This is a genomic window from Bacillus sp. 7884-1, assembly GCF_002272245.1.
Lineage (GTDB): Bacteria > Bacillota > Bacilli > Bacillales > Cytobacillaceae > Neobacillus.
Genome location: NZ_NPDD01000038.1, coordinates 1 through 57,671 on the forward strand (window position 1 = coordinate 1; position 57,671 = coordinate 57,671).

The window sequence follows — 57,671 nt, forward strand, 5'->3', positions numbered from 1 at the left end:
TTGGCTCAGTAGCTCAGTCGGTAGAGCAAAGGACTGAAAATCCTTGTGTCGGCGGTTCGATTCCGTCCTGAGCCATAATAAAAAAAGAAGCTTGCAGATGTAGGCTTCTTTTTTTTGTTTGTCACAAGCGTAATGTTATTGTAATGAAACATCCAATTATTTACATGATTTTAGCGAAGCTTGTCCCATTATGTAAAATGTGGTCATATTCTATCACCTGTATAAAACGTTGGTATAATAACTTTTACCTACCAAAATAGGAGAAAATGTCTAGAAATTCCTTATACTTCCAACTCCTTTGACTGTAGTAAAATGTCAGCTATTATACAATTTTGTTACATTATCAAGACTAATCGTTATTAAATTTGAAATTATGTTAAAGTTATAGAGTAGAAAAAGAGGGAAATTTCTTTTGTGGTTATAAAGTACTAGATTAAGAGAGTTGTTTCCGTAATTTAGGAGGATTCCAATGTTATTTAATAATAAAGGAAGTAAATCAAGTAAATTAAAGAAAAAACAATCTTTGAAAACGGCTGTTATGACAGCGTTTGCGGCTTCTGCACTAATATTCAGCAGCGTGTCTGCAAGTGCTGCAGGTTCGTTCAAATTAACGACTGTTTACCATGTATACCATGATCAACAATATATAGGAACTGTTTCTGATAAAGAGGTTGTTGAAAACATTGTCGAAGAAAAGGAAGACAAGTTAAGAGAATCCATTAAGGATATGGATTTAAATTTTGGCTCAAATATTGAGTACATAAAGGAACAGGTTTTTCATTCAACAGCAAATGATGAAGAAACCATTCAAAAACTCGATAGTATCATTCAGATTCAAGCTGAAGCTTCCGCCATTATCATTGACGGAAAGCCTGTGGTTTTCTTAGAAAACCAAGAAAGTGCTGAAGATGTTATTAAAAGACTTAAACTTGCCTATGTAACTCAAGCTCAACTAGATGAAGTAGAAGCTAGAAAAGCAGCACCCGAAACTGAATTACAACCATTAAAAGAAAATGAAACTCGTATATTAGACGTAAGAGCAGCTGAAAATGTTTCATTTGATTCAGAAAAAGTTTCGCCTGTTGAAATTATGGCAGTTGAAGAGGCAGTTACCTTCTTACAAAAAGGGACATTAGAAGAAAAGAAATATGTTGTCCAAGAAGGCGATGTTCTAGGAACGGTTGCCAATAATCATGGATTAAAGCTAATAGATTTTATTGCATTAAATCCTGGACTAACAGAAGACTCAGTAGTAAAGGTCGGTCAAGAGGTCAATGTAACGGCATTAAAGCCACACCTTGAAATTATTGTTGATAAAGAAGTGAATCAAAAAGAAGCCATTCCGTTTGCAAATGAAACGGTTGATGATAGCAATATGCCAAAAGGCGAAACAAAAGTGAAGCAAGAAGGTAAAAACGGAGAACGTTCTGTTAGCTACCGAATTTCGACACAAAATGGAGCAACCATCAGCAGTGTAGAAACAAGTGAAGTAGTACTAGCACAGCCAGTTAATCATATTGTTGTTAAGGGAACAAAGGTCATTCCTTCACGTGGCACTGGTAGTCTTGCATGGCCAGCAGTTGGAGGCTATATCTCAAGTCAGCAAGGCTATAGATGGGGCAAAATGCACAAGGGAATTGATATTGCAAGACCAAGCAATAATACAATTAAGGCAGCTGATAATGGTAAAGTTATATCAGCAGGCTGGGATGGAGGATACGGTAACAAAATTGTTATTGACCACCAAAATGGCATACAGACGGTATATGCTCACTTAGCATCAATTAGTGTAAGTGTTGGGCAAACTGTTTCGAAAGGCTCAAGCATTGGTGTTATGGGTTCCACTGGAGACTCAACGGGAAAACATTTACATTTCGAAGTTTACAAAAATGGTGCTCTGCAAAATCCTATTGATTATGTAAGTAAATAAAGCCACATCGTATAAAAGAGTCTCTAGTTAGTACTAGAGACTCTTTTCGTGTCAAATACTAGTAATAGATGAATTACTGCCGAAACAATGGTAAAGTAAAATAGAGTAGATATGTCATTTAATTGTTATCGATAGATTATTCTGAAAAACAAAGGAGCAATGGGTATGGAAAAGAAAATTCTCGTAGTGGATGATGAAAAACCGATTGCGGATATTTTGCAGTTTAACTTAAAAAAAGAGGGTTACGATGTTTACAGTGCTTATGATGGAAACGAAGCTCTCGTAATGGTAGAAGAAGTACAGCCAGACTTAATTCTCTTAGATATTATGCTGCCTTTAAAAGATGGAATGGAAGTTTGCCGCGAAGTCCGTAAGAAATATGATATGCCGATTATTATGCTGACCGCTAAAGATTCGGAAATAGATAAGGTATTAGGCCTTGAGCTTGGTGCAGATGATTATGTAACAAAACCTTTTAGTACGAGGGAATTAATCGCTAGAGTCAAAGCGAATCTGCGTCGACATCAGGTTGTCATTTCTCAGGCAGATGAGGAAGTTGAAACAAACGAAATTGAAATTGGTTCACTAACCATCCATCCAAATGCATATGTCGTTTCAAAACGCGGGGAGACGATTGAACTAACCCACCGTGAATTTGAACTGCTCTACTATTTGGCAAAGCATATTGGACAGGTAATGACAAGGGAGCATCTGCTGCAAACCGTATGGGGCTATGATTATTACGGAGATGTTCGAACAGTGGATGTAACGGTTCGCCGTTTACGTGAAAAGATTGAAGATAACCCTAGCCACCCTACATGGATTGTTACTCGTAGAGGAGTGGGCTACTATTTGCGTAACCCAGATCAGGAGTAATGTTCTTCATGAAAAAGGTTAGTTTTTTTCGTTCTATACATGTTAAATTCGTAATCATCTACGTACTGCTAATTTTAGTTGCGATGCAGATTATTGGCGTCTATTTTGTCAGGCAGCTCGAAGAAACGTTAAGGACAAATTTTCAAACCTCGATAAAAGAACGCGTTAATTTGCTTGCCTATAATGTGGTCGAAGAAATGGAAAGAAAAAGGACTCCTGAAGATCCTACTCTTGAAGAAGAAATTAAAAAGATTCTTCGTGATTTTGAATCAGCTGATATTTTTGAGGTTAGGGTTATTGAGGGAAAGTCTCGTAAAATTCTGGGAACCTCCGATACAAACCAAAGCATCGTCGGACAGAGAACAACAGAGCTGCGGATTACGCAGTCCATCAATCTTGGGGAAGATTCGAGCAGTATCAGAATTGATAAAAAAGGCGGACATCGGATATGGGTTCTTTCGACGCCAATAAAATCAGGCAATAATGTTATTGGTGCTATTTATTTGGAAGCTAAAATAGAAAATGTATTTACCCAAATGAAAACCATTAATGGTATTTTTGCAACGGGTACAGGTATTGCATTAGCGATTACGGCTATTCTAGGAATACTGCTGGCACAGACCATAACTAGACCGATTACAGACATGAAAAAGCAAGCAATGGCGATGGCGAAAGGGAATTTTTCGCGAAAAGTAAGGGTATATGGGCAGGATGAAATTGGAACATTAGCCCTTACCTTTAACAATCTAACGAAAAAGCTCCAAGAAGCTCAGGCAATGACCGAGGGAGAAAGAAGGAAGCTTTCTTCCGTCTTATCCTATATGACAGACGGAGTAATTGCGACAGACCGAAAAGGCCGAGTGATCTTAATCAATGAACCTGCTGCGGAGATGTTGAATGTTTCACGTGAAACAGTTCTCTCACAGCCAATTGATTCTCTATTAGGGTTAAGTGATACGAATACATTTGAAGATTTATTAGAAGAAAAGGATTCGTTAATTCTTGATTATAGTACGAAAAAAGAACCTTATATTCTTCGTGCTAACTTTTCAGTTATTCAAAAAGAGACGGGTTTTGTAAATGGGTTAATTGCGGTTCTTCACGATATAACCGACCAGGAAAAAATAGACGCGGAAAGAAGAGAGTTTGTTGCCAATGTATCTCATGAGTTAAGAACACCGCTCACTACGATGAGAAGTTACTTAGAGGCATTGGCCGATGGCGCCTGGAAGGATGAAGAGATTGCCCCTAACTTTTTAGAAGTTACGCGGACTGAAACGGAAAGAATGATCCGCCTAGTCAATGACCTTCTTCAACTTTCCAAATTGGATAGTACAGATTATCGACTTTCAAAAGAATGGGTAAATTTTGTTGATTTCTTTGACCGTATTATTGACCGTTTTGAAATGTCAAAAGAGCAAAATGTAAGCTTTCAAAGATTACTGCCAACTCATGCAATCTTTGTAGAAATAGATGAAGATAAAATGACACAGGTACTTTACAATATTATATCGAATGCACTTAAGTATTCTCCAGAAGGCGGACAGGTTACTTTTTCAATAAAAGAGGAAGAAGAAAAAATTGTCGTTAGTGTCTCTGATGAAGGGGTAGGAATACCCAAGGAGAATATCGCTAAGATTTTTGATCGTTTTTATCGTGTGGATAAAGCGAGAACAAGAAAATTGGGTGGTACGGGATTAGGATTGGCCATTGCAAAGGAAATGGTTAATGTTCATGGCGGCATGATTTGGGCTGTAAGTGACGAGGGAAAAGGGACGGAAATTTCCTTTTCACTGCCATACGAGCAATCTGAAGAGGATGAATGGTCATGAGATACGAAAATAGTAAATCAGTCATATTAACAATTCTAATTCTGGTTAGTATTGTTTTAACTTGGAATCTTTGGACGTATCAGCCTAATTTTGACATGATGGAAAATGGTAATAATGTTGCAGAGGTAACTTTAAAGGAAAAACGCGAGCTTCATGAGGTCATTACCCCTGATTTAGTGGTATTTCATAGAAACGGGCAGCATTATGGGACAACCAATGCCGCGCTACTAAATCAGATTATGAGTGAAATAAGGAAATGGTCTTTCTACGACGTGAAAAACTACTCTGAAAATGTAGAGGATATCAAAGAATTGGTACATGGAAATGGCAATGCTGAAATTGTCTTTCCAACTGACATTCCGATTGAACTATATCGAAGTGTACTAAAATTTGAGGAGAAAAGAATTCCGGCTTTCAATTTTAATCGAATTATTATAAACGTTGAGAATTCTGAAAAGGGAAATGGGACAGTATATTTCGTTTCGGCCGATTACCGGCAGGTTTATATAAGCCATATATCCCCAGGGTTATTAAATGAATTTAATCGTGATTTTTATAAAAATGCTGAGCAATATCAGCGCTATTTCGCTTATGAAGCAACAGAGGAGCGGACTGTTTTTATCCCAGATGGAAATGTAGAAATGATGGAATATACCTATCTACCTGTCGTTCTTAATTCGGAGGCATTCAAAGAAGCATTGTTTAGTGACCCGAGATTTGTACAAAGGGGAACGGTTTCCGGGGTAGAAGAATTTAGTGATGCTTCGAGTAAGATGACTGTTAATCAGAATACCAATATGCTCCTTTATGTTAATCCTAATGGAGAGTCTGATTATGTTGACAATGCTTATGATTTATTAATGAGGAGTATCGATTTTATTAATGGGCATGGCGGCTGGACAGACCCTTATCGATATGTTGCCAGGGATGTAAAAAGGAAATCTGTTACGTTCCGTTTATATAATAATGATGGTTTTCCTGTCTTTAATGAGAGCGGCATGTCAGAGATTCAAGAAGTCTGGGGCAGAAATGAGATTTCGAAATATGTTAGGCCCAATATAGCTTTAGAGCTTCCGTTAACGACGGAAATGGTAAAGGTAACACTTCCAACAGGTTCAGAGGTACTGGGATATCTCGAAAGTAAAAAAAATTTTAAACCAGAATTACTAGAGCAACTTGTTTTAGGATACAGGATGACAAGGGATAATGGTGAAAATAAACTGATTCTCCTAGAGCCTGCTTGGTTCTACCGTTATAACCAGACATGGGGACAAATCAAGAAGGATGACCTGGGGGGATTGTTGCATGGATTGGAGTAAAATTAAGACAATTTTTATCTTAACGTTCCTGATATTAGATGTTTATCTTTTATTTCAGTTTATGAAAGTTAGAGATGCAAATCAATACGAGGTCATTACAGAGGCCTCTTTTGTGGAAATGCTAGAGGCAGAGGAAATTCGTTATAAAGAGCTGCCAAAGGCACCTATTGAGGACCAGTATCTAAGTGCCAAACCCAAAATGTTTACGAAGGATGATATAACAAAACTTAAGGGGCAAACAGCGCTTCTAAAGGAACCCAGCACAGCACTGATAGTGAAGCTGGATAAGCCGATCGCTTTAAAGCCAAAATTTGAAGCAGCTGAGTTAACACCTTATATTAAGGATAATGTTTTGTACGGCAGCCAGTATAAATTTTGGAAGAAAGAGGATAAGAAAAACACCATCATTTACTTTCAACAATATGAGAATATGACTTTATATGAAAACCTAAGCGGAATGCTTACTTTTCAAATTGATGATCATAATCAAATTATATCCTATGAACAAACCTATCTAGAGGATATTGCAAAAGTGACAGAAAAGGAGGAAATCCTCCCTCCTTTAAAGGCATTGGAAACCTTGCATCAAAAAGGTGCTCTAATGCCAAAAAGTAAAATTACAAAAGTTGAACTTGGTTATTCAACATTAATTCAGCTTGCGGCTTCACAAGCTTTAGCACCAACATGGCGTTTTGTGGTGGATGATAAAGAAAGTCTTTATGTTAATGCACTAGAAGGACAGATTATAGAATTTAACAGCGATGAAAAATAGGGATGTGGAGTGAAAAATATGGAATTGAGGTTTAGCGTTTTAGCGAGCGGGAGTACGGGGAATTCGCTTTATGTTGAATCAGACGAGCATTCCTTTCTAGTAGATGCAGGATTTAGCGGGAAGCAAATGGAGGCATTTTTTCAACATATAGATCGAGATATAAGTAAATTATCAGGAATTTTTGTAACCCATGAACATAGTGATCATATTAAAGGGATTGGTGTATTGGCCCGTAAATATAAACTGCCAGTTTACGCGAATGAAAATACCTGGCGGGCAATGGAACGAAATGTTGGAGATATTCCAACAGAGCAAAAGATGATTTTCAGCACAGAAAGTGTAAAAAGCTTTGGTGCAACAGATATTGAATCATTTGGGGTCTCGCATGATGCAGCAGAGCCGATGTTTTATGTTTTCCATCACTCAGGCAAGAAATTGGTTTTAATCACAGATACAGGCTATGTAAGTGATCGGATGAAAGGGATTATATCAAATGCTGATGCCTATATTTTTGAGTCAAATCATGATGTGCAAATGCTGAGAATGGGAAGATATCCTTGGAATACGAAACGAAGGATTCTGAGCGACCTTGGTCACGTTTCAAATGAAGATGCAGCGATTGCGATGAGTGAAGTAATTGGAGACAATACAAAAAGAATATATCTTGCCCATTTAAGTCTTGATAACAATATGAAAGACTTAGCAAGAATGTCAGTAACACAAACGATGCAAAGCCAAGGGTTGATTGTTGGCGAGCAGTTTGACCTCTACGACACAGATCCTAAAGTTCCAACGATTTTAACAGCAGTATAGCCTAGAACAAAGATACTCGATTGGTATCTTTGTTCTTTTTTTTATAAAATGACTGTGGACAGAGTATAATTGTAAGTATAAGCCAAAATAAAAGGTAGTTGCTTACGAAAGGGAGACGTGGTGAAAATGGGTTATTATGATGATCATTCACAGGAGCGTTACCAAAAACAAAGTGGAAATAGAGGAGGATATTTTCTTGCCAGTATTGTCGGTGCAATACTTGGAGCGATGCTAGTTGTCATTTCAATTCCGGCATTATCCAACCAAGGATTCCTTCCTTACGATGTGCAGCCAAACAATAACCAATCTGCTGGTGGAAATAATGATAATCAAGATAATTTTATTCAACAGCAGGTATCCTATGATGTAAATACGGATACAACAAAAGCGATTGATAAGGCTGCAGATGCTGTAGTTGGGATTAATAATATCCAAAATTCAAATTTTTGGTATGATGAGTCTGGTGACGACCAAGGTCCTGCTGGTACAGGCTCAGGTGTTATTTATAAAAAGGCAGGAAATAAAGCATACGTCGTAACCAACCAGCATGTGGTCGAGGGTGCAACACAATTAGAGGTTACTTTAAATGATGGTACAAAAATACCTGCTAAATTGCTCGGAGGCGATGTCTGGACTGATTTAGCAGTTCTTGAAATTGATGCAGCCAAGATTAAAAAAGTTGCTGAATTTGGCAATTCTGAGGCACTGAAAATGGGTGAGCCCGTCATGGCAATTGGGAATCCGTTGGGTGCCACATTCTCTGGTTCTGTGACCCAAGGGATTATTTCAGGAATTAACCGGACGATCCCAGTTGATATCAATCAAGATGGGATTATGGATTGGCAAGCAGAAGTACTGCAGACAGATGCAGCCATAAATCCAGGTAACAGCGGTGGTGCCTTAGTCAATATTGCTGGACAACTTATTGGGATAAACTCGATGAAAATCGCACAAGAGGCCGTGGAAGGGATTGGCTTATCGATTCCAATTAATTATGCAAGACCAATTATTGATGATTTGGAGCAATTTGGAGTGGTGAAACGCCCATATATGGGAGTGGATTTGAAGTCTGTAGCTGAAATTCCTGGGTATTATCAAGAAGAAGCATTAAAATTACCTAGAGATATTAACTATGGAGTTGCTCTTCGACAAGTTGTCTCTAATTCACCTGCTGCACAGGCTGGGTTACAAGAGCTGGATGTTATTGTGGAAATGGATGGTGAAACCATACATGACGTCATTGATCTTAGAAAGCATTTATATCAAGAGACCAAAATTGGAGACCAGATGGAAGTAAAATACTATCGAGAAGGAAAGTTGAATACCACTACAATAACGCTAGCTGAAGATAGGTCATAATGATAAGGCAGAAAGGTGTAATCACCTTTCTGTTTTTTTATGGTATGATAGGAAACTGAATGAAACATATAGGAAAGTAAATAATAATGAAACATGTTTTTAGGAGTTGTGGATGAGTTGAAACGTTTCCAGTTTTATCTAAGGTAATTGGGGATAACTTATCAACAGGTTGTGAATATTGTCGAAATACAGCTGTATATATTGTGGCGAACAAATGATTCCATACAAGATGTGGATAAAAATTGTGGACATGTGGATAACTTCTGTGGATATCTTGTTTGTAAACTGTTTGTAATATAAAAAAGAGGGTTGTGGATTGTGAATATCTCGATTGTTAGTGTTGGTAAATTAAAAGAAAAATATTTAAAAATGGGAATTGATGAATATTTAAAGCGACTGAATTCGTATGCGAAAGTAGAAGTCATTGAGGTGGCTGACGAAAAGGCACCAGAAGAACTAAGTGAGTTGGAAATGATTCAGGTAAAGCAAAAAGAGGGAGAAAGAATTTTGGCTAAGATTAGCCAGGATACATATGTAATAGCACTTGCAATCAATGGGAAAATGCAATCCTCTGAAGAGCTTGCGGATACGTTAGACAAATTAGCCACGTATGGGAAAAGTAAGATTGCCTTTGTTATTGGCGGATCGTTAGGATTAAGTGAAGAAGTGCTAAAACGTGCGAACGAAAAGCTTTCTTTTTCAAAGATGACCTTCCCCCATCAACTAATGAAATTAATATTAGTGGAGCAGATTTATAGAGCGTTCAGAATAAATCGCAATGAACCGTATCATAAGTAAATGAGGCTTTTATAATAGAGCTTAGAAGTGGAGCACATATGCTTCACTTTTTTCTTGTTCTAAAGACTGACCATAAGAGCAAGAATGAGGACGAAATGGAGGTCGATTACTTGTTAAAATGGGTCCAACAAACATTTGGAGGGAAATAAAATGAATAAGATTCAGGAATTCAATGAGCTGCATTTTTCAGAGGAACTATTATTTCTAGGAAACGCCTGGGATTTGCTTTCTGCCTTAACACTTGAAAAAGCAGGATTCAAAGCTATTGGTACCACCAGTTGGGGAATTGCTAACTCACTAGGGTATGCAGATGGAGAATTAATTGATTTTGATAGGCACTTAGGAATAATAAAAACGATAACTGAGAATGTGAAAATACCTGTTTCCGTGATATCGAAGCAGGGTATAGTGAGGATACTAACAAGATTATTTATAATGTTTTAAAGACAGCTGATGTTGGGGTAGCTGGTATCAATATTGAAGATTCTTTGAAAGGTTCAAATGAATTAAGAGAAATTCCACTGCACTGTAAACTACTGGGGAAAATAAGAATAGCGTTAGATCGAAATGGTTATAAAGAGTTCTATATCAATGCCAGAACCGATACTTACTTGCAAAGGAAAAATACCTTAGTGGAAACAATTGAACGAGCAAAGGCATATATAGAGAGCGGTGCCAGCGGGATTTTTGTTCCTGGGTTAAAAGAGGATGATGAGATTAAAGAATTTAAAAAGAATGTAAGTTCTCCATTAAATGTATTATCTTTACCTGGACTAACCAATTGTAATAAGCTAAAAGAATTAGGAGTAAGACGTTTTAGTTTTGGAAATGCACTATCTGATAAAGTGATCGCTTATTTAGAAAAGAAGGTTTCTAATTTATTGGAGTTTAAAGATACATCTCTCTTGTACGAGAACGAAAGATAATCTGAAAGGTAGTTGGGTAGATGGTGTCTAATATCAATCTTTCATTTGAAGAGATGTGGGAGAAAATTATCGCTTGTGATCGAAAATATGATGGGCTATTTTTTACTGCAGTTAAAACTACTAAAATTTACTGTCGTCCTTCCTGCAGATCAAGGAAACCCAAAAAAATAAATGTTGAATTTTATCATGATATGAATGAAGTTGAAATAGCTGGTTATCGTCCTTGCAAAAGATGTCAGCCAGAAGTTGAGCAATCGCCACATATTGAGCTTGTCAGAAATATTATTACATTCCTAGTCAATCATTATAAACAAAATTTGATATTAAAAGACATCGCGAATCATGCAGGTTTAAGTCCCTTTTATTTGGAGCGCTTATTTAAACAGGAAACATCTGATACTCCACGTAGTTATTTAGAAAAAATACGTATCGATAAAGCAGCCCACCTTCTAAGATGCACAAACTTGACGAACCTTGAGATTTGTTATGAGGTGGGGTTCCAGAGTCCTTCCAATTTTTACAAAGTATTTCGAAGCTTAAAAAATTGTTCTCCCAGTGAATATCGAAAGGACCTCTAAATGAATTGGATTGATTATGAATCTTATATAGAAATATATCCACCAAAGGAATTTAATTTTGAAGAGTGTTTAGTTTTCTTGGGTAGGTCCAATCAGGAAATGGTGCATCAGATTAAAGAGGGGTCTTTATATAAACTAATAAAAGTTAATGAATCACTGATTTTATGTAAAATTGAATCTATCAATCATTCCATAAAGGTTGAATTCCCAATAGGCCCTTCACCGTTTGACTCACGTAAAAAAGCGGCAGAGTATATTTGGGAATGGTTTGATCTGGATCAGGATTTAGGAGAATTTTATCAACTGGCTGGTCAAGATAAAGTTTTAAAGACTCTTGTCCATAAATATTATGGATTACGGATTATAGGCATTCCTGATTTATTTGAAGCGCTCGTATGGGCGATTATGGGACAGCAAATTAATTTAACATTTGCTTATAGATTAAAGAAACGCTTCATAGAACAATATGGTGAAAGCCTGACTTTCGAAGGAGAAACGTTTTGGTTATTCCCCTCATTTGAAAAAATAGCTACTATAAATGTCGAGGATTTAAGGAAACTTCAATTTACTTATAGGAAGGCTGAATATATCATTGGTATCGCTAAAGCGATGACAAATGGGCTATTAACCAAAGAATTATTGCTTCAGAAGATGGATTATCAGCTAATACAAAAATCATTAATGATGATAAGAGGTATCGGAGCATGGACGGCAGATTATGTAATGATGAAATGTCTGCACTATACCTCCTCCTTCCCAGTTGCAGATGTTGGACTTCATAATGCCTTAAAAAATCTATTAGATCTGGAGAGGAAACCGACTATAGAGGAAATAAAAGAGTATGCAGCAAATTGGGAAGGCTGGCAGGCATATGCTACCTTTTATCTTTGGAGGTCTTTATATGACAAAAATACATAAATTGGATTATGAATCACCAATTGGCGTAATCGAAATAATCAGCACTAATGAAGCCATCAGCTCAATTTTATTTTCTGAAAAGGATAAAAGGGAGAATTATTTACAGGCCGAAACTCCTTCGGTCTTAGCAGAATGCTATACCCAACTTGACGAATATTTTAAAGGTAATCGTCGTGACTTTTCATTCCCGTATCAATTTCATGGGACTGACTTTCAAAAAACAGTATGGGAAGCTTTAATAGAAATCCCCTATGCGGAAACGGGGTCCTATAAGGATATTGCCGTTTCCATTGGGAATGAAAAAGCCATTAGAGCTGTGGGGAGTGCAAATGGCAAAAACAAGTTAAGCATTGTCATTCCTTGTCACAGAGTAATCGGCTCTAATGGGAAATTAACTGGTTATGCAGGAGGTCTGTGGAGAAAAGAATGGCTGCTTCAACATGAGAAATCTTGTAAAAAGGAACATTAGCAGTTTGTAAGATTAAAAGTATCTCATTTAGATCTGTTACGGTTAACCGTAAGTAAATGAGGCTTTAGCCAAATACCTCTCCTTAAGGTTGGGGAGACTAGAACAGAATAAGTTTTATTAATGGAAATAGAAGTGATAAGAATGGTATTGTCAGAAGGTAAAGTAAATGGATTGATAATTGGGGGATCAGGTTAAGCACCCTATCTGATAAATAGACGGAGAAATTCCGCTTAGTTAGTAAATAAAATGAAAATAGCCTAAATAGACGGAGAAATTCCGCCTATTGACTCGAAAAACGTGAAAATGGAGGATTTTGCGTTGCATAGACGGAAAACCTCCGCTTATATACCCCGAAACGAGCTTCACTCTGTACCTAACCGGAAAATCTCCGCTTATTCTTTTATGGTTGTTTATAATTATAAAATAAGTGAACATATAATATTATTATTCAGTGTGACTTTTCTAGATCTTTAATAATATTTAAAGTATTCAAATGTCAATTGATTACATACTTAACGGAAAGCGAGAGATAATGAATGGAAATCTCGCCTGTTTTTTCCCTCTTAAATAACTACGGTGAACCATATCATAAATAATAAATTTTTCAAATCAACGTAAGCCAGACTTAGGGTGATTTCCATTTAATTTTTATAGTTTCCTTTATACTTGATATGGTATAGTGGTCTAGTTAAAAATTTTCGAGATTATAGGAGAAATTATGAGAAAAGAATGGATTCTTCGCTGGTCTTTTTTTGTTTTTGGACTGATTGTTTTAGCGTTAGGTGCTGCCTTAACGATTGAAGGAAAGCTATTAGGAGTAGCTCCTTGGGATGTGTTTCATTATGGAATGTTTCTGAAGCTGGGGCTGACGATTGGCACATGGTCAATTATTATCGGATTTCTTTTGCTGGCTGCTGCCTCCATTGCAACGAAAAAGTTACCTAAAATAGGTGCGTTTTTAAATATGCTGTTACTAGGTTTATTCATTGATTTCTTTTTGTGGCTATTGCCAAGTATCGATAGTTTAACAGGAGCACTATTATTCTTTGTTTTAGGAATTATTCTAATGGGGTATGGGGTTGGACTCTATGTTTCCGCTGATTTGGGTTCTGGACCACGTGATAGTATTATGCTCCTGATTGTAGACAAAACTGGATGGAGTATACAATGGGTTCGTAATGGAATGGAAATACTCGTACTCATTCTAGGTTGGACATTAGGAGGCCCTGTCGGGATTGGATCAGTGATTATTGCCTTATTCCTGGGTCCGATTGTAGGCTTTTCCTTACCGCAATGTAAAACACTACTAAAGTATTTACTTGTTAAAAAGGAACACCAAAAACTAGCAGCATAAAATAGTCATAAGTTTGTGAATTTTAAAAGGTGCAGAGCTTAATCTGTGCCTTTTTTTCATCTTGGTCTAATTCCACACCTTTTGGTAATTAATGAAGAAGGTAAGTTTTATAGGTACAGTTTTAAATATAAAAATGGGAGGTCGAGTCCATGAGTGATTGGCTTACAAGTCTAGAAACAGCAACACCTCAGGAGGACTTTGAATTAGCTATTTTATTGGCTGGAAAAGGTGTCGCTGATACCCAGCCCTCTGCAGATTTAAGGAATAAACTTCGGACAGAATATGAAGGAAATGCAGACAGTCTTACACTGGCTTCACAGGTAATTGCCACTCATTTTCAAACAGTGGCGGCTGCTAATAATCATTGGAAATAGAAAAAGAACAAGGGACTTATCCTTTGTTCTTTTTTAGATACAACTTGTACGTTCATCACCACTATTATTTTGAAACTTGTTCAAACAAGTGTGTAAAACAATATTGAGAATTTTTCAATTTTATAGTATTGTTTAATAAGTAGTAGTTTACTAGTTCCACTATGTAAGCGGTTTACCACTTGTATGTACAACTTTATTGAGATTGGAGGAACCTATAGAGTTGAAAAAAGGGGATCAACATTATTGGTCCGTACAATGATAAGGAGGAGATAGTATGAAAAAGAAAGGTCTTTTTAAGAGTTTCATATCTGTTTTTCTAATACTGCTGTTGTTAATACCCATAACCGCGTTTGGCAACGAGGAAACAAGTAATTCTGAACCACTTGAGTTTAGGAATGCTTCCGTTCATGACCCTTCAATCATTAAAGATCCAAAAACGGGAACTTACTATGTCTATGGCTCACACATTGATGGGGCTAAATCAACAGACTTAATCAATTGGGATCGATTCACAAATGGGTATACTACTCCCAATAATAAGGTATATGGAGATTTGTCAACAAACCTTGCCGAGTCCTTTAAATGGGCTGGAGAGAATGATTCAGACAGCAAAGGCGGCTATGCTGTTTGGGCTCCGGATGTTTTTTGGAATAAACATTATGTAAATGAAGATGGTACAAAGGGTGCCTATATGATTTACTATAGTGTGTCTTCCACTTATATCCGTTCTGCAATCGGGATCGCGGTGTCTAAGAACATTGAAGGACCATTTAAATATGTAGATACCATTATGTATTCAGGATTTACGAATACGGAAGCTTATGATCGAAACAGTACCGTAAATAAGCACTGGGAAAATACGAATATCGCAGATCTGATTGAAAATGGAGTAATCGATGAGGTAAATCCTGATTGGTTTACGGCAAATGGAGCCTATAATAATAAACTTTATACGAATGCAATTGATGCCAACATTCTTCAGGCTAAGAATAATAAGATTTATATGACTTACGGCTCCTGGTCTGGCGGAACCTTTATTTTAGAATTAGATAAGAAAACAGGACTGCCAAAATATCCTGGAAAAGATGGAATTACAGAAGATGGAAGAATGATAGACAGATATTTTGGTACAAAAATTGCCTCTGGCTACGGAAGATCGGCTGAAGGAACCTATGCTGTCTATGATAAGGAAACCGGCTACTATTACCTATACATTACCTATGGAGGTTTAGCATCTGATGGCGGTTATCAGATGAGACAGTTTAGATCAGAGAGTCCTGCTGGTCCATATGTAGATGCAAAAGGTAACCCTGCGGTATTCCCGGAGTCATTTGATATCGGAGTAGGCAACTTCCCAAGTAATAAGGATCATAAAGATATCGGTAATAAAATGATTGGGAATTTCCTATTTAAAAGAGATCTTGGTGAAGCGGGCACGGGAATTGGTACAGGCTACCTTTCTCCAGGACATAACTCTTACCTCATTGACGAAGAACTAGGCAAGGAATTTATCGTGACTCATACTCGTTTCCCGCAGCAAGGGGAAGTGCATGAAGTTCGTGTACATCAAACATTTAAGAACAGTGATCAATGGCCAGTACCGACACCATACCGCTATGCTGGTGAAACAATCAAGAAAGTTTCCGAAGGTGATGTAACGGGTGACTATAAATTCATTAATCACGGAAAAGAAATTACAGGTAATTTGACTGAATCCACATGGGTGAAGTTGAACAGTGATCACACCATTTCTGGAGCAGTAACAGGGACATGGAAACTGTATGGCAAGTATCGGGCAGAATTAACCATTGATAATGAAGGAACGTATGATGGTGTATTTATCCGCCAATATGACCCTACATTGGGACAGTGGGTGATGACGTTTAGTGCAATGTCAGATGAAGGAATCGTCATTTGGGGAAGTCATGTAGATGCATCTTCTGATGAAGAACTAGTACAGGCAATTAAACAAGAGTTAGGTACTAGTTTCCCGTCTACTGTCATTAGCGATTTAGAGCTTCCATCCGTAGCTACAAAAGGAGCGAAAATTACCTGGGAATCTTCCAATCCAGAGGCAGTGTCCACTGAAGGCGTGGTTACACGACCAAGCTATGATGCCCAAGATGCTGTGGTAGAATTAACAGCGAAGATTACACTAGGTGATTCGACTGAAACATTAACCATAACCGTTACAGTGACGAAAAAGGCAGAAGGCGGCTTAGCGGCTTTCTACGATTTTAATGATAGTTTCAAAGATCGTTCGGGAACAAATAAAACGGACGCAGCCGTAACGGGAGACCGAATTAATAATCAAGGCGGACAAATTACCTTTGCTGAAGGTAAAGTAGGACAAGCCGCAAAATTTGATGGGAATTCGGGACTGCGTTTAGATGACGGCTTAATTACAGGTGACACTTACTCTGTATCATTGTGGTTAAAGCCTGAACAACTCACTGAATTTACAACCTCATTCTTTGGGGCAAAAACCGCGAATAATTGGATTAGTGTCGTTCCTAAAACAGGATGGGGTAATACGATGGTTTGGTCACACAATGGTGACCAGTGGTATGATGCGGTAACGGATCGGACTATACCTGTAGGTGAGTGGTCACATCTTACTTTAACGGTAAAAGAAGGTGACGTTGTGTTTTATGTTAATGGTGTAGCGAAATATACAGGGACCAACTTCCCGAATGTATTTACCTCCATTGATGCGGAATTTGGGTTAGGTGTGAACTACTGGGATACTCCTTTTAAAGGATTAATAGATGAAGTGCGAGTTTATGATGGATTGGCCCTTCCTGCAAATGAAGTCCAATCCCTTTACCAAAATCCAGCTGGAGAATAACAGTTGTTGAAAAACAAGAATAAAATTTTGTGATTCATCCCCTTTTGCTGATAAAAGAGCAAAAGGGGATTTTTATTTATATTGATGAATATCCTATCATTCCAATTGAAATTGTACGGTAGTTTGCAAAAAAGGGGGAATTTTGTCAATAAAAGAAGAAAAGTATTTCGATAATTTTCAATATTTAATCTTTAATTATTTCCATATAGTTAGTATGATTGAAACGTCTAGAAAGAATAAGGAGGAAACGGATATGAACCAAAGCTTTAACTTTTATGATATGTGGAAGGATTATTATTCCCAAACCAGTAAATTATTTGATGAAAAAGTCAGCAAGGATTTCCCTTCTGAAGGTATGGGGCAGATTTTGGAGATGAATCTTCAATTTAAAAAAATGATTGATGAATCTACGTTAAAGTACTTAGAGTTTATGAACGTACCAAGTCGAAATGACATTGCGAACATTTCTTCGCTGATTGTTAATGTAGATGCAAAAGTGGATGATTTAGAAGAAAAATTAGAAGAGAAACTGGACAGCCAAGAAGTTCAGGAATCATTTAAAACAGAATTGACCCATTTAAAGAAGGACATGAAGAGTTTGGATACAAAGTTGAATCAAATCCTTACCATGTTGAAATCACAAGAAAAAGTGAAATAGAAAAGTATTACATAGTTTTTTACAACTACTATAGATGGAGTGGATTAAAAATGACAGGATTAACGGGTAAAGTAGCAATCGTAACAGGTGGCAGCAGAGGAATCGGAGCAGCGATTGCATTGGAATTGGCTAAAAATGGAGCAAAGGTTGTCATTAACTATAATATCCGTAAAGAATTAGCAGATAAAGTAGTCGCAGAAATTAATGAATTTGGCGGAGATGCATACGCAGTCCAAGCAGATGTTTCAGAAAGTAATGAGTCAGCATATCTGGTACAAGAAACCATCAAACATTATGGCAAATTAGATATCCTGATTAATAATGCAGGAATTACAAGAGACAGCACGTTTAAAAAATTGACCGAAGAAGATTGGAGAGAAGTAATCAATGTTAATTTAAACAGTGTTTACAACAATACTTCTGCTGCCTTACCTTATCTTCTTGAATCAGATGCAGGCCGCATCATCAACATTTCGTCAATTATTGGCCAAGCTGGCGGCTTTGGACAAACCAACTATGCTGCAGCAAAAGCAGGACTAATTGGATATACTAAATCCCTCGCTCTTGAACTTGCTAGAAGTAAGGTAACGGTTAATGCCATTTGCCCAGGATTTATTGGAACCGAGATGGTCCAAGCCATTCCTGAAAAAGTTCTTGCAGGTATCGTTGAAAAAGTACCACAAAAACGTTTAGGCAAACCGGAAGAAATCGCTCGTGGTGTTGTTTTCCTATGTAAAGATGGTGACTATATTACTGGTCAGCAATTAAATATTAACGGTGGACTTTACATGTAAGTGTCATGAAGGTTCGTATTTATTAATAAATTGATAGAGTAAATAAATTATGTAAGGAGTGAACAGTCATTAGCGTACTTATGCCTACCGATTGGAATGAACTGCTCGAATATACACCTCCGGAATACAAGGAGATGTATCAACGTACATTAAGAGCAAATCAAGTGCTAACAACAGATGCTGATCCGGAAGTAGCACCAACACCGAAAGAACTTATTTGGACAAGAAATAAAACGAAGCTCTATCGCTATATTTCTGAAAGTCCAAAAAAACATAAGATTCCTCTTCTTTTGGTGTATGCCCTTATTAATAAACCTTATATCCTGGATTTAACAAAGGGCGGTAGTTTAGTAGAGTACTTGGTTAATCGCGGGTTTGAAGTCTATCTGCTTGAGTGGGGCCAACCTGGTTATGAAGATAGAAATATGAAACTAGATGATTACATTATGGACTATATCCCACGTGCCGTTCGTAAGGTACTGAGAAAATCAAACGTGGATGAAGTTTCAATCCTTGGTTATTGCATGGGGGGAACGATCACGGCTGCATTTGCAGCACTGCACCCTGAATTACCGATCCGGAATCTTATCTTTATGACAAGTCCTTTTGATTTTGAAAAGACTGGCTCATATGGTGCGATGTTAGATGAACGATATTTTAATATTGATAAAGTTGTAGATACCCTAGGAGTTATTCCACCTGAAATGATTGACTTTGGAAACAAAATGATCAATCCAATGGGAACGAACTATGGACCATATATTAGTCTGTATGAACGTGCGGATAATGAAAAGTTCATAAAGAGCTTTAAGCTATTGCAAAAATGGTTAAACGACGGTATTCAATTCCCAGGTGAAGCCTATCGCCAGTGGATTAGAGACTTTTATCAGCAAAACAAACTGATAAAAGGAGAAATGGTTATTCGTGGTAAGAAGGTTAACCTTGAAAATATCAGAGCTAACGTGCTTAATTTATCTGGTAAAAACGACCTCATCGCCCAGCCGCACCAAGTGGAAGCGTTGATGAATGCTATATCTAGTGAAGATAAAGAATATAAATGTTTACCAGTGGGTCATACGTCGATTACATTTGGCAGTCAGGCTACAAAAATAACATATCCAACCATTGCTGACTGGCTGGAAGAACGATCTAACTAAATATTCTAATAGAAGTGTCCCAAATTAATCATTTGGGGCACTTTTTTTATATTAAACAACATAGAGATAGTGGTAAAAATAATTATATTAAATTTTCAGAAAGTTTACAAGCCTAATTGTCCGATTCGGATAGTTTCTTGATAGATAGGGAAATTGCGTCAAATGGAATCACACTAAATTAATATAGCAAGGATATTAGGGAATAATAGTGGGTATCTAGTCTTCTAAGGAGTTTTCGCAAATGAGTTTCTTTAAAGGGAAATCATCTTTATCTAGCTCGTCAAATGGTGACGGGCAGCTTTGTGATGATATTGAGAAAAATATAAAAATGTTAGAAGAACATTTTTGCCATACAGAAGATTTAATGAAAAAGGAACTACGATTTCATAACCAGAAGTGTGTCATTCTTTATCTTGATTCGTTGGTGAAGAAGGAGCTTCTCCAAGCTTCTATTATTGAGCCTATTTTAGAAATGAAATCGGGTGAAATGGAGAAAACCGTCCATGCGGCAGAAATCAAAAGGACTTCCACTATTTCAGAAGCAGGGAAACAGTTATTAGATGGATTCTGTATGATTTTGATAGAAAACAATCCCCAAGCCTATATGGCTTCTGTTGGAGGGATAGAAGGCAGGGCTATTCAAGAACCGAATAGCGAGCGGAGCATTAAAAGTACTCATGATGGCTTTGTTGAAGATTTTAGCTCAAATCTACACCTTTTAAGAAAGAGAATTAAAAATCCACAGTTAAAAGTGAGATATTTTACTCTCGGAAATCTTTCGAATACGAAAGTTGGCATGGTTTTTATTGAAAATCTTGCAAATAAAGAGCTTATTAACGAAGTAGAGCGCAGAATAACTTCAATCGAAATTGATCAACTCTATTCAACTGGTGAATTAGAGGATCTTATTGAAGATAATCCTTTTTCACCTTTTCCACATATTTTAGCTACAGAAAGACCTGACAGAGCGGTGTCCTATCTAACTGAAGGGAAAATCACCATTATTTTGGATGGAAATCCACGTGTGTTAGTCGTTCCGATCACGTTTTTTGCGTTTTATCAAACACCTGATGACTATAATAGCCGATGGTTAGTTGGATCTTTCTTTCGAATAATTCGCGTCTTTAGTTTTATCATCGCGATTAGCTTGCCTGCCATCTACATAGCCATCGTTTCGTTTCATTCAGAGGTCCTTCCGATCGGAATTCTATACTCCATCAGGGTTTCATTAGAATATGTTCCTTTTCCTCCCTTGGCGGAAGCGATAGCTATGCAAATCATTTTGGAGCTATTAAAGGAAGCCTCGATTCGCTTGCCTTCACCTATAGCCCAAACAATCGGCATTGTAGGGGGATTAGTCATTGGGACAGCGGTGGTAGATGCGCATATTGTATCGAATATGATGATCGTTGTGATTGGATTTACGGCCATTGCCTCATTTGTGGCACCTATAAATGAAATGGGAACAAGTGCAAGATTATTAGGTTTTCCAACGATGATCGCTGCCTCCTTGTTTGGATTTTTTGGGATTGTATTCGTGTTAATGTTGATATTTATGCATTTAAGTAAACTAGATTCTTTTGGAACGCCTTATTTTTCACCTATAGCCCCATTTAAGAAAGAAGATTTAAAGGATTCGTTGATAAGGCTTCCATTATGGAAATTAAATACTCGACCAACTGACGCAAAGCCAGCTTACGCAAAACAACAGGGGCAAACAAGGGCGTGGAAGAAGAAATGACAGATAAAAATCTTTCGATTACAAAATTTCAGCTGTTTTTTATCATGCTTCAAAGTCAAATTGGCGTAGGACTTTTATCATTGCCGAATGTCGTGCAGAAGACGGCTAAAGGAGATGGTTGGATTTCTCCCCTCTTTGCAGGGGTAGCTGTTCAAGTTATGCTCGTCATCTACTGGCAGTTACTAAAACGATTTCCCAATCTTATTTATACCGAAATCACTCAAAAGATACTTGGTCGTTTTCTAGGGAAATTGATTAATCTTGTTATCTATATGAATTTCATCCTTGTCGGAGGCTTAGTCACTATTTTATTTATTAAAATCATTAATTTATGGTTATTGCCTTTAACACCTAATTGGATCATATCCATACTCATCCTTACCGCTTGTATTTATTTAGCGGTTAGTGATTTAAGAATCATTGCAAGATTCTTTGTCTTAGCAACTTCCTTAATCCTATTATTATTGTTTACTTCTTTATTAAGTTGGTTTACTCCTAAAGAGATTCAATACATTCTTCCAATTGGAAGTTCTGGAATTAAAAATATTTTATTGGGTACTAACAATTCTCTTCTTGCGATGTTGGGATTTGAAGGGTTCCTGTTTATGTTCCCCTTCATTATTGATAATAAAAAAGGAGTATTCAAGACGATATCAATGGCCAACATTTTTATCGCCATTTTTTACACCTACTTTATCTTCCTGTCTCTTATCAGTTTTAGTACAGATCAATTAGCACAAATGAGAGAACCGATTTTAAATTTGCTTAGAGGAATAACTTATAAAATGGTCGATCGAGTGGATCTCATTTTTCTATCGATATGGATTGTCCCAATGGCCACTTCCATTATTGCCTATTTATTTCTTGCTAGTAAGAGTATGAATGTAAAGAAGAAGAATTACCCAAGGGTAGTCTTACTGAATGGATTCATTATTTTTTTGATTACATTGATTCCACATAATGACGCAACCACTACTCTATTTAACAAATATGTTACGTATTTAAGCTATGGTGTTGTTTTTATCATCCCAAGTTTACTTTTAATCCTTTCGTTCCTATTTAAAAAGCATGAAAGTAGTGAATCCGCTTGAGAAAAATACTCCTTATTATCACATGCATTATCCCTATCATGTTGACTGGCTGTTGGGACCAGCATTATTTAGTGAATCGAACGCTGGTGAACGGAATCAGTTTTGATATTACTGAAGAGGGAAAAATTGAATCATCAGTTAGAGCATTAAACATGCAAAGTAAAGGAGGAGGGCAATTTGATATATACGATGAACTAGTAACTGCTGTAAGACCAACAACTTCTGGTTTAGCATTGGATGCAGACAGTAAAATTGTGGGTGAAATAGATGCTAGTAAAGCGTTCGTGGTAATAATAGGTGAAGAACTAGCGAAAAAAGGAATTCACCCTTTCATAGAGCTCTTTTATCGAAATATGAATTCATATATGTCCTCCAAAATTATCATAAGTAAAGGGAAAGCGAAAGATATTCTTTCTATGGAAAAAGAAAAAAGCCCCATTGCATTTGCAATCTTGCAATTACTAAATGGAGCAGAAGCGGATACGATGATACCGAAAGAAACAATATTTACAATTTGGAAAAAAATGTTAGATCATGGTGAAGATATAATTATACCTTATGTGGAAAGAGTAGAGTCTAATAAAGTTGCAGTAGCGGGAGTGGCCCTAGTAGACGATGATAAATATACAGGTACAACATTATCAAAAGAAAAAAGCAGTATACTATTGTCATTAATGGATCAATTAAGCAAGACGAACAGAATGGCTTTATTATTGGGCCCCGAAAAAAATGGCATTTCTTTTACAACTAAAGATTTGAGTCGAAATTTAGAGGTCCTTGTGAATCAGGATAATAAAATAACATGCAAAATTAATGTCAAAATGAATATTGACGTAGTAAGCTATCCTCAAGATTTTAGAAAAGGACTAGATATCAAAAAATTAAATAAAGAAATTTCTGATGAATTAACGAAACAAGCAAAGGAAGTAACTAACACTTTATTAAAAGCCAATTGTGATGCGTTGGGGGTTGGAAGACGAATTTCAAGTTTTCACCCTGAATTATGGAAGAAAATCAATTGGGGAGAGGAATATAAAAACGTTCAATTTGAACCGAATGTAAAGGTAAACATCATAAGAACAGGGAATGTCTTTTAGAATTTAATTGAAATTTTGGGATTTGCTCAAACAGGGCAAATCCTTTTTTGTATATTTTTATTGTTTTATTACGATTGATTTTAAACGATATATCGATTAATATTATCGATATAATTAAGGAGGAATAAAATGAGAAGACGGAGAGGATTTGTTCAAGTAGCTATTCTGCATTTGTTAAATGAAGAATCCATGCATGGGTATCAAATCATGAAGGAGCTGGAAGAACGGTCAAATGGTGCTTATTCAGCCAGTGCTGGAACGGTATATCCTGCACTTCAAGAATTATTAGATCAAAATTTAATTGAACTAGATACTGAATCGGATAAAAAGACCTATTCGATCAATGAGAATGGCAAAAAACGATTAGAGGAAAAACGTGCGGAAGGCGATTTTTGGATTGAGTGGAAAGAGAGAATGATGTGGAAGAAATCAGAGGAGTCTGTTCAATTAAGGGCGGCAATGGATCGGTGGGAAACAGAATTTAGAAAAGCGATGAAACAAGCACGAGGGAATCCAGAAAGTGTATTTGAATTAATCGCCTTTATCGATGAAATGACCGATCGTTTGAAAAAGAAAAGCACGAAGTAAGGGGAAATTTCATGAAAGCCATGAAAAAATTACTACACTATATTGGACCATACATGTTTTTTGCCATTTTAGGACCACTTCTAATGTGTATAGAAGTGCTGATGGATCTGCTGCAGCCAACGATTATGCAGAAGATGATTGATACGGGCATTGCCAATCAAGATAATGCTTATGTTATAAAACTTGGTCTTCTAATGCTGCTTAGTGCGTTTATCGGGCTAATTGGCGGGGTCGGGAGTTCTATTTATGCTGCAAAATCCGCTGTTCATTTTGCTACTGATATTCGCCGTGATGTATTTAAAAAAATGGGGAAATTTTCAAATCAAAATACAGATTCATTCGGTACTGGCAAACTAATTACCATAGCGACAAGTGATGTGGAGACACTAAAACAGGCAGTTATTATGACATTACGTATGTTTATACGAGGGCCTTTGTTGTTTATCGGATCGGTTGTCATCGTTTGGATTACTGCCCGAGAATTATTTCCAGTGCTGCTTGTATCCATACCTATTCTGATGGCTTGTATCTATTTCTTTTCAGTAAAGTCAGGGAAGCTTTTCTTGAACGTACAAAAAGCCATGGATCAGGTGAATACGAAGCTTCAAGAAATGTTAGCGGGTATTCGAGTAATCAAGGCATTTGACCGCCAAGATTATGAAAAGTACCATTTTAAAAGTGTCAATGATTTATTAATGAAACGAAATATAACCGCTGAACAGCTCATTTTAACCCTGATGCCGATTATGATGTTCATTGTTAATCTAGGAATCATTGCTGGTCTCTGGATGGGGGTAATAAAGGTACATGAAGGTACCCTCCAGGTTGGGGTTATTTTAGCGTTTATTAACTACTTAAACATTATGATGAATGGATTAATGAGCAGCAGTCATGTGTTAATGCAGATTGCTCGTTCTTTTTCCTCCGCCGAGCGAATTAATCAGGTTCTTGAAACAGAAATTGATATCAAGGAACCTGATCAACCGATTTCGGTCTCTAAACTAAGTGGAGAAGTTGAATTTAGGAATGTGAACTTCAGCTATAGTAAAAATGGGAACTATGTCCTTCAAAACATTTCATTTAAAGCAAGTGCTGGTCAAACCATTGGGATTATTGGTTCAACGGGGAGCGGGAAATCAACCCTAGTTAAACTGATTCCTCGTCTTTATGATCCTGATTCCGGCGCCATTCTTATTGATGGGGCTAATGTAAAGGATTTGCCTCTAGAGAAACTCCGTACAGCAATCGGGTTTGTTCCACAAAAGCCGACTTTATTTTCAGGCACCATTGAGGACAATTTACGATTTGGAAAAGAAGAAGCAACCATTACTGACTTAAATCAAGCGGCCCAAGCAGCGGTTGCCAGTGAATTTATCGATAGGTTTGATGATAAATTTGAACATTCTCTTATGCAAGGAGCAACAAATCTGTCAGGAGGTCAAAGACAGCGGTTAGCGATGGCGCGTGCCTTTATTCGCGATGGTAGTATTCTGATTCTCGATGATTCTACTTCTGCCATTGATGCTTTGTCAGAAGCAGCGATACAACAGGTATTAAAACAAGCTCACTCCGATACAACGGTGTTTATTATTTCATCAAAAATTTCCTCCATTAGGGATGCGGACCAAATCCTTGTGATGAAGGATGGGGAAATTGAAGCCCAAGGTACACACGATGAATTACTGAAAAATAGTAAAGCTTATTGTGATATATATACTTCACAAAGTGGATTGGAGGTTGAATATAGATGAGTAAATCAGCTTCACAACACAATCCCAATTTTATGAATAAAGTCCGTGGTCCGAGAGGGTTAAGCGGACCGGTTGTAAAGGCAAAGGATTGGAAGGGAACGATAAAACGGATTTGGCTGTATATGGAGAAGCAAAAAACAGCGCTAATAGCATCAATTATATTTGTCATTGTTTCAACTTTATTGGGTCTTTTGGGGCCATATATGATTGGTGTTATTATTGATGAATATATTATTCCAAAGGATATTGCTGGAACGCTAAGGTTTTTGGTTTTCCTTACAGCAGCCTATAGCGCGACTGCATTGTTTACCTGGCTGCAATCTTTTATGATGGTTCGGGTATCGATACAAACGATACGGAATTTGCGGCAGGATTTATTTAATAAGTTTCAAACCTTATCATTACGATTTTTCGATAAACGAACACATGGAGATTTAATGAGCAGGGTAACGAATGATATAGATAGTTTGAACAGTGCCCTAAGTCAAAGTATCATACAAATCTTCTCATCGATTTTGATGCTTATAGGTGTGGCGATTGCAATGTTTTCCCTTAATTGGGTGCTGGCCATTGTGGCACTATTAGTTATTCCATTAATCATTTTTACCACTAAAAAGTTAATTACCTACAGCAGCAGTCATTTTATTAAAAGGCAGCGGGATTTGGGTGAATTAAACGGATTTATTGAAGAAACAATCTCGGGTAACGAAGTGATAACGCTATTTGGAAAAGAAGGGAAAATGAATCAGCAATTTTCAGTAGTGAATGAACGTCTGCGTCAATCCGCTATAGATGCGGATACGGTATCTGGGTATCTCGGACCTGTTAATAACTTTATAAATAATTTAGGACTTTTTTTGATTATTGCGATTGGGGCCATCATGACGGTACAGGAATTAGCTTCTGTTGGAATTATTGCTGCCTTTGTGACCTACTCTCGTCAATTCTTTAGACCGATCGCTCAGCTTTCTAATCTATTAAACATGTTCCAATCAGCGATAGCTGGTGCGGAGCGTGTATTTGAAATCATGGATGAGACGCCGGATTTAGTAGATAAGGAGAATGCAATCGTTGTAGATTCATTTAAAGGCGAGGTTGAGTTTTCTCATGTCCATTTTGGTTATGAGCAAGACGTTCCTATTTTGAAGAATATTGATTTTCGCGTCAAATCGGGTGAAAAGATTGCTCTTGTTGGTCCAACAGGATCAGGGAAGACAACGATTATTAATTTATTGATGAGGTTTTATGATGTGACCGTTGGCGTGATTAAACTGGATGGCCGGGATATTCGTGATTATCAAATAAGCGGGCTGCGGAAAAAAGTCGGAGTTGTGCTTCAAGATACATTCTTGTTTTCAGGAAGTATTATGGAAAATATTCGATATGGCCGTTTAGAGGCAACAGATGAGGAAGTCATTGCTGCAGCAAAAATGGCATCTGCACATCAATACATTAAACATTTGCCTGAAGGCTATCATACCCCTATTACGTCTGGTGGATATAATTTAAGTCAGGGGCAGCGTCAATTACTAGCTATCGCCAGGGCGATTTTAGCCGATTCAGATGTATTAATCCTTGATGAAGCGACGTCAAGTATTGATACAACAACCGAAATCGAAATTCAAAAGGGAATCAATCAGTTAACGAAAGGGCGAACCAGTTTTATCATTGCTCACCGCCTAAAAACCATCGAAAATGCTGATCGTATTTTCGTCATACATCAAGGAGAAATCATTGAGTCAGGAACACATCAAGAGCTTTTACAGAAAAAAGGATTTTACTTCAATATGTATGATAGTCAGTTCATTCATAAATAAAAAAAGGGAGAAATACCAAATTGGCATTTCTCCCTTTTACTATAAATATTTTACTCTTCGCCTACATCTGCCCATTTATATTCGTATGTTGCACCAAATGGGTTCACGAACACACCTTGAACTCTTGGAGAAATCAATTGTGCACGAGAAGCTTGGTAAACAGGAGCAATTGCCGCATCTTCAAATAGTACTTTTTCTGCCTCTAAGAAGTTCTTATAACGTGCTTCATTATCTGTAGCAAATTTTGTGGCTGTTTCAGAAACTAATCTGTCATATTCTGCGCTAGAATATCCAGTCATATTGTTTCCGCCATCCGTAACCCATAAGTTCATGAATGTAAATGGATCAAGGAAGTCAGGGCCCCATCTGGAAAGCTGCAGCTCATAATCCATAGCAGTATCTAAATCAAGACGCTGTTTTTTTGGTACTTGTTTAATGTTCACTTTTAATCCTTCAAGATTTGTTGAAAGCTGGTTTGCAACATATTCAACTAATAATTTTGTTGTCTTGTCATCATCAGCTAAGAACTCAAGCTCCACTGAATCTGTACCTAACTCTGCTAATCCTTTTGCCCAGAATTCTTTCGCTGCTTCAAGGTCATACGTAACAAGGTCGCCGCTTACCTTACGGAAATCCTCACCTGTTTCAGGCATTGGAGTAAAGTCAGTTGGAACAAGTCCATTTGCAACGATTGATCCGTTGTTTAGGATTTCGTTTACTAAGCTTTCTTTGTCAAATGCTCTGCTAAGTGCAGTACGGATATTCTTATTTGCTAAAGCATCTGATGTTGTTTGGTTAAACTTCAGGAAGTAGACAAATGTATCAGCTGAAACCAAATAATCATCATTTGTAGAATATTGGTCGACTAAATCTGATGTTAAATCCATTCGGTCAACTGTGCCCTCTTCATATAAATTTAGAGCAGTTTGTGGATCCTTTACAACTTTGTATGTCAGTTTATCCATTTTTACAGTTTTTGCATCCCAATAATCTTTATTCTTCACAAGTTCCCAAGTATCACTTGTACTAGACCAATTGGTAATAGTGTATGGTCCATTTGCTAATAAGTTTTCAGAGCTAGTTGCGAATTTATCGCCTTTTTCCTCTACAAACTTTTTGTTTAAAGGGAAGAATGTTCCAAAAGTTGTTAAAGTTTCAAAGTATGGTGTTGGGTTTTCTAATTCAACTACGAGTGTATAATCGCCATCAGCTTTAACACCTAGCTGATCAACAGCTGCTTCACCTTTGCTTACAGCAGTTGCCTTTTTGATTACGCCATTCATCATATACGGACCATATTCAGATCCAGTTGCTGGGTCAACTGCTCGCTGCCATGCATACACAAAATCATGGGCTGTTACGGGATCGCCATTTGACCATTTTGCATCCTCACGTAACGTAAAGGTCCAAGTCAGACCATCTTTACTAACTTCATGCTTGGTAGCAATCCCTGGAGATGGCTGTGTTTTTTCATCTAAACGGTAAAGACCTTCCAATGTTGCAGCTAAGTAGATAAAGGAAGATTCATCTGTAGCTAAAGATGGGTCCATCGAAGGAATGGCTTCTGGGTTTAAAAAGTTAAGTACTTTTTCTCCCTTTTCCTCTTCTTTAGCATCAGAACCTGCTGGTTCCTTCGATTCATTTCCGGAACATGCGGCTAGTACACTTAGCAACAATCCAAATGTTAATAGCAATAACCAATGTTTGACCTTCATTCGTTTTCCCCCTAAATTAAATTTAATTCTGAATATTATCTATCTACAGAAAATTGAGACTCTAAGAATGATTATACTCATTAACTTGTTTTCTTGTAAAGTATTGTTGAATAATTTAGGTAGTGAATTTATTAGACATAGAATAGTAGAAAAACAAAAAAAGCCCTGAAAATCAGGACTTTTTATATTAATCTATAATTTTTAGTGAAATTTTCATTCCTTCATGGTCTTCGGTAGCACCACATATAGTAGAACACATTAATTCATATTCCCCTGTTGTTTCTGTAGTAAATTCAGCAGGAGTGTCAGCTTTGAGGTCAATTCCTAAGTCTTCATTACTAATAGTATGCATTCCTTCTTCGTTTACTAAATTAATTTTAACCTTGGTTCCTTTTTTGATAGTCAATTCTTTATCTGAAGAGAAATCCCAGTTCGTTGCAGTGATTGTGAATTCTTCTACATCTCCTGCAGATGCTACCGCATCAACGGTTTCTGCCTTTTCTTTAGGAGCTGCTTCTTCATCTGCTCCTCCACAAGCCGCCAATCCAAATAGGATGGCACCCATTAATAAAAATAATAATCCGAACTTCTTCATAATATGTAGTCTCCTTTTCCTCTTTGTTTTTACTATTTTAATTTAAGGGATTATGCCATTAATTTCCTTGACCTAGGTCAAGGAAATTAATAGTTTTTGGAGGAAGGAGAGCATATTTGGATGGGACAAACTAGAATGATTATTGTCCGGATTCTAATATTTCTTCAATCTTATCTGATATAAGAGGATAAAAGTTAGTCTTAGCACTATTTGTGGAATTACCGCCAAAAAAACCGGTACCAGGACAGGATTTAACATTATAACTCGCTGTGGCATCTAAGACTCTTTCCTTCGTTTTTAGATGCCACCAATGGTGATACGTAATACTGTCAATGGAAGGGATGAGCCCAAACTTTATACAAAGCAAAGCATTAATGTAGAGAATTGTTTCTTTCTGCTCCTTCGTCATTATATCTTGCCCGATATCGAAGTTTCCCACATGCTCAATGGCAATCCCGAAAGAATTAGCCTTTGGCCCAATTGTTCCTTCGGGAATAACGTTAAGGGGTCTAGATACTGCTACTTTTCCATCTGGAAAGGTGGTGATGTTTTGAGCTATGTTACTCCAGCCCATCGTTTTTTTATGATGATTCTCCATACCCATCAACATACGAAAATGATTAGAACCATTAAAGTGCTTATAGGAAGGTAACCAGGTATGATGCTGTTGGATTAACCGTATTTCTCGGTTAACTTGTGTGTTTGACAACCAATCCTTGAATTCCTCTCTCGTCATTAGGATATGCTGTCCTTGGATTTCAGTTGCATGAACAGGAGCTATAGGCAGGAAAAGTAAACTAAAAATGATTCCAATAACAAGTACAAGACTTTTTCTCATGTTGGTATCCTTTCAAACCTTTTAGGTTTAGTTTGTAGAACACCCATAAGATTATTCTTAAAAAAAATTGGCATCATTTCCCCAACACTTCATTGCCTTTAAACGTTATCTAGGTGAGAACGATAAATAACAAACTTACCTAATTGAATTTGAGAAGGAGGAATTACCCATGGCCTTAAATATTCTCTTTTTCACCATAATCATAAAACCCCGTAAAGTCACATTAGAAGAAGCGATTCATAGAGAAATGGTTGAAAAACGTATGCAGGAGAATTTAGATCGTTATTTTCACATGATGGGCAGGTAGTACTACACACAAAAAGAGACCGAATTTTAATTTCGGTCTCTTTGGCAAATAACTATAGTTCAAATTCACTCATTAAAGCATGCGTATTATCTTCACTGTCCTTAAAAAAGGCCATCCATGTTTCTGTTTGTCCCATTTTTGCAATAAGGTGTGGTTCGTCGATAAATGTAACTTCCTTACGTAACAATTCTTCATAAGCTGCATGAATATTTTCAACTTGAAAGTAGATAATGGAACTGGAATAAGCGAATTCCTCTTTTTCAGGTACACTTAGCAAAAGACGCAAACCGTGGCAGTCGAAGAATGCTAATCCGTTTGTAGAAAATAAATGAGGAAGTCCGAGTTTTTCTTTATAAAACTGTACCGCTTGATCTAGATTCTTAACAGGTACCGCAATTTGTCCAACTTTTTGAATTTCCATAGATAGATTCTCCCTTGCAGGATATTTTAAAATGCATAGTATAAGAAAAGTAAAAGGATTAGCAGCACGAGCAACGAAATAGCTTGGAATTTAAGACTTTGATAGATAGAAGCATTAAAGTTTTCAGAAGGAAGTGGTTTATCTAGATATTCTTCGAGATAACCATTTCGCGTAAACATTATACTTTTGAATCTTCTAAACCCAAATGTAACGCCGTCAAAAAAGCCTCCTTTTGAGGTATACATAAATAAAACAATAATCAGGTAAACAAAACAAAGATAGAATAATGAATTAATAAAGTGCAGGAGATTATAGTCAGCTGAGAAAATTAGAAAGAATAAAAAGGTTAATAAAATATTAATCACTAAATACTTCCATTTATTCTTGAACATTTTCATTTCACCTTTTCATTTATAAAATTATTTTAGACATACAATAAAGACTAAAGGTATTTTAACCCAATACGCTTTGAAAGTATACTTTATCTGTTTTTTTCTATTAGAAATGAAAGCGCATTCCTATTTTAGAATAAAATTTTTCCAGTCATCCACTGGAAAAGTATTGATATATCAACTGTAATGTTAATGTAATCTATAATGATATAATAATTTTTTGACTCTTTTATATATTTAGTCTTTACAAGAGTAGTAAAAAAATAGTATGATTTCCTTAGCTTCTTTTTTAAGAGCGAATTTACAGAAAAATAAAACAATAGGAGGTCATTTTTTTATGAAGAAAAAATTTGCATGGCTTTTAGCCCTAAGCCTAGTACTTAGCATGTTTTTAGCGGCTTGCGCAGGCAACAAGGAAACAGCTGATGATGAGAAAAAGCCAGCTGAAGATGCGCCTAAGGTAGAACAAGTATTAAACTTTGTTAATGGTGACACGATTCCTTCTATGGACCCTTCAATGGTAACTGATGAATATGGAATCCAATTCGTAGGTACTATTATGGAAGGTTTATACCGACTTGATGAAAGCGGAAAGCCAGCTCCAGGTATTGCGACTAAGCACGAAGTTAGTGCAGACGGAAAAACTTGGACTTTCACTTTACGTGAAGATGCAAAATGGGCAAATGGTGATTCTTTAACTGCAAACGACTTCGTTTATGCATGGAAGCGTGCAGTAGACCCAGCTACTGGTTCTGAATACGGTCCTTACATGATGGGCGGCGTTATTAAAAACGCAAACGCTGTCAATAAAGGTGAAGTTCCTGTTGATCAATTAGGTGTTAAAGCTGATGGCGATTTCAAACTAGTTGTTGAACTTGAAAATCCAACACCATATTTTGAATCTTTAACAACTTTCCCTACTTTCTTCCCATTAAACCAAAAGTTTGTTGAGGAAAAAGGCGAATCATTTGCAACTAGCGCTGATACATTATTATCTAACGGACCATTTAAGTTCGCTTCTTGGACTAGTACTGCTAATGAGTGGGAATTAGTTAAGAACGATACTTACTGGGATACAAAAACTGTAAAATTAGAAAAAATGACTTTTGTTGTAGTAAAAGAAGCGCAAACAGCTGTTGATTTATATGAAAAAGGTGAAGTTGACCGTGCTGGTTTATCATCTGACCTAGTTGATACTTACTCAACTCATGATGATTACACAGTAGAACCTGATAACTCTGTATTCTATATTAAGATGAACCAAACTAAAAACCCAGCTCTTAAGAACGTAAACGTACGTAAAGCAATCTCTAGAGCATTTGATAAGCAAGCATTAGTGGATGAAATCTTAAACAACGGTTCTATCGTTGCTAACGGTTTAGTGCCAAAAGATTTCGTTCCAACTCCAGATGGTAAAGACTTCCGCAAAGCTAGTGGAGATCTTGTGAAATTTGACGTTAAAGAAGCACAAAAGTTCTGGGAAACAGCTAAAACTGAACTAGGAACTGATACAGTTGAAATCGAATTCCTAGGCGGCGACAACGATGTTTCTAAAATGATGAACCAATATCTTGCAAACCAATTATCAACTAACCTTCCTGGTTTAAAAATTACTTTAAAAGAAGTACCATTTGAACAACGTTTAGAATTAGATACAGCTATGGATTATGACATGCAGTTTGCTGGATGGGGACCTGACTTCCTAGATCCATATACCTTCATGAACCTTTGGTTAACTGATGGTGGAAACAACCAAATGGGCTATTCTAACCCAGAATATGATAAGTTAATCAATGAAACTGCAACAACTTTAGCTCAAGATACAGAAGCTCGTTTTGATAACTTCTTAAAAGCAGAAAAAATCCTATTTGATGATGCAGCAGTTGCTCCTGTATATCAAAGAGCTGGCGCATTGTTAGTATCTCCGAAAGTACAAGGTGTGTTTACAAACCAATTTGGAGCAACTTACGAATACAAGTGGGCTAGCGTTGGTGCTGAAGAATAATCAGCATTAAAAAAGATTATATAGTACGTTATTATTAAAAATTGAAGGGAGTGTATGCTGATAAAGCATAGACTCTCTTTTCTCCTGTTTGGACCTGAATATTCCGATTATAACAAAAATTTATAATCGACTAGATATAACATATAATAAAGAGAAATTTAGGAGGTGCAAAAATGACTCGATATTTACTTCGTCGCGTATGGTATATGCTAATAACATTATTTATTATTGCGACATTCTCGTTCTTTCTTATGAAAATCTTGCCGGGGAGCCCGTTACAGGCAGAAGATAAATTGACTGAAGAACAAAAAGAAATTATTTTAGAAAAGTATGGATTGAATGATCCAATACCTGTTCAGTATGCCAAATATCTTGGCGGACTTGTAAAAGGTGATTTGGGTGTATCCTTTAAATTTGATAATACACCGGTAACAACAATCTTGTTTGATAGAATCGGGCCATCTGCACTATTAGGTTTTCAGGCATTAGTGATAGGCTCTATCTTGGGAATATTCCTTGGATTAATGGCCTCAATCTTCCGAAATAGTCCGATTGACTTTTCATCCACAATCATTGCGGTTATCGGAACCTCGATACCTTCGTTTGTATTTGCAGGATTATTACAATATGTTTTTGCAGTAAAATTAGGCTGGTTCCCGGTTGCTCTTTGGGGCACACCTGCACATACCATTTTGCCAACGATTGCTTTGGCCATTCACCCGATGGCAACAGCTGCTCGTTTTACAAGAACAGAAATGGTAGAAGTGTTACATTCTAATTACATCATAACTGCACGTGCTAAAGGTGTTGCTGAATCTGGAATTATTTTAAAACATGGATTGCGTAATGCACTTATCCCGTTAATTACAGTATTGGGTCCAATGGCAGTTGGTTTGATGACAGGCTCAATGGTTATTGAGCAAATTTTTGCGATTCCTGGTATTGGTGAGCAATTCGTTACATCTGTAATGGTAAATGACTACCCAACCATTATGGGTACAACATTGTTATTTGCATTTGGCTTTATTGTGATTATCTTAATCATTGACCTCCTATACGGATTAATTGATCCTAGGATAAGACTAGCAGGGGGGAAATAAGTAAAATGGATAAAAATAACCTAAATAATATACCAAAAGATTTATTTGTCCCTCTTGTTCGTAAAGAGGATACGAGCGATAAGATTTCAGCTCCCAGCAGAACGTTTTTTCAGGATGCGAAAAGAACCCTTTTCAATAATAAACCTGCTGTTTTCAGCATGATTCTTATCCTGTTTATTATCATCATGAGTATTGTCGGTCCGTGGATGAACAATTATGGTTCCGATGAACAGGATTTAAACAGGGCAAAAATGCCTCCACGTGTACCGGCTTTGGAGAATGTCTCTTGGCTTGGTATGAATGGTACTTTATCTGGAACGTTCCAAGGTAAAGATGTTCAGCAGGCAACGGCCAAGGCAAATGCAAGATTTGATAATAAAGAAGAGTTTATTGATCTTGAAGTCATTAATAAAGGTGACGGCACTAGAAATTCTGCTGAAGTGAAAGCTACCTATCGTATTTATGAAGCGAAAGATATGAAAGACACCTATTTCTGGTTTGGCAGTGATGCCTTAGGACGTGACCAATGGACAAGGCTTTGGGAAGGGACAAGGGTTTCATTAATTATCGCTTTTGTTGCTGCACTTCTTGACCTTGCCATTGGAGTTTCTTATGGTGGGATTTCTGCATTTTATGGTGGCAGAGTTGATAATATCATGCAGCGAATTGCCGAGATTTTAGTTGGTATTCCTAACTTGGTCATTATCCTCTTAATGATGCTTGTTCTTAAACCAGGTATTATATCGATTGTTATTGCGTTGTCAATAACAGGCTGGATTGGTATGTCCCGGATTGTCCGTGGTGAAGTATTAAAGTTAAAAAATCAAGAGTTTGTTTTAGCTTCAAGAACGTTAGGAACATCTAATGGTACTATTATTAGAAAACACTTGGTTCCAAATATCAGTGGTATTATCATTATTAACACAATGTTTTCTGTTCCAGGCGCAATCTTTTTTGAAGCATTCTTAAGCTTTATCGGATTAGGTATTGTTCCTCCAGATGCTTCACTTGGTTCTTTAATTGACCTTGGGTTTGATAACCTCAGACTTTATCCATATATGCTCGTGTTCCCGGCAATTGTAATCTCTGTTCTTATGATTGCATTTAATATCGTTGGTGATGGTTTGAGAGATGCATTCGATCCGAAAATGCATAAATAAGAAGGTAGGTGTTTAATAAATGAGTAAATTATTGGAAGTCAAAGATTTAAAAGTATCATTTAACACCTACAATGGTGAAGTGCATGCTGTACGAGGTGTTACCTTTGATTTAAATAAAGGTGAAACGTTAGCAATCGTAGGTGAATCTGGTTCAGGTAAGTCAGTAACCTCAAATGCGATTATGAGACTTCTTCCAGAGCCGCATGGTTATATTAAAGAAGGACAAATCCTCCTCGAGGGAGTAGACCTTGCTAAAAAAACAAGCAAAGAAATGCAAAAAATTCGCGGAAAAGACATCTCTATGGTTTTCCAAGATCCAATGTCGTCTCTAAATCCGACTATGAAAATTGGTTATCAAATCATGGAAGGTTTGATGAAGCATCAGAATATGAGCAAAACAGAGGCTAGAAAAACTGCTCTTGAGCTTTTAACACTTGTTGGTATTCCTAGGCCGGATGTACGTATTAATCAATATCCTCACCAATTCTCTGGCGGTATGCGTCAACGTGTGGTGGTAGCGATTGCATTAGCATGTAATCCGAAAATCTTAATTGCAGATGAGCCAACTACTGCTCTTGACGTAACGATTCAGGCTCAAATCTTAGAGTTGATGAAGAGTATTCAACAGAAAACCGATAGTGCGATTATTTTTATCACGCATGACCTTGGTGTTGTAGCAAACGTTGCAGACCGTGTAGCCGTCATGTACGCTGGAAAAATCGTAGAAATTGGGACGGTAGATGATATTTTCTACAATCCTAAGCACCCGTATACTTGGGGATTGATAGGCTCTATGCCAACATTGGATAGTTCGGATGAAGAGCTTTTTGCTATTCCTGGAAGCCCGCCAAACATGCTTACCCCTCCTGTAGGAGATGCGTTTGCTCCAAGAAATCAATTTGCTTTAGAAATTGATACTGTAATGGAACCGCCTATGTTTAAGGTTTCAGACACACATTATGCGGCAACCTGGCTGCTGCATCCAGATGCGCCTAAAATTGAGCCGCCTGATGCCGTTAAGCACAGGATGCAAGGTTTTGCTCAAACAGGTACTAAGGGCGGTGGAAAAAGGTGACAAGAGAAAAGTTACTTGAAGTTAAAAATTTACAAAAACATTTTGCTGTTGGTAAAAAGAATACAATCAAGGCTGTGGATGGTGTTAGCTTTGATGTATTTAAAGGTGAAACCTTTGGTCTAGTTGGGGAGTCTGGCTGTGGAAAGTCTACAACCGGCAGAACCATCATTCGACTCTACGATGCAACTGGCGGTGAAGTTAAATTTAATGGTGAAGATGTTCACGGTAAAAAGAATAAATCCGAACTACTTAAATTTAACCGCAAAATGCAAATGATTTTCCAAGATCCTTCTTCTTCATTAAATCCACGTATGACCGTTTTGGATATTATTGCTGAGGGTCTTGACGTTCATAAACTCGTAAAGAATGAGGCTGAACGAAAGCAAAAGGTTGAAGAATTATTAGAATCGGTTGGTTTAAATAAAGAGCACGCTACTCGCTTCCCACATGAATTTAGTGGCGGTCAAAGACAGCGTATTGGTATTGCTAGAGCGCTTGCTGTTGACCCCGAGTTTATTATTGCCGATGAACCTATCTCTGCATTGGATGTATCCATTCAGGCACAGGTAGTGAATCTGCTTAAGAAGCTCCAAAAAGAACGTGGATTAACATACTTGTTCATTGCCCATGACCTTTCAATGGTTAAATATATCTCTGACCGTATTGGCGTTATGTATATGGGTAATCTAGTTGAACTAGCTGAAAGTGATGAATTATACAATAATCCTATTCATCCATACACAAAATCATTACTATCAGCGATTCCTCTACCAGACCCAAGATATGAGCGCGCTCGTAAGCGTATCAGCTATGATCCTACTGTACATGATACAAATGGCGAGTTTGAACTTAGAGAAGTTGTTCCAGGTCACTTTGTACGTTGTACGGCAAAGGAATTTGAAAGATATCAAAATGAGCAAAAGTAACATTAATAGCACCATGAGAATACTTTTACTAAAAAATCCTTACTTAAAAAAAGTAAGGATTTTTTGTGTGAAATTCTTTTGGAATTAGAAATGATTCATTTCTACTATGTAGTTTTTCTCTTTAAGTACTTTATAAAGCATGTCGATATGTTCGTTATTCTTTGTTTCTACGGAAATTTCCAGACCGGCATAGCCAGGATAAATATTTTTGCCCATATGACTGAGATTCACGGATTGAATGTTTGCATCTAAATCGGTTAGAGCGTTTAGCACCTTTTGAAGTTCTCCAGGTTTGTCCTTTAAAGTTATTGTAAAAGCAGCATACCGTCCTGACTCCACTAATCCTCGTTCGATGATCCTTGAAATAAAATTCATATCAACATTTCCGCCGCTTAAAACAGCCACAACCTTCTTTTCTTTCAACTTCACTTTTTCATATAGTAGTGCTGAGAGGGAACAAGCACCTGATCCTTCCACTAACAGCTTATTTCTTTCTAAAACCATCAGCATCGTTCTAGCAATTTCCATCTCATCAACACAAAAAATATCATCGACATATTTTTGGGCGATGTCAAAGGTTCTCAGTCCAGGTTTTTTAACAGCTATCCCATCTGCCATCGTGGGTGTTGATTCTACCATTAAAGGTTTGTTTTCAAGTAATGACTGTTTCATACTAGGGCAGGCCAGTGCCTGGACACCATATACAGCGATATGGGGGTTTTTCTCCTTCACAGCCATTGCAACTCCTGCAATCAGCCCGCCGCCTCCTACAGGGCAAATAATGGCCTCTACATCGGGAAGCTGGTCGAGTATCTCCAATCCAACCGTCCCTTGACCGGCAATGATGGAATCATCATCAAAGGCATGTATAAAAGTGGCATCCCTTTGCTCTTTAAGTTCTAAAGCATAGGCTAGTGCATCATCAAATGTTGCTCCCTCTAAGAGTACCTCTGCCCCATACTGCTTCGTAGCCAGCACCTTACTAAGGGGTGCTCCCTTTGGCATGACAATCGTACAATTAACACCAAGCATTTGACTTGAGTAAGCTACACCTTGCGCATGGTTGCCGGCAGAGGCAGCTACAACCCCTTTATCGAGCTCTTCCTTTGAAAGAGATATTAACTTATTATAAGATCCTCTAGCCTTAAAAGAGCCTGTTTTTTGGAGGTTTTCGAGCTTTAGATATACTTCGTTATGAGAAAGCAGACTAAAGGTTTTCGAATAGTCCAGCGGCGTTGTATGGATGACTCCCTTCATCTTCTCACGTGCAATAATAATGTCATCTACGTTCACAATCATTTCCTCCTGCTTTACACACTTATTTTCTCTTAGGATGTACTGTGTAAAGTAAACTATGAATTATTTCCGGGAAATAATCCCTAGGTTAATTGAGTAACCTTTTTTATTTTTAAATGTCAAAATAGTGATCCTCTATATCATTTGTTGTAAGGAATAGGAAAAAAAGGTTTTTTAAGTATGATTTTGTATATATAAAAATGTGTAATGGGAAAATTCCAAGGCATTCGGCTCTAAACTAAATTTCACTAAGCTCTATCAAAACATTATTACAGCAGTAGCATTAGACTCTGATGAAGAAGGTAAGGGAATGTATAATATAGACAGTATTGACCTACGTGCACTGAGTGGCAATCGGTAGCTGATCCTACGAACCCAGCAAATAAAGTGTTATGGGGAAATCGGTGAGACGAAGCTGATAATACCTTAATTTTTGAAGCAGACCTATCTAATGTTCCTTCTGCAACATTAAATTTTGACAACTATCTTGATATTGAAGAACAGTGGGATTTCGGTGTTGTTCAGGTTTCAACTGATAATGGTCAAACATGGACCAGTTTAGAGAATGCTAATACACGCAGTGATGTTGTGGAAGAGGCTATCCAAAAATTAAAGATAATGTACCAGGTTTCATAGGTAATACTAAAACTTGGGGAAAAGAATCCTTTGATTTAAGCGCATATACAGGTCAAAAAGTATTGGCCTCCTTCCGTTATTTAACCGATTGGGGTTACAATGATATGGGCTGGTACATTGATAATATTGCGATTCCTGAAATCGGATATAGCAATGATGGAAGCTCTACAGAAGCCTTTAAATCCTTAAAAGAAGTTATAGTTCAATAGGTCAATTATACAGTGACATTTATTAATGAAGAAATTAAAAAGGGGAAGAAAACAAAATACAAAGTAATCACAGTGGATCCATTTAGTGTTACGGATACGGACGTATTAAACTTGAAAAAGTTATTTAGTAAAGACGAAAGTAACTATATGATTACATCCAATGCAGCTCATGCGGGCAGTAAAAATTCAGTAGACTTTACGTACGAAATTCATATAAAAAAGGATGAAAAAAAGAAAAATAAATAATAATTAACTAGATTTATTTCAAAAAAATGACTCCGGCACTTGCCAGAGTCATTTTTTTGAACATTTTATTTAAAGATTAACACTTTACCCACTGTACCATCAGCACTTTCGCCAACAACACGGAACTTTAATCCGTACTTTGGTACGTTACGTCCTGCGTCAACTAGACCAGGGTTAGTGTAATTGGCACTATCATCGAATAATGAGCTACGTTGAGTAAAGTTGTCTTTTACTGTTTTTCCTAAAAGGGCAGTATAATCAACAAACAATTTTTCAGATTTATTGAGACTGAATGCAGCATCATGCATCTGGAAACGTGAATTAGCTACAGATTTATCGTTAAAAATAACAGTTTGTTGGTCTGCATCTACAACTCCTAAGAAACCATCACCAGGGTGAATTCCTGTCCAATTGTTATCGTATGATTCATCTACATACCAGACAACCAATCCTGGGTCATAACTCATTAAGCTTGCACCACGACGGATATTCTTTAATCCTTCGTCCAGACCGTTGTGTGATCTCCACTCTAATAGGTAATAGTGGTTAGTCGTATTTTTACCATCATGCTTTTCAAAGCCTTCTAATGCAAATTTAGGGTCACCTTCAGCACCATCAGAGAATACTTCATTTCCATCAGCCGTTACTTTAACATTGTCAGCAAAGAAGCCATCCAAATTGGTTCCCCAGTCTGACATCGAACGGAATTGAAGTTGGATTTTCTGTCCAGCATAGGCACTTAAATTGAGGGTTTCGTGAATCCAGCCATTACTTGAGCCTGTGTAGCCTGGCAGGTTAGCTTTAATTGCAGGGTAGCCATTAGGGTCAAGAGTGGTGGTAGTTCTTTCGCTAGATAGGGAAGTCCATGTACCACCATTATCTATGGACACTTGAACCATCGCGTAATCCCAATCTTTCTCAATATTATACCAAGTATCAAAATCAAGGGTTGCAGTAGTTTTGCCTGTTAAATCAACGGTTGCCACCATCTTATGGTCAACTTCATCACCTTTACCACCATGGTACTCGAATTCCCCATCCTTCGGAGTATTCAATACATTAAGCTTACCCGGTAAATCAATTCTAACAGCATCATTATTTGTTCCCTTTGTTACAGCTTCATCAAGTAGGACTGTAGTACCAGCCATAGTGATTTCATCTGCTTTAAGTGTTTCTCCACTTAACCAGTTACCGCCATGTAAGTTTTGGAGCATTTCTCTTGCGTATGGGCTCATTCCTGTAGGTTCTGTTCCAGGTACGTCACCTGCCCAGCTTCCAGCTGACATTAGAGACCAGTAGTCAACCGGTGAACCAGCACCACTGCCTATTGTGTCATATTCATCTGGTAACCCTAGGTCATGTCCGAATTCGTGAGCAAATACACCTGCAGCGCCGTCTTCTGGTTCAATGGTATAATCTAATGCAGTTAAACGATTGCCACCAAAATTATTACTATCAGATACTTCACCAGGAACTAATACATATCCTCCTAGATTCCAGCGGTGTGACCATATTGCATCACCAGCGAGGCTACCACCACCAGCTTCTTCACCAACTCCTGCATGGATAACCATTAAATGGTCAATGACTCCATCGGCTTCAGCGTGGATACCGTTTCCATTTAAGTCATCGCGATCCCACTTATCATAATCTCCTAAATTTATGTTAGGATCTGCTGCTGCTTTTTTAAGTGCTTCAACAACTAGCGTACGTGGACGTGCGTCACTGCCATCAGGAGCAGGATCGTTTCCGCCATAATAAGCTGCAGGATGGTCAGCGGTATACCAACCAGCTACATCACCTTCAACACTATAACTACCACCAGATTGTTGATCATAGTATTGCTTCATTGAAATGAGGTTTTCTCCGTTTGGACCCTCGTAACCATCTGCACCGAAAATCATATTTTGGAAATGCTCATCTGAATAGTTTTCATAGAACATATCTGTTTCTTCTTTTGTGATGGAACTTCTTTCATAGTCAGGGAAGTCAATTTTAAGAACAAGTACTTTATCAGTACGAACTCCTTCATCATAGCTAGTATCTTCCTTAACAGGGTCAACCGTATTCTTCTGAGCTTGTCCTAATTTATTTCCATTACCATTCTTAAGACCATTAGATATTGCTTTATCACTTTTCTTAAGCTTTCCAAGCCCTGCTGGTAACTGATCTTTTGTTTTGGTAAACTTACTTTTTCCTTTTAGATAGTTTTTCAATGCCTTTTCTGCTTCAGCTGGGGTAGCATTTTTAGCTATAGTGCCATTCTTCTTTAACATTTCTATTAATCTCTCATCATTGGCAATCCCTAAATCAATTGGACTACTTGATGTTATTATTTTATTAGATGATAAATCATTTGCCTTTACACTTGGTGAAAATGAAGCGACATTAAACAACCCTAGTCCTAAAGACAGAGTTAGTGCAGTGGATAGAACTTTTCTCTTCTTCATATAGATCCTCCCTTTTTTTGTTTTTACCCCTTTTTGACCGGTTACTACTATGTATGTATCCCTCCTTATTAAAAAAGAATCTACTAATCTTAAAATGGTTCGAGTCCCTAAGTATATAGTAGTGTAATATGATGATATATCCTTATTTAAATATTGTAAATATTTAAATAACTAATTACAAAAATAGAAATAATACTATTAAATATGACAACAGTATTCGAGGATTACCGGGCTGTTTTTACAAAAAGTACTTTAAAAATATAAAATGAAAGGGTTTTCATTAAATAAAAAAAAGAAGGAATAAGAACCAGTAAGAACGTTTGAAGAGTTTAGAGAAATCTTCGCATGACATGTCTTTAGTTTGCGGGAAAGTTTTAGCATTATTTGTTTACTTTTGCTGGAATTTAAAGAGTTGTTACATAGGCAAATGGTGGTATCATTATAATGTTCTAAAAGTTTGTTTATAATATAATAGAAGATACATATTGAGGGGCAGGTTAAAATAATGTCAGAAGCAACTCCTGTGTTAAAAAAGTTGAATTTTAAGGATCAAGGGCAGCCGGTATTAGTTATCAATGCACCAAAGTCTTATGATGAGATAAAAGCTGCATTTGAAGGGGAGGTTCATCAGAAGGCAGAACTGGAGATGTATGATTTTGTTCAGGTGTTTGGTACGAGTAATGAAGAACTTCAACTTAATGCTAAAAATGCGGTTACTTATGTGAAGGATGATGGCTTATTTTGGCTCTGCTACCCTAAGAAGTCATCGAAGACCTATAAAAGCTCCAATTGCAGCCGAGAAACGGTTATGGGTATGCTCTCTGAAGAGGGCTATGAACCAGTTAGGCAAATTGCGATTGACGATGATTGGTCTGCATTAAGATTCCGTAAACCTGAAAAAATCAAGAAAATGGTTCGAGACTTTGCTGTAACAAATGAAGGAATCAAACGGACGAAGAAGGAATAGGTCCCTTACCCAAGGGGTCTTTTTTTGTATACAGAATACGTATACATGTTTACGAAAAATGTATACTTGTTTACAATATCGTATACATCGTGTTTACAAAAATGTTTACATGTGCACAAACTTGTGTACATGTTGATATATAGCGATGTGTACAGGTTTGTAATCGTTGTAAACATAAATGTATACAACGATTACGTATTGTTTACAATTTTACACTTTCATTTCTTTTTGTCTGGGATATTGAAGAATCTAGCAAACTTCTATACTCTTATACTATAGAAGTTAGATACATATCTTCATTAACATCTAAATTAATAGAATGAAAGGATGACAATTTTGAATAATACTAGAATTGCAGCTATTGATGTAGGGAATGATTCAATTAAGGCTATTTTTGGAGAATTAGAATATGAACTTAATATCCCAAATATTATCGCAAGGGACACGGAAGACCGCCCTGTTATTGGAATAGAAGAATTAGATGATAAGAATCCACTTGATGGTATCCATGTAAAAGTCCACTCTCCTGCATTAAAGGAGAATAACGCCATATATCGTGTCGGAAATCTAGCAACTAAAAGCAACAATGGGACTGAGTTAGATCCTGGCAGCAGTAAGTCTGAAGAAGATCAAACGTTAATTTTACTCTTTACTACTTTGGCTTTGGACGCTGTGAAGGAAGGAAATAAGAATAATTTCCGTCAAACGAAAAATGTCATTGATGCGAACTACACACTTGGAACTGGCCTCCCTCTTCGTGAAGTTAAGGAGGGTAAGGATGCAGGCTACCGTTCAAAGCTAATCGGTTCTGTTCACCAAGTAGAGTTTCTTGTTACACCTAAATACCAAGGTTTAAAGGTAAATATTAAGTTTGATGAAATCAAGGTATACCCTGAAGGTTTTGCTGCTTATATTAACCTGGTAATGGATAATAACTCAAAAATCATTAATAAAGACTTAATCGATAAACGTATCTTGATCCAAGATATTGGCGGATTATCAACAGATATCGCCGTTATTAAAAACCGAAATGTCGATGATGATAAAGCACAAGGCTTTAATCTTGGGGTTTCAGAATCATTGGAAGCAATCCGTGAGGAAATTAGAACTAAGCATGGTGTAGAACTAGACAGCCGCCGTGATGTGGTTGAAATCATCACCAAGAAAAACGACCGAAATCATATCATGGTTAAAGGAAGCAGAACGAGTGTTCATGATATAACGGACCGCATTCTACTAGATTTAGCAAAGAAACAATACCGCTTATTACGTAATGTTTGGTCAAAGAACTCCCAAACGGAAATTTGCTACTTTGTCGGAGGTGGTGCTACCGTTTTAAAGGATTATCTTAAAACATTAAATAACAATCTCGATGGTTTTAATATTGACTTCTTTGAAGATGAAAAAGAGAGCATTTGGATGATGGCAAATGCCTATTATAAGCTGATTCAAGATTTTGTTAAAAAGACAGAGAAACAAAAGGTCGAACAACCTAAAAAACCTGTTACCAATTAATAGGGTGATGATATGAAAAAGGCTGGATCGAATGAAATTCATAGGGGACAGGCAATCTCCTTCCGCGTCCCCTCTGATACACCTGACCATTTGGTTAAGAAGCTGCAAAAGTTAAAGGAAACTGAAAGAAGAAATTTCTCCAGCAAGATTGCAGAGTTCGTGATGGAGGGTGTCAGTAACGTTAATGCAAGAGAACGCGAGATGATTAATGTCCCGCTGCCGAAAAAGCTAACGAAAGCACAACGTGACTGGTTGAAGCATGAGCATTCTGAGGCATTATTAGGGAGTATTATCTATCAGTTAATATCAGACCCAGTCCGGTCTACTTCCCTGCTAGCGAGTTTAAATAGCAGTTCACTTGATATCGATGAGGCTTTATATCTCCAAGAGGAAAGTATTCCTGAAATCCATTCTTATCGAGAGAATGACAGCGCCGTAGAGGAAATCGCTGCTTCGATTGATTTAAGCGATATGGATGATGACTTAAGCGGATTTGATTGGGATAATGCGAAACCTGTGATTGAAGAAGAAAAGGTTGAAGAAGAGCCTGATTTAGATGATCTGCTTGGCGGATTTCTAGCGAGTATGAATAAATAGCAAAAATGGACCCAATAAAAGGGTCCATTTTCTATCCTACTGAATCCAAAGTTTAAATAACCCTTCTGTTACGCCTAAGTTATACATGTAGTAAATACCAAATACAGTACTAATCACTCCTGTAACCCGGGTAAGGGTTTTATTCAAGCTTAACTTTTTTGCACTAAAAACAAACGGAATCCCAATTAATGTAGTAAAGAAGAGCATTCCTATGACGGTACCGACTCCAAATATAAGGATATAGATTGCTCCCTCCCAGGCACTATTTACTGTGCTCATGGTAAGAACTACCATTGCTCCGCTTCCGGCAAGACCGTGAACGAGTCCAATAAACATGGAGTTAAGATAAGAAACCTTTTTATGCTGAGCATGACTCTCGTGAACGCCGTTATAATCATGAGAATGGACATGTTTATGTAATTCGCCATCATGTTCATGCTTATGTAAATGAATGTTTTTAAAGGATAGAATCGTAGTAATCCCAAGATAAACTAGCATAATTCCTACTAAAAACTCTAATGACATAGCCCATTTTTCTGGGATTTCACCTTTCATGAGTATGAGAATAATTCCAATAATAAATAATGTTGCAGTGTGGCCTATTCCCCAATATACGCCGGCTAATGAAGATCGCAATAACTTTTTACTTTGGCTGGCAATGGTTGATACTGCAATAACATGATCCGGTTCAATGGCGTGTTTGATACCAAGCACAAAGCCTAAACCGAGTACGGAAAGTAAACCAATTTCCATCCATTCTCCCCCTATACTTTTGAAAGTAAGAATAAGCTTATTATAGCATAGAGGGATTTTATAATATTTTTATCGACCTGAACATTAAAATACCCTTCCTATTAAGTTGTATTAAAATTATAATCATATAATAGGAAGTGAAAATGTGAACAAACACTTTCTTTGAATAGCATGCTAAAGGAGAAAACATATGGAAAAATTAAAGAATTATCGTTTTCCTATTATACTATTGCTATCTATTTTGCTTGGCGCAATTATAGGTTTAGTTATGAAGGAAGACGCTGTCATCTTACAGCCGATAGGCGATGTCTTTTTAAATCTTTTATTCACGATTATCGTTCCACTGATCTTCTTCACCATTTCCTCTTCGATCGCAACCATGAATGGTGCAAAAAGATTAGGGAAAATCATTGGCTGGATGTTTGGAACCTTCTTGTTTACAGGACTTATTTCAGCTATTTATATGTATTTTGTCGTAAAGTTCGTGAATCCTGGTGAGGGTGTTAATTTAAAACTAGTTAAACCAGAAGCGGCGGAGGAATTAAATCCTGTCGCACAAATCGTTAAAACCTTTACCGTGCCTGACTTTGTTGAATTGTTCTCAAGAAGCAATATGTTAGCGCTCATCGTGATTTCTATTTTGGTTGGATTTGCTGCGCAATCAGTTGGCGAACGCGGTAAGCACTTTACCAGCTTTTTAAGCTCAGGTTCTGAAGTGATGATGAAGGTCGTATCCTTGATCATGTACTTAGCACCAGTTGGTCTTGGAGCTTATTTTGCCACGCTAGTGGGGCAGTATGGTCCGATTTTATTAGGCTCCTATATTAAAGCGGGTGTAACGTATTATGTTGCTTCGATTGTCTATTTCTTTATTGCCTTTACGATTTATGCCTTTATGGCAGGCAAAGGTAAAGGAATTCGAGTGTTTTGGAGTAATATGCTGGAACCTTCGATTACGGCGCTTGCAACCTGTTCAAGTGCTGCGTCTATTCCCGTTAACTTAGAAGCTTCAAGAAGAATGGGAATCAAGCAAGATATTCGTGATACAACGATTCCATTAGGAGCAGCCTTGCACAAGGATGGATCTGTTCTTGGCGGCGTATTAAAAATTGTCTTCCTGTTCGGAATCTTTGATATGAATAACACTGGGATTGGAACGTTTTTCTTAATTATCAGTGTATCTCTTTTAGTTGGAGCCGTTATGGGAGCAATTCCGAGCGGAGGTATGATTGGGGAAATGCTAATCCTAAGCTTATTTGGATTCCCGCCTGAGGCATTACCAATTATTGCGGCGATTTCTACGTTAATTGACCCGCCTGCTACGATGCTGAATGCAAGCGGCGATAATGTCGCAGGAATGATGGTTTCGAGAATGGTGGAAGGCAAGAATTGGCTTAAAAAAATTGCATAAAATAAGGGTGCTCCATCTCGGAGCACCCTTATTTTTTTAGATAACGCCCTGTGCGATCATTGCGTCAGCTACTTTTAAGAATCCGGCGATATTGGCGCCGACAACGAGGTTGCCTGGGTAGCCATATTCATCAGCAGCATTCATACTGTTGCGATAGATATTGATCATGATTTGGTGTAATTTTGCATCAACTTCTTCAAATGTCCATGATAATCTTTGGCTATTTTGCGCCATTTCTAGAGCGGATACTGCTACACCTCCAGCATTTGCTGCTTTTCCAGGGGCAAATAAAATATCACTTTCTAAAAATACTTCAATCGCTTCAAGAGTGGATGGCATATTCGCACCTTCTCCAACTGCCTTTACACCATTTGAAACAAGTTGTTTAGCTGCAGAGTGATCGATTTCATTTTGAGTTGCACAAGGCAATGCGATATCACATGGAATCGACCAAATACCAGAGCAGCCTTCGAAGTATTGAGCTTCTAGATGCTCAAGAACATATTCACTGATTCTTTTACGTTCCACTTCTTTAATTCGTTTCACGGTTTCAAGCTTGATGCCTGATGGATCATAGACATAGCCATTTGAATCGCTGCAGGCAACAACCGTTGCTCCTAATTGGTTTGCTTTTTCAATCGCATAAATAGAAACGTTTCCTGATCCAGAAACGACTACTGTACTGCCTTCAAAGCTAAGGCCCTTATCAGAAAGCATTTCGTGTACAAAGTATACAGTCCCGTAACCAGTGGCTTCAGTACGTGCTAAACTGCCGCCATAACCAAGTCCTTTACCAGTTAACACACCTGCTTCGTAGGCACCGCGAATTTTTTTATATTGTCCAAACATATAACCAATTTCACGGGCACCTACGCCGATATCTCCTGCTGGTACATCGACATCAGGTCCAATATGTCGGTAAAGCTCTGTCATAAAGCTTTGCGTAAAGCGCATGATTTCGCCATCTGATTTTCCTTTAGGGTCAAAGTCAGAACCACCCTTGCCTCCACCAATTGGCTGACCAGTAAGGGAGTTCTTAAGGATTTGTTCGAAGCCTAGGAATTTAATAATGCTTAAATTCACCGATGGGTGGAAGCGTAATCCGCCTTTATAAGGTCCGATTGCACTGTTAAATTGAACGCGGAAGCCGCGGTTGACTTGAACTTTTCCTTTATCATCAACCCAGGGAACACGGAAAGAAATGACTCTTTCAGGCTCTACGATTCTTTCTAGAATACTTTGCTCCATGTATTTCGGATGTTTTGTAAAAACAGGAATCAGTGAGTCGAAAATTTCCTTAACGGCTTGTTGAAACTCAGATTCATATGGATTGCGGCACATTACTGTATTAAACACCTCATCCACATATTGAAGTGCTGTACTTTGATTATCTTGTTTTAACTGTTCAATTGTTTTCAAGTTACCCACCTCTTTAATGAGAATTTAAATTTTTAAATTATTAGAATATTAATAAGGAATATTTTATAATGAAATAACAATCTTAACAATGCTAATAATAGATAACATTCATCTCAAAATGAGATGAATGGAGGTGAACTCTTTGGAATTAAGACAAATTCAATACTTTATGGAAGTGGCCAAGCGAGAACATGTTACGGAGGCAGCGTTGGCTCTGCATGTGGCGCAATCAGCTGTCAGCAGGCAAATTTTCAATTTGGAAACAGAGCTCGGCGTGAACTTATTTATCCGTGAGGGACGAAATGTCAAACTCACAATGATCGGACAGATGTTTCTAGAGCACATGGAACAAGCGATGAAGGTGATTGAGGAGGCACAACGGGAAATTAAAGAATACCTAGATCCCATGAAAGGTACGATTCGAATTGGTTTTCCCAGCAGTTTGGCGTCCCATACCCTTCCCACAACCATTTCAGCCTTTCGTGAACACTATCCTCAGGTGAAATTTCAACTAAAACAAGGTTCATATATTGAGTTGATTGAGGGTGTTATTAATGGTGCTTTTGATATGGCTTTAATAGGTCCTGTTCCAAAACAGGAGAAGAAAGTGTTAGGGACAACATTATTTACAGATAATATTGTGGCGCTCTTGCCCTCTACTCATCCTCTAGCAAATCAGAAAGCGATAAAATTAAGTCAACTGCGTGAGGATTCCTTTGTCTTGTTTCCAAAGGAATATGTATTACGAGAAATCATTGTTCGTGCTTGTGAGCAGATTGGCTTTCAGCCAAAGGTGTCCTTCGAAGGGGTAGATACTGACTCGATAAAAGGATTGGTGTCAGCAGGTCTCGGTATCACCTTAATTCCTGAAATCACGCTGGTGGATGGATTTCCCAGGTCAACCGTTAAGATACCGATTGTTGAGCCTGAGGTTACCCGTACGGTCGGAGTTATTATCCCGAGGGAACGTAAGCTGCTCCCTACGGTCAGGCTCTTTTATGAATTCTTAAAGGATTTCTTTTCTAGATTAGACCGATATCAAATGTAAAAGCCCAACTTTTCAGCTGGGCTTTATTTTATGCCTTTTGTTCGAAAAGTTTCGTAATTTCGATGACGGTGTTTACTGCCTTTATCATGTTATCTACGGAAATAAATTCATACTTTCCGTGGAAGTTTTCCCCGCCGGTAAAAATATTTGGAGTGGGAAGCCCCATGTAAGAAAGCTGAGAGCCATCTGTACCGCCGCGGATTGGTTTGATGAGCGGTTTAATGTCAAGGTTCTCCATTGCCTCTTGAGCGATGTCGACGATCTCCATTACCGGTTTGATTTTTTCACCCATATTGTAATATTGGTCCTTTAATTCTAGAAGAATGGTATCTTTGCCGTATCTTTCATTAAGAAGGTCGACAATGCTTTGCATCCTGCTTTTTCTTGCTTCGAAAATTTCCTTGTCATGGTCTCGGATAATATAGTACATCTTCGTTTGCTCGACATCACCATTGAAGGAAATCAAGTGGTAGAAGCCTTCATAACCTTCTGTATGTTCAGGTGCTTCGAGTGCGGGCAGTTGACTATGTAATTCCATGGCAATCTTCATTGAATTCACCATTTTGTCTTTCGCGGAACCCGGATGAATATTAGTTCCTTTGATGGTGACTTTTGCCGCCGCCGCATTGAAGCTTTCGTATTCTAACTCACCAAGCGGACCACCATCCACCGTATACGCGTACTTGGCATTGAACGCCGCAACGTCAAACTTATGTGGACCTCTGCCAATCTCCTCGTCCGGCGTGAACGCAACGCGGACCTTACCATGCTTGATTTCTGGATGTTGAATCAGGTGAGCCATGGCGGTCATGATTTCAGCGATCCCCGCTTTGTTGTCTGCACCTAGAAGAGTCGTGCCATCCGTTGTGATTAGCGTGTGCCCCTTGTAGCTTGGAAGGGCTGGAAAATCCTTCGTAGTCATGATGACATTTGGGTTAAGTGGGATATCATTCCCGTCATAGTTTTCAATGATTTGCGGGTTCACGTTGGTACCCGTGAAATCAGTTGCTGTATCGACGTGAGCCAGGAACCCAATGGTTGGCACATCTTTATCCGTATTGGACGGCAAGGTCGCCATTACATAGCCGTTCTCATCAATCGTTACCTCTTCCATCCCAATAGACTTTAACTCCTCCACCAGCATGTTGGCCAATGTGAGCTGTCCTGGTGTCGAAGGACAGTTTTCATTGCTCTCATTCGACTGAGTATCCACCTTTACATAGGAAGTAAACCTTTCAATAATCTCATTCTTCACGTTTGCAGCACTCCCCTTTCAATTTTTTACCACTTAATAATAGCATGTTGAGCCGGCTGGGTGAAATGGGAGATTGGGGTTGCTGAAAATAGGTATTTTTTAGTGAGATACTGGCGGGTGGGGTGATTTACTCTCGGATGGCGAAAAATACTCTCGGATAGCAGAAAACACTCTCGGATAAGGGTGATTTACTCTCGGATAGCGAAAAATACTCTCGGATAGCAGAAAATACTCTCGGATAGGGAAATTTACTCTCGGATAGCGGAAAATACTCTCGGATAGGGAAATTTACTCTCGGATAGGGAGGTTTACTCTCGCATGGCGAATAATACTCTCGGATGGGGAATTTTACTCTCGGATAGCGGGAAACACTCTCGGATAGCGGAAAATACTCCCGGATATGAGGAGACCTATTTAATAGGATACTTTTTAAAGTCCATGAAATAGGACCTGTTACGAAATGTACCTTTAGTTTGGAGAGGCAAGCTTTGCAATATCCTTGTGGCAGTATGTATGTCCACTCCAAAAAACTCCCGACACTCCCGATTGGTAATAGTCCTCTTCACCACTAAAAACCACTCATCCAAGGTCGCTTGATGAGCCAAATGATCGTTCACCTTACAAGATGGACAGTGCCAGGTCCTTGGTAATTTAATCATACCGATATTCCCACAGGCTACACACCTCACCCCTGGCTGGATAGCACCCTCCGGAATTTGGTATGATTCACAAACGGGCTTCGGAATGTAGGTTTGATGACTTCTAAGTAGGTCGCCAGAAAGCTTGTTAAAGGTGGAAGTATCTAGCCTCTCTCCTTGCTGTGGAAGACTCTTGATAAACGGTGGGATCAGGTTTGGGAATAAAATCTTGGTATTTGGCGGGGGGATTTCCACATGCTGCTTGGGATAGGCTAATACAATGGCACCATAAAGAGGAAAGTCAATATTTCGCTGTGATAGCCAAGCTGACATAAGCTCCATATTCCGTTCTAATTGCACTACTGGACTCTCATAATATTTAATTTGTCCGTCCTCCCGCTTTTGAATAAGCTGGGGCGGATTATCCCTGAATTCTAAACTTCCGGCCATATTTTTGGTTTCGAAAATAATGCCGAAATAGGGTGTTTTGAAAAAATGGTCCATTTGAAAGTAGGTATCTGAAGAAAGGGATAAGTCGTGGAAAATGTTGTTTTTAAATGGAAATCGGTACTTTTGAAGGACTTCAGCAACCCTTTGCTCGCCTCCAATACCTGCTTCAATAATCGATTGTTTTAATGCAAGAGTAGACACCATAGGATGCGTAGGGGAAAGCCTGCTTTGGGCAGCTATCAAGCCCTTTAACGTGAGTGAGTCAGAACGTTCCTTCATATTTCACCTCCACATGTATCCTAGCACATCCCTCCACTTAAAAATATGAATTTCATAATTTTGTAAAAAATATAACTTGTCTACTATTGACCAGTGGAGTCAACGGGAGTAAACTATGATTGACTGAAGTGGTCAACGGTGAAAAGAAAGGGGGGTGCCAGTTTGTTTTCAAAGTTTTTTAACCTGGATTCTGAAAAACAGGACCGAATCATTAACGCTGCAATTAAGGAATTTGCCCAAAAGGGGTATGATAACGCCTCGACGAATGAAATTGTTAAGGAAGCTGGTATTTCAAAGGGGCTGCTCTTTCATTATTTTAAGAACAAAAAGCAATTGTTTTTCTTCCTGTTTGATTATTGCTACAACTTGGTTGCCGATGAATTTTATAAGAAGGTTGATTTAGGCGAAAGAGATTTTTTTAAAAGGATTCGCCAGGCCATCCTTATCAAAATGGATTTGCAAACGAAATATCCTGAAATTTTGACCTTTATCCAAGAGGTATTTATGCAGGACTCACCTGAAATAAAAGACGAGTTTGATAAAAAGAAACAGGAACTTAACGCTGTTAATATAGGGATTATCTATGATGGAATCGACCTAACCAAATTTAGGGATGATGTTGATGTCCAAAAAATATTAAAAGTCATTTCGTGGACGTTTGAAAAAATGAGTGATGAGGAGCTCCACAAAGCAAAAATGGTCCCTGGTCACAAGATTGATTATGAAAAAGTCTTTCTGGAAGCAGAAGAATATTTTGAGATTTTCATTAAATGCTTTTATAAATAGGGGGCTGTGAAGATGAATGTGATTGAGATTAAGAATCTAACAAAGACTTACGGCAAAGCAAGAGGAATCAGCGACATCAGCTTTAACGTTGAGGAAGGCGAGATTTTTGGTTTTATCGGTCCAAATGGTGCGGGGAAATCGACCACGATTCGGACACTCCTCTCTCTCATATATCCTACCAGCGGCAGTGCGACTATCTTTGGGAAGGACACTGTCCAATTTGCTCCAGAAATCAAAAAGGAAATTGGCTATTTGCCATCTGAAGTCTTTTATTACGACAATATGAAGGTTAAGGATCTATTAAACTATTCAGCTAGTTTTTATAAAAAAGACTGTAGTAAGAGAATAAAAGAGTTGGCTGAGATCATGAATTTGGACCTCAACAAAAGAATTGACGACCTTTCACTGGGAAATAAAAAGAAGGTTGGGATTGTTCAGGGGCTGCTTCATGAGCCGAAACTGATTATTCTTGACGAACCAACGAGTGGATTAGACCCTCTTATGCAGCAGAAGTTCTTTGAATTGCTTGAGGAAGAGAATAGAAAAGGCGCGACGATTCTATTTTCCTCTCATATTTTAACGGAGGTTCAGCGCTTATGTAATCGTGTGGCAATTATTAAAGAGGGCAAGATTGTTACCGTTGAAAAAATCAGCACTTTAAAGGAGAACACCTATAAAAAGTTCAAAGTAGAAACAAAATCAGCCCTAGATCAAAATTACTTCAACTTAGAAGGTGTGAATAAATTGGAGGTCAAGGCCCACCTTACCAGTTTCCTATTTAAAGGAAATATTAACGAAGTCATGAGAAAAATAGCGGACATTGAAATTAGTAATCTATGGATTGAAGAGCCGGACCTTGAGGAGATTTTCATGCATTACTACGAGAAGGAGGCATAAAAGACGATGAATATATTGTTGCATGAATTAAGGGCTTATCGAAAGTCTACAATCATTTGGACGATATCATTAATTGCGATAGTAGCACTATTTATGTCACTCTTTCCTTCTTTTACAAAGGATACAGAGGAGTTTACAAAGCTGCTTGAAGGGTATCCAGCACCACTAAGAGAAGCATTCGGTATTAATCTCGATAATTTCTTTTCGATTCTTGGATTCTACTGTTATGGGCTTTCCTTTGTTACGCTTTGCGGAGCGATTCAGGCTATGAATCTAGGAACGAGTATAGTGAGTAAAGAGGTCCGCGAAAAAACAGCTGACTTTCTGCTAACAAAGCCTGTTACACGGACCGCTGTTTTGATTAACAAATTATTGGCGGCACTGATTTCAATTATTCTAACCAATATTGTTTATATAGCCGCGGCCGCATTCATTGCCTCACAAGTGAATACGGAGGAGTTTAGCGTGAGTATTTTTATCCTCCTTTCATTGACAGTCTTTTTCGTACAGTTGATTTTTCTAGCAATCGGGATCATCATTTCTGTGATTGTACCTAAGATAAAATCTGTGTTGACGATTTCGCTCGCAACCGTTTTTGCCTTTTATTTTTTAGGGATGTTCAGTGCTACTTCTGGTGATGAAGTGAAACGATATCTTTCTCCATTTAAATATTTTGACACGGCTTTTATCATCGAAAAGTCTAGTTACGAAGCTTCCTTTTTGATTACCGGAGCAGTCGTTATTGTTTTAGCTATTGGGGCTAGCTTTTTCGTATATGCCAAAAAGGATATTCACTCGGTTTAATAAGGAGGGGTGATGTTGAAATGAATATATTTTTAAAAGAAATGAAGTCACATAGAAAATCGCTCATATTTTGGAGTATTGGTGTTTTTCTTATGGTTGCGTCTGGGATGGTTAAATATGAGAGTTTATCTTCTTCTGGCCAGCACATGAATGAAATGCTGGCGGGGATGCCTAAATCGATGCTTGCCATATTGGGAATAGGTGATTTTGATATTTCAACAGCAACCGGTTATTACGGGTTACTGTTCATCTATTTGCTATTAATGGCAACCATTCATGCTGCAATGCTGGGGGCAACGATTATTGCGAAGGAAGAGCGCGACAAAACTTCGGAATTTTTATTTGTTAAACCCGTTTCAAGAAATCGGGTGATTGCAGCAAAAATGCTGGCAGCATTCTTAAATATCCTAATCTTGAACCTGGTTACCTTTGTTTCATCCGTGGGGTTGGTGGGAAAATACAGCAATGGTGAAGTGGTTACCAAGGATATTGCGATCACAATGGCTGGTATGTTCATTGTACAGCTCCTATTTATGGTAATCGGCAGCTCCCTTGCAGCTGTTAAAAAGAAATCGAAAAGTGCAGCTTCGTTAGCAACCGGTGTTCTTTTGCTTACGTATGTCATCTCGGTTGCAATAGACTTGAATGAAAATATAGAAAGCTTAAAATATCTCACTCCGTTTAAATATTTCGAGGCTAAAAATGTGATGTTTGGCGGAGGATTTGAGTTCATCTTTGTACTATTATCAGGTCTTTTGATTACTGCTCTTACGGTAGCGACATTTTTATTTTATAAAAAAAGAGATTTGAATGTGTGAGTATGCTTTTTAATAATATGGTGATAGTGTAAAATAGGGAAGTTGAATTGGAAATAGGAGGATAAGTATATGCAAAATGAAAACACTACACTGCCGCCAAAATCATGCTCCGTTGAACGTTTAGTTACCATGGAAAGTGATGTTAAATTGGTGCTTTCCGGTAAGAAGACGGCAACTAGACGAAATGGAAGATATGCTGACCCAGGAGAAATTATGACGCTAGAAGGTCGTCAATTTGTTGTAGACCGAGTTTACTCACAAAGCTTAGGTGAACTGACAGATGATGATGCACGCAGTGAGGGTTTCTCAACGGTTGAAGAATATAAGCAATCGATTCTTGCCTATCACCCTGGAATGCCGTGGCTTCCGCATATGCGTGTTTGGGTTCATGAGTTTCGCCCTCTAGAGGATTAAGTAAAAGTATGAGTTCTTTTCATAGAACTCATACTTTTTTTGCTATAATATCTTTATCATAATGTTCAAAAGATTTCCAAATGGGTGTTGGGGTGAAGTAGTAATGGTGTTTTTAGCGAAATACATAAGGAAGTATTGGAAGTCTTTTGGCTTAGCAGTATTATTTTTAACCTTTGAAGCGTTTAGTGATTTGATGATGCCAACGATCATGGCAAATATTATCGATGTCGGTGTCGCAGGCAGAGATATAAATTATGTATTGAAAATGGGTGGATTAATGCTATTGATTACGCTTTTGGGTGCAGTTGCGGCTTCGACTAGAAGTATCATTGCCAGCAATGTCTCACAAAGCTTTGGGGCCGAGTTAAGGTCGGATTTATATAAGAAAA

General features: G+C 37.7%; 53 protein-coding genes, 1 tRNA gene and 3 pseudogenes (1 of these 57 running past the window's edge). 46 read left to right on the plus strand and 11 right to left on the minus strand.

Annotation, left to right across the window (positions count from 1 at the left end; genetic code table 11):
* Positions 1-2 precede the first annotated feature (2 nt).
* The 26 genes and pseudogenes from CHI06_RS05350 to CHI06_RS05475 all read left to right on the plus strand — a co-directional run bounded on the left by CHI06_RS05350 (position 3) and on the right by CHI06_RS05475 (position 27,860).
* Positions 3-75: transfer RNA gene (locus CHI06_RS05350), tRNA-Phe, on the plus strand.
* 394 nt (positions 76-469) lie between these two features.
* Positions 470-1,930 (plus strand): peptidoglycan DD-metalloendopeptidase family protein, encoded by a 1,461-nt coding sequence (locus tag CHI06_RS05355; protein ID WP_095247395.1) that lies wholly within the window; start codon positions 470-472, stop codon positions 1,928-1,930.
* 165 nt (positions 1,931-2,095) lie between these two features.
* Positions 2,096-2,806, plus strand: coding sequence for a response regulator YycF (gene yycF, locus CHI06_RS05360; protein WP_095247396.1), 711 nt, complete (start codon positions 2,096-2,098; stop codon positions 2,804-2,806).
* 8 nt (positions 2,807-2,814) lie between these two features.
* Complete coding sequence (gene walK, locus CHI06_RS05365) at positions 2,815-4,638, plus strand: cell wall metabolism sensor histidine kinase WalK (protein WP_095247397.1); 1,824 nt, start codon at positions 2,815-2,817, stop codon at positions 4,636-4,638.
* Positions 4,635-5,957, plus strand: a complete 1,323-nt coding sequence (locus CHI06_RS05370; RefSeq protein WP_095247398.1) for a YycH family regulatory protein — start codon at positions 4,635-4,637, stop codon at positions 5,955-5,957. Before walK ends, CHI06_RS05370 begins: the two co-directional genes overlap by 4 nt.
* A complete protein-coding gene (locus tag CHI06_RS05375; protein ID WP_095247399.1) occupies positions 5,944-6,729 on the plus strand; it encodes a two-component system regulatory protein YycI in 786 nt (261 codons plus the stop codon). The genes CHI06_RS05370 and CHI06_RS05375 overlap by 14 nt, the downstream gene beginning before the upstream one ends.
* An 18-nt stretch (positions 6,730-6,747) precedes the next feature.
* Positions 6,748-7,542: an MBL fold metallo-hydrolase gene (locus CHI06_RS05380; RefSeq protein ID WP_095247400.1), complete on the plus strand. Its 795-nt coding sequence runs from the start codon at positions 6,748-6,750 to the stop codon at positions 7,540-7,542.
* 126 nt (positions 7,543-7,668) lie between these two features.
* Positions 7,669-8,901 carry a S1C family serine protease gene (locus CHI06_RS05385; protein ID WP_095247401.1) on the plus strand — a complete coding sequence of 411 codons (1,233 nt, stop codon included), beginning with the start codon at positions 7,669-7,671 and terminating at the stop codon, positions 8,899-8,901.
* 131 nt (positions 8,902-9,032) lie between these two features.
* Positions 9,033-9,119: pseudogene (locus CHI06_RS30900) on the plus strand (CxxH/CxxC protein); the annotation flags it as partial.
* 100 nt (positions 9,120-9,219) lie between these two features.
* Positions 9,220-9,699 carry a 23S rRNA (pseudouridine(1915)-N(3))-methyltransferase RlmH gene (rlmH, locus tag CHI06_RS05395; RefSeq protein WP_095247402.1) on the plus strand — a complete coding sequence of 160 codons (480 nt, stop codon included), beginning with the start codon at positions 9,220-9,222 and terminating at the stop codon, positions 9,697-9,699.
* A gap of 150 nt (positions 9,700-9,849) precedes the next feature.
* Positions 9,850-10,625: pseudogene (locus tag CHI06_RS05400) on the plus strand (isocitrate lyase/PEP mutase family protein).
* 20 nt (positions 10,626-10,645) lie between these two features.
* Positions 10,646-11,203, plus strand: coding sequence for a bifunctional transcriptional activator/DNA repair enzyme AdaA (locus CHI06_RS05405; RefSeq protein ID WP_095247403.1), 558 nt, complete (start codon positions 10,646-10,648; stop codon positions 11,201-11,203).
* Positions 11,204-12,121 (plus strand): DNA-3-methyladenine glycosylase family protein, encoded by a 918-nt coding sequence (locus CHI06_RS05410; protein ID WP_095247404.1) that lies wholly within the window; start codon positions 11,204-11,206, stop codon positions 12,119-12,121.
* On the plus strand, positions 12,105-12,590 hold the full coding sequence (locus CHI06_RS05415) for a methylated-DNA--[protein]-cysteine S-methyltransferase (RefSeq protein ID WP_095247405.1): 486 nt from the start codon (positions 12,105-12,107) through the stop codon (positions 12,588-12,590). Before CHI06_RS05410 ends, CHI06_RS05415 begins: the two co-directional genes overlap by 17 nt.
* Positions 12,591-13,308: 718 nt before the next feature.
* Positions 13,309-13,944, plus strand: a complete 636-nt coding sequence (locus CHI06_RS05420; protein ID WP_095247406.1) for a YczE/YyaS/YitT family protein — start codon at positions 13,309-13,311, stop codon at positions 13,942-13,944.
* Between the two features lie 149 nt (positions 13,945-14,093).
* The gene (locus CHI06_RS05425) at positions 14,094-14,318 is read left to right on the plus strand and encodes a hexameric tyrosine-coordinated heme protein (protein ID WP_095247407.1); all 225 of its coding nucleotides are present in this window, start codon (positions 14,094-14,096) and stop codon (positions 14,316-14,318) included.
* A 274-nt stretch (positions 14,319-14,592) separates the two neighbouring features.
* Entirely contained in the window at positions 14,593-17,166 is a 2,574-nt protein-coding gene (locus tag CHI06_RS05430) for a lipocalin-like domain-containing protein (RefSeq protein ID WP_095247408.1), read from the plus strand.
* A 142-nt stretch (positions 17,167-17,308) separates the two neighbouring features.
* Positions 17,309-17,824, plus strand: coding sequence for a polyhydroxyalkanoic acid synthase subunit PhaR (locus tag CHI06_RS05435; RefSeq protein ID WP_095247409.1), 516 nt, complete (start codon positions 17,309-17,311; stop codon positions 17,822-17,824).
* Between the two features lie 50 nt (positions 17,825-17,874).
* Positions 17,875-18,618, plus strand: coding sequence for a 3-oxoacyl-ACP reductase (locus CHI06_RS05440; RefSeq protein ID WP_095247410.1), 744 nt, complete (start codon positions 17,875-17,877; stop codon positions 18,616-18,618).
* 80 nt (positions 18,619-18,698) lie between these two features.
* The gene (phaC, locus tag CHI06_RS05445) at positions 18,699-19,775 is read left to right on the plus strand and encodes a class III poly(R)-hydroxyalkanoic acid synthase subunit PhaC (RefSeq protein WP_095247411.1); all 1,077 of its coding nucleotides are present in this window, start codon (positions 18,699-18,701) and stop codon (positions 19,773-19,775) included.
* 241 nt (positions 19,776-20,016) lie between these two features.
* The gene (locus CHI06_RS05450) at positions 20,017-21,516 is read left to right on the plus strand and encodes a spore germination protein (protein WP_095247412.1); all 1,500 of its coding nucleotides are present in this window, start codon (positions 20,017-20,019) and stop codon (positions 21,514-21,516) included.
* On the plus strand, positions 21,501-22,607 hold the full coding sequence (locus CHI06_RS05455; protein ID WP_095247413.1) for a GerAB/ArcD/ProY family transporter: 1,107 nt from the start codon (positions 21,501-21,503) through the stop codon (positions 22,605-22,607). Before CHI06_RS05450 ends, CHI06_RS05455 begins: the two co-directional genes overlap by 16 nt.
* Positions 22,604-23,704 carry a Ger(x)C family spore germination protein gene (locus tag CHI06_RS05460; RefSeq protein ID WP_095247414.1) on the plus strand — a complete coding sequence of 367 codons (1,101 nt, stop codon included), beginning with the start codon at positions 22,604-22,606 and terminating at the stop codon, positions 23,702-23,704. The genes CHI06_RS05455 and CHI06_RS05460 overlap by 4 nt, the downstream gene beginning before the upstream one ends.
* A 129-nt stretch (positions 23,705-23,833) precedes the next feature.
* Positions 23,834-24,292, plus strand: coding sequence for a PadR family transcriptional regulator (locus tag CHI06_RS05465; RefSeq protein WP_095247415.1), 459 nt, complete (start codon positions 23,834-23,836; stop codon positions 24,290-24,292).
* 11 nt (positions 24,293-24,303) lie between these two features.
* Positions 24,304-26,043: an ABC transporter ATP-binding protein gene (locus CHI06_RS05470; protein ID WP_095247416.1), complete on the plus strand. Its 1,740-nt coding sequence runs from the start codon at positions 24,304-24,306 to the stop codon at positions 26,041-26,043.
* Positions 26,040-27,860 (plus strand): ABC transporter ATP-binding protein, encoded by a 1,821-nt coding sequence (locus CHI06_RS05475; protein WP_373558135.1) that lies wholly within the window; start codon positions 26,040-26,042, stop codon positions 27,858-27,860. The genes CHI06_RS05470 and CHI06_RS05475 overlap by 4 nt, the downstream gene beginning before the upstream one ends.
* Before the next feature lie 50 nt (positions 27,861-27,910).
* On the opposite strand, the gene CHI06_RS05480 is transcribed toward CHI06_RS05475, so the two are convergent.
* The 3 genes from CHI06_RS05480 to CHI06_RS05490 form a co-directional block, all read right to left on the minus strand.
* The gene (locus CHI06_RS05480) at positions 27,911-29,575 is read right to left on the minus strand and encodes a peptide ABC transporter substrate-binding protein (RefSeq protein WP_095247417.1); all 1,665 of its coding nucleotides are present in this window, start codon (positions 29,573-29,575) and stop codon (positions 27,911-27,913) included.
* A gap of 187 nt (positions 29,576-29,762) precedes the next feature.
* Positions 29,763-30,170, minus strand: coding sequence for a cupredoxin domain-containing protein (locus CHI06_RS05485; protein ID WP_095247418.1), 408 nt, complete (start codon positions 30,168-30,170; stop codon positions 29,763-29,765).
* A gap of 139 nt (positions 30,171-30,309) precedes the next feature.
* Positions 30,310-31,008, minus strand: coding sequence for a peptidoglycan recognition protein family protein (locus tag CHI06_RS05490; RefSeq protein WP_095247419.1), 699 nt, complete (start codon positions 31,006-31,008; stop codon positions 30,310-30,312).
* Positions 31,009-31,177: 169 nt separating this feature from the next.
* Here CHI06_RS05490 and CHI06_RS05495 point away from each other — a divergent pair, with 169 nt between their 5' ends.
* The gene (locus CHI06_RS05495) at positions 31,178-31,315 is read left to right on the plus strand and encodes a YrzI family small protein (RefSeq protein ID WP_095247420.1); all 138 of its coding nucleotides are present in this window, start codon (positions 31,178-31,180) and stop codon (positions 31,313-31,315) included.
* A 52-nt stretch (positions 31,316-31,367) separates the two neighbouring features.
* On the opposite strand, the gene CHI06_RS05500 is transcribed toward CHI06_RS05495, so the two are convergent.
* Complete coding sequence (locus tag CHI06_RS05500) at positions 31,368-31,736, minus strand: VOC family protein (RefSeq protein WP_095247421.1); 369 nt, start codon at positions 31,734-31,736, stop codon at positions 31,368-31,370.
* A gap of 26 nt (positions 31,737-31,762) precedes the next feature.
* Positions 31,763-32,128: a DUF3899 domain-containing protein gene (locus tag CHI06_RS05505; protein ID WP_095247422.1), complete on the minus strand. Its 366-nt coding sequence runs from the start codon at positions 32,126-32,128 to the stop codon at positions 31,763-31,765.
* Between the two features lie 337 nt (positions 32,129-32,465).
* Here CHI06_RS05505 and CHI06_RS05510 point away from each other — a divergent pair, with 337 nt between their 5' ends.
* The 5 genes from CHI06_RS05510 (at position 32,466) to CHI06_RS05530 (ending at position 38,394) form a co-directional block, all read left to right on the plus strand.
* Positions 32,466-34,133: a peptide ABC transporter substrate-binding protein gene (locus tag CHI06_RS05510; protein WP_095247423.1), complete on the plus strand. Its 1,668-nt coding sequence runs from the start codon at positions 32,466-32,468 to the stop codon at positions 34,131-34,133.
* Positions 34,134-34,306: 173 nt separating this feature from the next.
* Entirely contained in the window at positions 34,307-35,233 is a 927-nt protein-coding gene (gene opp3b, locus CHI06_RS05515; protein WP_095247424.1) for an oligopeptide ABC transporter permease, read from the plus strand.
* Between the two features lie 5 nt (positions 35,234-35,238).
* Entirely contained in the window at positions 35,239-36,393 is a 1,155-nt protein-coding gene (opp3C, locus tag CHI06_RS05520; protein WP_095247425.1) for an oligopeptide ABC transporter permease, read from the plus strand.
* 19 nt (positions 36,394-36,412) lie between these two features.
* Positions 36,413-37,468, plus strand: a complete 1,056-nt coding sequence (locus tag CHI06_RS05525; RefSeq protein ID WP_095247426.1) for an ABC transporter ATP-binding protein — start codon at positions 36,413-36,415, stop codon at positions 37,466-37,468.
* Positions 37,465-38,394 (plus strand): ABC transporter ATP-binding protein, encoded by a 930-nt coding sequence (locus CHI06_RS05530; protein ID WP_095247427.1) that lies wholly within the window; start codon positions 37,465-37,467, stop codon positions 38,392-38,394. Before CHI06_RS05525 ends, CHI06_RS05530 begins: the two co-directional genes overlap by 4 nt.
* A gap of 84 nt (positions 38,395-38,478) precedes the next feature.
* Here the strand turns inward: CHI06_RS05530 and ilvA are convergent, their stop codons facing one another.
* Positions 38,479-39,693 (minus strand): threonine ammonia-lyase, encoded by a 1,215-nt coding sequence (gene ilvA, locus CHI06_RS05535; RefSeq protein ID WP_095247428.1) that lies wholly within the window; start codon positions 39,691-39,693, stop codon positions 38,479-38,481.
* A gap of 420 nt (positions 39,694-40,113) precedes the next feature.
* On the opposite strand from ilvA, the pseudogene CHI06_RS31045 reads away from it, so the two are divergent.
* From CHI06_RS31045 to CHI06_RS05540, 3 genes and pseudogenes are all read left to right on the plus strand, one after another.
* Positions 40,114-40,326, plus strand: a pseudogene (locus tag CHI06_RS31045) (hypothetical protein); the annotation flags it as partial.
* Positions 40,299-40,535 carry an immune inhibitor A domain-containing protein gene (locus CHI06_RS29345; RefSeq protein WP_142300927.1) on the plus strand — a complete coding sequence of 79 codons (237 nt, stop codon included), beginning with the start codon at positions 40,299-40,301 and terminating at the stop codon, positions 40,533-40,535. The pseudogene CHI06_RS31045 and the gene CHI06_RS29345, both read left to right, overlap by 28 nt.
* Positions 40,536-40,547: 12 nt before the next feature.
* Positions 40,548-40,781 carry a hypothetical protein gene (locus CHI06_RS05540; RefSeq protein WP_095247429.1) on the plus strand — a complete coding sequence of 78 codons (234 nt, stop codon included), beginning with the start codon at positions 40,548-40,550 and terminating at the stop codon, positions 40,779-40,781.
* Positions 40,782-40,846: 65 nt separating this feature from the next.
* Here CHI06_RS05540 and CHI06_RS05545 read toward each other — a convergent pair whose 3' ends face one another.
* The gene (locus tag CHI06_RS05545; RefSeq protein ID WP_095247430.1) at positions 40,847-43,231 is read right to left on the minus strand and encodes an immune inhibitor A domain-containing protein; all 2,385 of its coding nucleotides are present in this window, start codon (positions 43,229-43,231) and stop codon (positions 40,847-40,849) included.
* Between the two features lie 505 nt (positions 43,232-43,736).
* On the opposite strand from CHI06_RS05545, the gene CHI06_RS05550 reads away from it, so the two are divergent.
* From CHI06_RS05550 to CHI06_RS05560, 3 genes are all read left to right on the plus strand, one after another.
* Positions 43,737-44,198: a DUF3052 domain-containing protein gene (locus CHI06_RS05550; RefSeq protein WP_095247431.1), complete on the plus strand. Its 462-nt coding sequence runs from the start codon at positions 43,737-43,739 to the stop codon at positions 44,196-44,198.
* A gap of 336 nt (positions 44,199-44,534) precedes the next feature.
* A complete protein-coding gene (locus tag CHI06_RS05555) occupies positions 44,535-45,713 on the plus strand; it encodes a ParM/StbA family protein (RefSeq protein WP_095247432.1) in 1,179 nt (392 codons plus the stop codon).
* Between the two features lie 12 nt (positions 45,714-45,725).
* The gene (locus CHI06_RS05560) at positions 45,726-46,310 is read left to right on the plus strand and encodes a hypothetical protein (RefSeq protein ID WP_095247433.1); all 585 of its coding nucleotides are present in this window, start codon (positions 45,726-45,728) and stop codon (positions 46,308-46,310) included.
* Between the two features lie 36 nt (positions 46,311-46,346).
* Here CHI06_RS05560 and CHI06_RS05565 read toward each other — a convergent pair whose 3' ends face one another.
* Positions 46,347-47,063, minus strand: a complete 717-nt coding sequence (locus tag CHI06_RS05565) for an urease accessory protein UreH domain-containing protein (RefSeq protein WP_095247434.1) — start codon at positions 47,061-47,063, stop codon at positions 46,347-46,349.
* A 190-nt stretch (positions 47,064-47,253) separates the two neighbouring features.
* On the opposite strand from CHI06_RS05565, the gene CHI06_RS05570 reads away from it, so the two are divergent.
* Positions 47,254-48,474 carry a dicarboxylate/amino acid:cation symporter gene (locus CHI06_RS05570; protein ID WP_095247435.1) on the plus strand — a complete coding sequence of 407 codons (1,221 nt, stop codon included), beginning with the start codon at positions 47,254-47,256 and terminating at the stop codon, positions 48,472-48,474.
* Between the two features lie 36 nt (positions 48,475-48,510).
* Here the strand turns inward: CHI06_RS05570 and gdhA are convergent, their stop codons facing one another.
* On the minus strand, positions 48,511-49,893 hold the full coding sequence (gene gdhA, locus CHI06_RS05575) for an NADP-specific glutamate dehydrogenase (RefSeq protein ID WP_095247436.1): 1,383 nt from the start codon (positions 49,891-49,893) through the stop codon (positions 48,511-48,513).
* Positions 49,894-50,035: 142 nt separating this feature from the next.
* On the opposite strand from gdhA, the gene CHI06_RS05580 reads away from it, so the two are divergent.
* Positions 50,036-50,941 carry a LysR family transcriptional regulator gene (locus CHI06_RS05580; protein ID WP_095247437.1) on the plus strand — a complete coding sequence of 302 codons (906 nt, stop codon included), beginning with the start codon at positions 50,036-50,038 and terminating at the stop codon, positions 50,939-50,941.
* Between the two features lie 28 nt (positions 50,942-50,969).
* Here CHI06_RS05580 and pepT read toward each other — a convergent pair whose 3' ends face one another.
* A complete protein-coding gene (pepT, locus tag CHI06_RS05585) occupies positions 50,970-52,196 on the minus strand; it encodes a peptidase T (protein WP_095247438.1) in 1,227 nt (408 codons plus the stop codon).
* Between the two features lie 410 nt (positions 52,197-52,606).
* Positions 52,607-53,563 carry a nuclease-related domain-containing protein gene (locus CHI06_RS05590; RefSeq protein WP_257009169.1) on the minus strand — a complete coding sequence of 319 codons (957 nt, stop codon included), beginning with the start codon at positions 53,561-53,563 and terminating at the stop codon, positions 52,607-52,609.
* Between the two features lie 162 nt (positions 53,564-53,725).
* On the opposite strand from CHI06_RS05590, the gene CHI06_RS05595 reads away from it, so the two are divergent.
* The 6 genes from CHI06_RS05595 to CHI06_RS05620 all read left to right on the plus strand — a co-directional run.
* On the plus strand, positions 53,726-54,349 hold the full coding sequence (locus CHI06_RS05595; protein ID WP_095247439.1) for a TetR/AcrR family transcriptional regulator: 624 nt from the start codon (positions 53,726-53,728) through the stop codon (positions 54,347-54,349).
* 12 nt (positions 54,350-54,361) lie between these two features.
* On the plus strand, positions 54,362-55,246 hold the full coding sequence (locus tag CHI06_RS05600) for an ABC transporter ATP-binding protein (protein WP_095247440.1): 885 nt from the start codon (positions 54,362-54,364) through the stop codon (positions 55,244-55,246).
* Between the two features lie 6 nt (positions 55,247-55,252).
* A complete protein-coding gene (locus tag CHI06_RS05605; protein ID WP_095247441.1) occupies positions 55,253-56,050 on the plus strand; it encodes an ABC transporter permease subunit in 798 nt (265 codons plus the stop codon).
* 20 nt (positions 56,051-56,070) lie between these two features.
* Positions 56,071-56,868 carry an ABC transporter permease subunit gene (locus tag CHI06_RS05610; protein WP_095247442.1) on the plus strand — a complete coding sequence of 266 codons (798 nt, stop codon included), beginning with the start codon at positions 56,071-56,073 and terminating at the stop codon, positions 56,866-56,868.
* Between the two features lie 69 nt (positions 56,869-56,937).
* Positions 56,938-57,282, plus strand: coding sequence for an ASCH domain-containing protein (locus CHI06_RS05615; RefSeq protein ID WP_095247443.1), 345 nt, complete (start codon positions 56,938-56,940; stop codon positions 57,280-57,282).
* 103 nt (positions 57,283-57,385) lie between these two features.
* Positions 57,386-57,671, plus strand: partial view of an ABC transporter ATP-binding protein gene (locus CHI06_RS05620; RefSeq protein WP_095247444.1) — the 5' end (the start) only. The gene runs 1,445 nt beyond the window's last position; the window shows 286 of its 1,731 coding nt (coding positions 1-286); its start codon is at positions 57,386-57,388; its stop codon lies off the right edge, out of view.

Excerpts from the sequence above, each read along its gene's own strand:
- ilvA (WP_095247428.1), bottom strand. The coding sequence starts at position 39,693 with ATGATTGTGAACGTAGATGACATTATTATTGCACGTGAGAAGATGAAG.
- CHI06_RS05495 (WP_095247420.1), top strand. The coding sequence starts at position 31,178 with ATGGCCTTAAATATTCTCTTTTTCACCATAATCATAAAACCCCGTAAA.
- CHI06_RS05375 (WP_095247399.1), top strand. The coding sequence starts at position 5,944 with ATGGATTGGAGTAAAATTAAGACAATTTTTATCTTAACGTTCCTGATA.
- CHI06_RS05545 (WP_095247430.1), bottom strand. The coding sequence starts at position 43,231 with ATGAAGAAGAGAAAAGTTCTATCCACTGCACTAACTCTGTCTTTAGGA.
- CHI06_RS05425 (WP_095247407.1), top strand. The coding sequence starts at position 14,094 with ATGAGTGATTGGCTTACAAGTCTAGAAACAGCAACACCTCAGGAGGAC.
- CHI06_RS05570 (WP_095247435.1), top strand. The coding sequence starts at position 47,254 with ATGGAAAAATTAAAGAATTATCGTTTTCCTATTATACTATTGCTATCT.
- CHI06_RS05355 (WP_095247395.1), top strand. The coding sequence starts at position 470 with ATGTTATTTAATAATAAAGGAAGTAAATCAAGTAAATTAAAGAAAAAA.
- CHI06_RS05525 (WP_095247426.1), top strand. The coding sequence starts at position 36,413 with ATGAGTAAATTATTGGAAGTCAAAGATTTAAAAGTATCATTTAACACC.
- CHI06_RS05470 (WP_095247416.1), top strand. The coding sequence starts at position 24,304 with ATGAAAGCCATGAAAAAATTACTACACTATATTGGACCATACATGTTT.
- CHI06_RS05550 (WP_095247431.1), top strand. The coding sequence starts at position 43,737 with ATGTCAGAAGCAACTCCTGTGTTAAAAAAGTTGAATTTTAAGGATCAA.
- CHI06_RS05370 (WP_095247398.1), top strand. The coding sequence starts at position 4,635 with ATGAGATACGAAAATAGTAAATCAGTCATATTAACAATTCTAATTCTG.
- CHI06_RS05450 (WP_095247412.1), top strand. The coding sequence starts at position 20,017 with ATGAGTTTCTTTAAAGGGAAATCATCTTTATCTAGCTCGTCAAATGGT.
- CHI06_RS05600 (WP_095247440.1), top strand. The coding sequence starts at position 54,362 with ATGAATGTGATTGAGATTAAGAATCTAACAAAGACTTACGGCAAAGCA.
- phaC (WP_095247411.1), top strand. The coding sequence starts at position 18,699 with ATGCCTACCGATTGGAATGAACTGCTCGAATATACACCTCCGGAATAC.
- CHI06_RS05610 (WP_095247442.1), top strand. The coding sequence starts at position 56,071 with ATGAATATATTTTTAAAAGAAATGAAGTCACATAGAAAATCGCTCATA.
- CHI06_RS05510 (WP_095247423.1), top strand. The coding sequence starts at position 32,466 with ATGAAGAAAAAATTTGCATGGCTTTTAGCCCTAAGCCTAGTACTTAGC.
- CHI06_RS05485 (WP_095247418.1), bottom strand. The coding sequence starts at position 30,170 with ATGAAGAAGTTCGGATTATTATTTTTATTAATGGGTGCCATCCTATTT.
- CHI06_RS05385 (WP_095247401.1), top strand. The coding sequence starts at position 7,669 with ATGGGTTATTATGATGATCATTCACAGGAGCGTTACCAAAAACAAAGT.
- CHI06_RS05415 (WP_095247405.1), top strand. The coding sequence starts at position 12,105 with ATGACAAAAATACATAAATTGGATTATGAATCACCAATTGGCGTAATC.
- CHI06_RS05440 (WP_095247410.1), top strand. The coding sequence starts at position 17,875 with ATGACAGGATTAACGGGTAAAGTAGCAATCGTAACAGGTGGCAGCAGA.
- CHI06_RS05490 (WP_095247419.1), bottom strand. The coding sequence starts at position 31,008 with ATGAGAAAAAGTCTTGTACTTGTTATTGGAATCATTTTTAGTTTACTT.
- CHI06_RS05565 (WP_095247434.1), bottom strand. The coding sequence starts at position 47,063 with ATGGAAATTGGTTTACTTTCCGTACTCGGTTTAGGCTTTGTGCTTGGT.
- CHI06_RS05430 (WP_095247408.1), top strand. The coding sequence starts at position 14,593 with ATGAAAAAGAAAGGTCTTTTTAAGAGTTTCATATCTGTTTTTCTAATA.
- CHI06_RS05420 (WP_095247406.1), top strand. The coding sequence starts at position 13,309 with ATGAGAAAAGAATGGATTCTTCGCTGGTCTTTTTTTGTTTTTGGACTG.
- CHI06_RS05560 (WP_095247433.1), top strand. The coding sequence starts at position 45,726 with ATGAAAAAGGCTGGATCGAATGAAATTCATAGGGGACAGGCAATCTCC.
- walK (WP_095247397.1), top strand. The coding sequence starts at position 2,815 with ATGAAAAAGGTTAGTTTTTTTCGTTCTATACATGTTAAATTCGTAATC.
- CHI06_RS05405 (WP_095247403.1), top strand. The coding sequence starts at position 10,646 with ATGGTGTCTAATATCAATCTTTCATTTGAAGAGATGTGGGAGAAAATT.
- CHI06_RS05500 (WP_095247421.1), bottom strand. The coding sequence starts at position 31,736 with ATGGAAATTCAAAAAGTTGGACAAATTGCGGTACCTGTTAAGAATCTA.
- CHI06_RS05475 (WP_373558135.1), top strand. The coding sequence starts at position 26,040 with ATGAGTAAATCAGCTTCACAACACAATCCCAATTTTATGAATAAAGTC.
- opp3C (WP_095247425.1), top strand. The coding sequence starts at position 35,239 with ATGGATAAAAATAACCTAAATAATATACCAAAAGATTTATTTGTCCCT.
- CHI06_RS05590 (WP_257009169.1), bottom strand. The coding sequence starts at position 53,563 with ATGAAGGAACGTTCTGACTCACTCACGTTAAAGGGCTTGATAGCTGCC.
- yycF (WP_095247396.1), top strand. The coding sequence starts at position 2,096 with ATGGAAAAGAAAATTCTCGTAGTGGATGATGAAAAACCGATTGCGGAT.
- CHI06_RS05480 (WP_095247417.1), bottom strand. The coding sequence starts at position 29,575 with ATGAAGGTCAAACATTGGTTATTGCTATTAACATTTGGATTGTTGCTA.
- opp3b (WP_095247424.1), top strand. The coding sequence starts at position 34,307 with ATGACTCGATATTTACTTCGTCGCGTATGGTATATGCTAATAACATTA.
- CHI06_RS05505 (WP_095247422.1), bottom strand. The coding sequence starts at position 32,128 with ATGTTCAAGAATAAATGGAAGTATTTAGTGATTAATATTTTATTAACC.
- CHI06_RS05605 (WP_095247441.1), top strand. The coding sequence starts at position 55,253 with ATGAATATATTGTTGCATGAATTAAGGGCTTATCGAAAGTCTACAATC.
- CHI06_RS05465 (WP_095247415.1), top strand. The coding sequence starts at position 23,834 with ATGAGAAGACGGAGAGGATTTGTTCAAGTAGCTATTCTGCATTTGTTA.
- CHI06_RS05410 (WP_095247404.1), top strand. The coding sequence starts at position 11,204 with ATGAATTGGATTGATTATGAATCTTATATAGAAATATATCCACCAAAG.
- CHI06_RS05380 (WP_095247400.1), top strand. The coding sequence starts at position 6,748 with ATGGAATTGAGGTTTAGCGTTTTAGCGAGCGGGAGTACGGGGAATTCG.
- CHI06_RS05615 (WP_095247443.1), top strand. The coding sequence starts at position 56,938 with ATGCAAAATGAAAACACTACACTGCCGCCAAAATCATGCTCCGTTGAA.